Below are 54,211 nucleotides of genomic sequence, written 5' to 3' on the forward strand. Positions count from 1 at the left end.
GCCTCCCTCATCGATTTCGCGCCGACGGTGCTGCGGCACCTCGGCCTCGCCGCCGACGGCATGGACGGCGGCCCTCTCCAGCTCGCCCGCGATCCCTGACCGGAGCCCCCCTGACCAGAGGAGTGTCCCCCTTGTCCCGACTGCCCTTCCTTCCCGCCCTGCCCCGCCGCGCCGCGCTGGCCGGCGGCGTCGCGCTTGCCCTGCTGGCCACCCTGCCCGCCGCCGCCGTGCGGGCTGACGATACCCCGGTGCGCGGCGGCGTGCTGAAATACGCCACCCTCGGCCTCGACACCGCCGATCCCCACCGCCACACCGGCAGCATCGCCGTGCAGCAGGCTTATGTAGAGGCGCTGACCGGCATCGGCCTGGACGGCGGCGTCGAACCCTTCCTGGCCGAATCGTTCGAAGTGTCGCCCGACGGCCGGACCTACCGCTTCCGCATCCGCGAGGGCGTGCGCTTCCACAACGGCCGCATCCTGACCGCGGCGGACGTGCTGGCCAACTTCGAGCGCGTGCGCCGGACCGTCAAGGGCGGCTGGCTGGCCAGCGCCATGAAGCTGGTCGACTCCATGGAGGCGCCCGACGACCGCACCTTCGTGGTGCGCATGAGCGAACCCTACGCCCCCTTCCTGAGCCTGATCTCGGAGCTGTGGATCCTCTCCCCGGCCTCGCCCGGCTGGGACGAGACCATCACCCGGCCGATCGGCACCGGGCCCTTCACCTTCGGGACCTGGGTGCCCAACGTGAAGCTGACCGCCCCGGCCTTCCGCGATTACTGGAAGACCGGCCGCCCCTACCTGGACGCGGTCGAGTTCGACCTGCGCGATTCCGACGACCGCAGCCTGGCGCTGCGCTCGGGCGACCTGCACATCGCGTCGGTGGGCCGCGACACCCTGCCGGAGCTGCGCGCCGACAAGGCCATCACGGTGAAGTCGCTGAAGGACAGCACCTGGTACTTCGTGTCCTTCAACAACCGTGCCCCGCGGCCGCCCCTGGACAATGTCCGCGTGCGCGAGGCGATCGCCCACGCCCTGGACAAGCGGGCGTTCATGGGCTTCATCGCCGGTGAGGACGGGGTCGTCACCAACCAGATGGTGGCCCCCGGCAACGTCTATTTCGACGCGGCGCAGCACGCCGCCGACCGCCACGCCGCCCCCGACCCGGACAAGGCGCGCGCCATCCTGGCCGCCGAGGGCGTCGACCCGGCGAAGCACACGCTGGAGGTCGTGTCCTGGCAGGACGCCTACTCCCAGGTTGCCGTCCAGATGGTCAAGCAACTGGGCTTCAAGGTGAACCATGTGGCGCTGGACGACGTCGGTGCCCAGAAGCGGCTCGGCCAATACGACTGGGACCTGGCGCCCATGGCCAGCGGGCCGCGCGCCGACGTGTTCCTGCGCTACGTCCGCCTGATGAGCGACGGCCCCAACCCGGTGCTGTGGGGCGGCGTGCAGGACCCGGCGTTCGACGCCGCCGTCCGGGCCGCCGTCGCCGAGCCCGACCAGGCCAGGCGCAAGGCGCACTATTCCGAGGCGTGGCAGCGGGTGATCGACGGCTACTACACCGTGGTCCTCGGCCACGCCACCAACACCATCGCCAACCGCGCCGAGGTCCGCGGCTGGGAGCCCGGCTTCACCTGGGCCTCCCACTGGGCGACCGGCGGCGTGGGCGAGGTCTGGCTCGCCCCGGCCCGATGACCGCCATCACACCCGAAACCCCGGTGTCCGGCCCGCGCATCCGCCGCGGGCCGGTCGCCGGGGGACCGGCGGCGGCGGCGGTCGCCGTCGTCGCCCTGGTGCTGGTGCTGGCCGTCGTCGGCCCGGCGGTGATCGGCCAGGACCCGCTGGCCCAGAACCTGCTGCACCTCAACCGCGCGCCGGACGCGCAGCACTGGCTGGGCACCGACAATCTGGGCCGCGACGTGGCCGCCCGCCTGGCCGAGGGGGCCCGGCTGACCCTGGCGGTGGGGGCCGGCGGCCTGCTGCTGGCCCTGGCGCTGGGGGCCGGCGCCTCCCTGCTGGCGCTGGCGGCGGGCGGGCCGTTGCCGCTGCTGGTGTTCGGGGCGGTGGACCTGGTGCGCACCATGCCGGGCATCCTGCTGGCGCTGCTGCTGATCGTGGCGCTGGGACCGTCGGCGGGCTCGGTGACGGTGGCGCTGGGCATCGCCTTCGCACCCGTCTTCGCCTACGTCGCCCGCGCCGTCTGGCACCGCGAGATGGCGGCCGATTACGTGGCCGCCGCCACCGTCTTCGGCGCGTCGCGCCTGCGCATCCTGTGGCGGCACGTGCTGCCCAACATCGCCGGCGCCCTGGTCACCCAGGCGGCCATCGTGCTGCCCCGCTGCATCGTCACCGAATCGGTGCTGAGCTTCCTCGGCCTCGGCGTGTCGCCGGAGGCGGCGACATGGGGCCGCATGATCTCCGATGCCAGCCGCTTCGTGGAGCGCGCCCCCCACGCCGTGCTGGCGCCGGTGATCCTGCTGGCCCTGCTGACGCTGGCCCTGTCGGTGCTGGGCGACCGGCTGCGCCGCCACCTGGACCCGCTGCGCCGCGGCGCGCCGGGAGGCGGGTCATGAGCCGGCTGCTCTCCCTCCTGGCACCGGTCCTGCGGGCAGCGTTGCTGGTGGCCGGCATCACGGTGCTGGTGTTCGTGCTGGTCCGGGTCGTTCCGGGCGACGTGGTGGACGTGCTGGCGGTGCAGGGGGACCTGACCGACGCCCAGCAGGCCGATCTGCGCCGTCACCACGGGCTGGACGCCGCACCGGCCGAGCAGTTCGCCGCGTGGATCGCGCGGGCGCTGGACGGCGACCTCGGCCTGTCGCTGCGCTTCCGCACGCCGGTGATCGACCTGATCCTGCACGCCCTGCCGACCACGCTGCTGCTGACGGCGCTCAGCTTCGCCGTCGGCCTCACCCTGGCCCTGGCGGTGGCCGTCGGCGCGGCGCTGTGGCCGCAGTCGCGGCTGGCCGCTCTGGTCAACGCCATCAACGTATGGTCCATCGCCGTGCCGACCTTCTGCGTCGGGGTGCTGGGCATCCTGGTGTTCTGCATCTGGCTGCGCTGGATGCCGGTGCTGGGCAACCTGGTGATCCCCGTCGCGGTGGTCGGGCTGGACATCGCCGGCCAGCTCGTCAAGCCCCTGCACGAGGAGCTGCGCGAGGCGGCCACCGCCGCCCACGTGCGCACCGCCCGCGCCAAGGGGCTGCACCCCCTGCGCGTCGTCCTGTTCCACGTGCTGCCGGCGGCCCTGCCGGTGGTGCTGGCCCTGTCCGGCCTGATCCTGGCCGGGCTGATCGGCGGCACCCTGACCATGGAGGTGCTGTTCGGCCTGCCCGGCATCGGCAGCCTGGCGCTGACCGCCATCCACGGCCGCGACTACCCGCTGATCCAGGCGACCATCCTGTTCCTGGCGGTGGCGGTGGTGCTGATCAACCTGGCGACCGACCTCCTGCAACGCGTCCTTGATCCGAGGCTCCAGCGATGACCCGGGCTCCCCATCCGCCGCTGCTGCGCGTGGACGATCTGACCGTCACCTTTCCCGGAGCCGGCGAGCCGGCGGTGAACGGGATCTCCTTCACCCTGGAGCGCGGCTGCGCGCTGGGGGTGGTGGGCGAATCGGGCAGCGGCAAGTCGCTGACCGCGCTGGCCGTCATGGGGCTTCTGCCGCCCGCCGCCCGGGTCGCCCCGGGGGCGGCCGTCCGGCTCGACGGCAGCGACCTGCTGGCCGGCGGCGAGCGCGCCCTGCGCGCCGTGCGCGGCCGCCGCATGGCCATCGTGTTCCAGGACCCCATGGCCTGCCTCAACCCCTACATGACGGTCGGCCGGCAGATCGCCGAGACGCTGCGCCGCCACCGTCCGGCGTCGGACCGGCCGATGGCGGAGCGGGTGGCGGCGCTGCTCGACGAGGTGGGCATCGCCGACGCCCGCCGGCGCCTGTCCAGCCATCCCCATGAGCTGTCGGGCGGCCAGCAGCAGCGCGCGATGATCGCCATGGCGCTGGCCGGCGACCCGGACCTGCTGATCGCCGACGAGCCGACGACCGCCCTGGACGCCACGGTGCAGCGCCAGATCCTCGACCTGCTGGGCGCCATCCGCGAGCGGCGGCGCATGGCCATGCTGTTCATCTCCCACGACCTCGGGGTGGTGTCGGCGGTGGCCGACACGGTGGCGGTGATGCGCCGCGGCCGGATCGTCGAACAGGGTCCGGCCGGCGCGCTGCTGCGCCGTCCCCGCCACCCCTACACGGCGGAGCTGGTGGGGGCGCGCCGCGGCCTCACCGCCCGCCCGGCGTCCCCGTCACCGCGGCACGGCGCCGCGCCGGTGCTGGAGGCGGTCGGCCTCGCCGTCGACCACCGCGGCCGCGGCCTGTTCGGGCGGCCGTTCCGCGCGGCCGAGGGCATCGACATCACCCTGCACGCCGGCCGCACCCTGGGGCTGGTGGGCGAGTCCGGCAGCGGCAAGAGCAGCGTCGCCCGGGCCCTGGCCGGGTTGCACCGGCCGAGCGGCGGGGAGATCCGCCTGCTGGGCACCGCCCTGTCGGCGCACCGCTGGCGCATCCCGCCGGCCCTGCGGCCGCGCTGCCAGATGGTGTTCCAGAACCCCTACGGCGCCCTCAACCCGCGCCTGACGGTGGCCCGCCTGCTGGCCGAGCCGCTCGAGGCGGTGGGACGCCGCGCCGAGGCCCGCGACCGCGGCCGGCTCGCCGCGGCGCTGGAGTCGGTGGGGCTGCCGGCGGCGCTGCTCGACCGCTACCCGCACGAACTGAGCGGCGGCCAGCGGCAGCGGGTCTGCATCACCCGCAGCCTGCTGACCGAGCCCCGGGTGCTGCTGTGCGACGAGGTGGTGTCGGCCCTGGACCTGACCACGCAGGTGCGGGTGCTCGACCTGCTGAAGGGTCTGCAGGCGGCCCACGGCTTCGCCATGCTGTTCATCGGCCACGACCTGGAGGTGGTGCGCCGCATGTCCGACGAGGTGGCCGTGATGCAGGCCGGGCGCATCGTCGAGCGGGGGGAGACGGAGCGCCTGTTCACCGCGCCGCGCCACCCCTACACCGCCCGCCTGCTCGCCGCCGCCCTGCCCCTGCCGCAGGCCGCGGAGGAGCCGCACCGGGGGGTGGCCAACGCGGTCTGATGCGGCCGGCCGGCGGCGGTCCCGGGCACCCGGCAGGGCAGCCGATGCCCTTCATCCTTCCCGTCGCGCCGCCGCCGCCCTATGCTCCGGCGACCCGACGAACCGCCCGAGCAACACCATGTCCGACGTCGCCGCGTCCCCCAGCGATCTGCGCGCCATCCCCGTGGACGACCTGACCATCGAGCAGGCGCAGGCCGAACTGGCGGTCCTGGCGGCGGAGATCGCCCGCCACGACGCGCTCTACCACCAGCAGGACCGGCCGGAGATCACCGACGCGGACTACGACCGGCTGGTGCGGCGCAACGGGGCCATCGAGGCGCGCTTCCCCGAACTGCAGCGCAGCGACTCCCCCTCCCTGCGGGTCGGCGCGGCACCGGCGGCGGGGTTCGGCAAGGTGCGCCATGCCATGCCCATGCTGTCGCTGGGCAACGCCTTCGCGCCGGAGGAGGTGGCGGAGTTCGTGGCCCGCGTGCGCCGCTTCCTCTCCCTGCCCGACAACGCCCCCCTCGCCTTCGAGGCGGAGCCCAAGGTGGACGGGCTGTCGTGCTCGCTGCGCTACGAGGACGGTCGGCTGGTGTTGGCGGCGACCCGCGGCGACGGGGCGGAGGGCGAGGACGTCACCGCCAACGTGCGCACCATCCGCGATGTCCCCGCCGAGTTGCCGCCCCCCTTCCCGGCGGTCCTGGAGGTGCGCGGCGAGGTCTACATGACCCGCGACGACTTTCTGGCCATGAACCGGGCGCGCGCCGAGCGGGACGAGCCGCCTTTCGCCAACCCGCGCAACGCCGCCGCCGGCAGCCTGCGCCAGCTCGACCCCTCGATCACCGCGCAACGTCCCCTGTGCTTCTTCGGCTACGCGCTGGGCGAGACGTCGGAACGGGTGGCCGATACCCAGTCCGGCATCCGCCGCCGCCTGAAGGGCTGGGGCTTCCGCCTCAACCGGCCGGCGGCGCGGCTGGGCGGGGTGGAGGCGCTGCTGCGCTATTACGCCGGCATCGGCCGGCGCCGGGCCGCCCTGCCCTTCGACATCGACGGCGTGGTCTACAAGGTCGACGCCATCGACCTGCAGGAGCGCCTGGGCTTCGTCAGCCGCGCCCCGCGCTGGGCCATCGCCCATAAGTTCCCGGCCGAGCAGGCCCAGACCCGCCTGAAAGCCATCGCCATCCAGGTGGGCCGCACCGGCGCGCTGACCCCGGTGGCGGAACTGGAGCCGGTCACCGTCGGCGGCGTCGTGGTCAGCCGCGCCACCCTGCACAACGAGGACGAGATCGCCCGCAAGGACATCCGCGTCGGCGACCTCGTCACCGTGCAGCGGGCCGGCGACGTCATCCCGCAGGTGGTGGGTGTCATCCTTTCCCAGCGCCCCCACGAGTCCGAGTCCTTCGTCTTCCCCGACCATTGCCCCGAGTGCGGCAGCCTGGCCGTGCGCGAGCCGGACGAGGCGGTGCGGCGCTGCACCGGCGGCCTGATCTGCCCGGCCCAGGCCAAGGAACGGCTGCGCCATTTCGTGTCCCGCAACGCCTTCGACATCGAGGGGCTGGGCGAGAAGATCATCGAGGAGTTCCGGAACGACGGGCTGGTCCGCTCCCCGGCCGACATCTTCACCCTGAAGGACCGGGTGAAGCGCGGCGAGATCACCCTGGTCGGCCGGCCGGGCTGGAAGGAGAAGTCCGTCGCCAACCTGCTGGACGCCATCGAGGAGCGGCGCAACGCCATCGCGCTCCACCGCTTCATCTTCGCGCTGGGCATCCGCCACGTCGGCGAAGTCACGGCCAAGACCCTGGCCCGGCACTACGGCAGCCTCGATGCCTGGCTGGAAGGGATGAAGGCCGCCGCCCGCGAGATGCCGAAGCCGGAATGGGCCGAGCTGCGCACCCTCAAGGGTCTGGGGCCGGCCAGCGTCGATGCGCTGCGCGCCTGGTTCGCCGCGCCGGAGAACCTGGAGACGGTGCGCTTCCACGCGAACGCGCCGGATCTGCGTCCGGAAACCGCGCTCAGGAATCTCGGCATCAAGGAGCTGAAGCAGCCCGCCATCACCGCGCTGGTGGAGCGCTACGGCACCTTCGCCGCCTGCCTGGACGGCCTGCGCACCGCCTTCGCCGGCGCCCCCGGCGACGCCTGGACCGAGCTGGTGAACGTCCGGGACGTCGGCGCCATCGTCGCCGAGGAGATCGCGTCCTTCTTCCTGGAGGACCGCAACCTGGAGGTGATCGAAGGGCTGCGGGCCGCCGGCGTGCGGGTCGAGGACGCGGAGGTGCGGCAGGCCGCCGACTCCCCCGTGGCCGGCAAGACGGTCGTCTTCACCGGCACGCTGACCACCATGGGCCGCAACGAGGCCAAGGCACGGGCGGAGGCGCTGGGCGCCAAGGTGGCGGGGTCCGTGTCGAAGAAGACCGACTACGTCGTCGCCGGGGCCGACGCCGGCAGCAAGGCGGCCAAGGCCCGCGAGCTGGGCGTCACCGTGCTGAGCGAGGAGGAGTGGCTGGCGCTGGCCGGCGGGTGACCGGCCATCCGCCCGCCCGCGGCGCGGAAAGGGTCACCACCAGCCGGGGAACAGCCCCATCAGGGCGGCGGTGAACGACTCGGTGCAGGAGGTCATGGCGGTGCCGAACATCTGGCCGGCGGTGCCGAAATTGCCCTGCATCAACGCGCTCCAGCCGGCACCGAAGGAGTCGCCGCAGCCGCGGGCCACCGTATTGACGGCGATGTCCGCGTTGCGGGCGGCTTCCGCGGCGGCGTCCCGGGCGGCGTCGATGGCGGGGCCGACCTTCTCCGTGGCACGGCCGGCGGCATCCCGGGCCGCGTCGCCGAGCGCCGCGGCGGCGTCCTTGGCGGCGTCGCCCAGCTTCTCGATGCTCTGCTCCAGATTGCTGCGGGCGTCGAGGGGAGACGTCGTTTCCTGCATGGGTCCACTCCGCTCGTAAGAGGTCAGCCGAACAGGGCGTCGATGTCGGCCTGGCTGATGTTGCCGTCCACCTGCTCCTCCGCCGGGCCGTGCAGCTCCAGCTCGCCGTCCATCTTGGTGACGGTGGGCGGCAGGGGCATGGCTTCGAACTCACGCTTGTTCCACACGCCCATCATGGCGTCGACACGCTCCTCGATGAAGGACAGGGCGCGGACGACCTTGGTGATGCGCTGGCCGGTCAGATCCTGGAAGTTGCACGCCTCGTAGATGCGCACGATCACTTCCTGCATGTCGTTGACCCGGTCGGACTGGTAGCCCTCGGGCATGGAGGCGCGCAGCTCGTGCACGATCTCCTCCATCTCTTCGGCGCAGGCCATGATGGTGTTGGTCGCCGCCTCGGTGGCCGAGACCACGGCGCTCAACTCCTGCGATGCCTGCTGGAAGCGGTCCTCGCCGGCCAGCGGGTGGCGCAGCGCCGCCATCTCCACCTTGGTCGCCTTGATGCGGCCGGAGATGTCGGCGATCTCCGTCTGGATGTGGTCGATCTGCGCGGCGTCCATCGCCAGGAAGCGGTCGAGCTTGGCGCCCAGGGCGCCGATCGCCGTCAGCACCTCCTGATTGTCGACGCTGAGCGGCCCGGCAGCCGCCAGAGCCGCCATCACCGGCACCGCACCGCCGGTGTCCGCCGGAGCCGGGCCGGGCAAAGCGTTGCCGTTGCGCTTGGCCTTCTGCAACTCGGCCATGAAAGGCTTCTGCACCTGCTTCATCTGTCGTCCGCCCCTCGCAACCGTGGGTTACAGTTTTGTGTCAGAAGCCCCATGCGAGCTGCATGGAACCGGTGCGCGCAACCTGTGTCCGTGCCGGGGAACCTTCTAACAAACTCTGCGGGCTCGCGCGCCTGTTCTTTGCGCCTCCCGGCACGAGAGGCGATCGGCGCATCGGCTCACCCGAACAGGGCGTCGATGGCGGCCTGGTCGAGCGGCGGCGGGGCCGCGGCCTCTTCCGCCGGTTTGGCGGCGGGCTTGGCCGCCGGCTTCGGGGCGGGAGCGGGGGCCGGGGCCGGCTTCGCCGCCGCCTTGGGCGGGGCCGGCTTCGCCGTCGGCTTCAGCGGCGCCTTCGCGGCGGGCGGCGGCGTCGGTGCCGCGGCCGCGGGGGCCGGCGAATCGAACAGGCTGTCGATGTCCGCCTGACTGGCCTTCGCCGCCGGGGCGGCGGGGGGCGGGGCGTCGAACAGGCTGTCGATGTCCGCCTGACTGGCCTTGGCTGCCGGGGCCGCCGCCGGTTCGGGCGGGGGCGGGGGCGGCACGGCCATCGGCGCGGCCGGCGGGGCGGCGGTCACCGGCCCGTCGAACATGCTGTCCACGTCGGCCTGGGACACGCCGTGCCCGTCGAGCTGCGGTCCGTTCAGGAGATGGGCGTCGGGCCGCTTGTCGTGAAGCTCGTGCCGGATCGCCACATCCTTCAGCCCCTCCTCGCCCCAGATGCCGATCATGGCGTTGACGCGCTGCTCGATGTAGCGCAGGGCGTTCACGACCTTGCTGGTGCGCTGTCCGGTCAGATCCTGGAACGAGCAGGCGGTGAAAATGTTGTTCACCTCCTCCTCGATCTCCCGGCAGATGCCGGGATCGGCCCCGTCGGCGCGGAGCCGGCCGCCCAACTCCATCAGCTTCTCGGCGGAGTTCAGGATCTCGATGGAGGCGCGCTCGGTGGACAGGACGATGGCGTCCAGTTCGTTGGTCGCGGAAAGGATCTTGTTGGAGGAGGTGTCAGGAGGGCGCAGGGCGGCGACCTCGCGGCGCGCCTGCTCGATCGAGGCGGCCATCTCCATCAGCTCGCGGCGCAGCACGTCGACGTGCTTGGCGGTTTCCGCCACCTCGGTCTGGTGCTGCCAGGAGGCGCGGAACTCCTGGAGCATCCCCCGGATCTCCTCGGCCGCCGCTCCCGACGCCCGCCGGTGAAAGCGCCGCAGAAAGGCACGACCTTTGGCGCTTCGCGCGATCGCTTCTTCGATCTGCTCGAACTCGTCGTCGGTCAACTGCTGCAGCGTGTCCACCCCCTTGCTCCCCCTTGGATCAGGAGCCGAGAACCGACTGAATCTTCTGCTTCAGCGTGTCGGCGTTGAAGGGCTTGACGATGTAGTTGTTCACGCCCGCCTGCTTGGCGGCGATGACGTTCTCGGTCTTGCTTTCGGCGGTGACCATGATGAACGGCGTGCCGGCGAGCTTGGCGTCGGCCCGGATCTCCTTGAGAAGCTGGAGGCCGGTCATCGGTTCCATGTTCCAGTCGGAAATGATCAGGCCGAACTTGCTCTCCCGCAGCTTCGCCAGCGCGCTGACGCCGTCGGCCGCCTCGTCGATGTCCGTGTAGCCGATCTGGGTCAAGAGGTTGCGCACGATGCGACGCATGGTGGCGTAATCATCGACGACGAGGATCTTCATCTAGGCGTCTCCGCATTCATCCGTTGGCACGGCCCGGCGCCGCGTTCACCATGGTCGCGCGCTGCTGGCCGGACTGTGATGCCTCAACTCGGAAAAAAAGTCATCCCTTAGTGACCACCCTGCCCCGGGGACGTAAAGAAGGTGTTAGTAAGGAAGAGAATTCCGCCGCGGTCCCGCAACGGTCACGGGACCCGGCGCGACGGTTGGTCGCGCCGATGATCGGACCGGCGAACACCGCGGACGCCGCGGGTTCTCACACCATCAGCGGCCCGGTGGCCGCGGCCAGCCACGCCGCCGTGTCCGCGTCCAGCAGCGGCGTCAGCTCATGCCGCACCCGCAGGTGATAGGCGTTCAGCCATGCGACTTCCGCATTGCTGAGCAGCGACGGCTCGATCAGCGCCAGGTCGATGGGGGCCAGCGTCAGCACCTCGAACCCGAGCATCGGGCGTTCCGCCGCCACCGCATCGTCCATCGCCTGCACGACGATCAGGTTTTCGATGCGGATGCCGTAAGCGCCGGCCTTGTAGTAGCCCGGTTCGTTGGACAGGATCATGCCCGGCAGCAGCGCCACCGTGTTGGGCACCTTGGAGATCCGCTGGGGACCTTCGTGCACCGACAGGTAGCTGCCCACACCGTGGCCGGTGCCGTGGTCGTAGTCCAGACCGGCCTGCCACAGAGGGTGGCGGGCCAGGGTGTCGAGCTGCGACCCCGAGGTGCCGCGCGGGAAGCGGGCGGTGGACACGGCGATGTGCCCCTTCAGCACCAGGGTGAACCGCTCGCGCATCTCCACCGTGGGCTCGCCGATGGCGACGGTGCGCGTCACGTCGGTGGTGCCGTCCAGGTACTGGGCACCGCTGTCGATCAGGTAGAGGCTGCCGGGCTCCAGCCGGCGGTTCGTCTCCGGCGACACCCGGTAATGGACGATCGCGCCGTTGGGCCCGGCGCCCGAGATGGTCTCGAAGCTGAGCCCCCGGAACAGCGCGCCCTCGGCGCGCAGGCTCTCCAGCATGGCGGCGGCGTCCATCTCCGTCACCGCGCCGGCGGCGGCCTCGCGCGACAGCCACCGCAGGAAGCGCACCATGGCCACCCCGTCGCGGCGGTGGGCGGCCCGCGTCCCCTCCAGTTCCACGGCGTTCTTGCACGCCTTGGGCAGGGCGCAGGGGTCGGCCCCCCGCTCCACCCGGGCACCGGCCCCGTCCAGCCGATCGAAGATCCACGCGGCCCCCGTGGCCGGGTCCGCCAGCACCTTGCGCCCCGACCGCCCCAGGTCGTCCAGGGCCGCCCCCAGCGCGTCGGGCGGGCGGACCGTCACCGCGCCGCCGAGATGGTCGTCGACCCCCGGCACCAGCTTGCGGCGGTCGATGAACAGCTCCACGCCGCCATCGTCGGCGATGATGGCGAAGGACAGCGGCAGCGGCGTGCAGGGCACGTCGCCGCCGCGCAGGTTCAGCAGCCAGGCGATGGAGTCGGGTTGGGTGAGCACCGCCGCCGCCACGCCGTCGCGGCGCAGGCGGGCCGCCACGTCCGCCCGCTTGTCGGCGGAGGTGGTGCCGGCGAAGGCGGTGTCATGGGCCACCACGGGGGTCAGCGGCGCCGGCGGCCGCCCCGGCCACACCGCGTCCACCGGGTTGTCGGCAACGGCCATCAGCGCGATGCCCGCCCGGTCCAGGTCGCGCCGCGTCTTCTCCACCCAGCCCACCGTGTGCAGCCACGGATCGTAGCCGAGCCGGCCACCGGCCGGCAGCGCCGCCGCCACCCATTCGGCCAGGGGGTCGTCGGTGAGGTGACGGTGCTCGTACAGGGTCTCCGGCACCTCGGCCCTGGCCTGCAGGGTGTAGCGGCCATCGACGAACAGGGCCGCGCGCTCCGGGGCCACCACCGCCATCCCGGCCGACCCGGTGAAGCCGGTCAGCCACGCCAGGCGCCGGGCGCCGGCCGGCACGTATTCACCCTGGTGCTCATCGCTCCGGGGCACCACGAACCCGTCGACACCGCGATCCCGCAGAGCGTCCCGCAGGGCGCGGAGGCGGCCGGCGGCGTCGGGGGACGCCGGCGCCGCCTGCGCTTCCAGCGCCGCCTTCAGCGCCCGCAGCGCGTCCGCGGTTTCGCCCGGCAGGGCGGGTCCGAACAGGTCCAGCCAGGAATCGCCGTCGTGGGTGGGCGGTGCCGCCAGGACGCCGGCCAGCAGCGCCTTCGCCTCGTCCACCGTCAGGGAAAGCCCCGCCTGCCGCAGCCGGTCCGCCAGGTCCCCGTCACCGCGATAGCCGTACGCGTCGTTGCTCACGCCCCGCCCCTCGAAATCCGTTGCATCGAGTGGAAAAGGCTAGAGCCGCGGCGGTGGCGAAACAACCCTTTCCCGGCCCCCCGTCCGAACGGGCGGATCAGCGGCGGCGCAGGATCAGGGTCGTCCAGTCGCCCATGCGGATGCGGCCCGCCAGGCGCAACCCCTGGGCGCGGTGCGCCTGCAGCACGTGGTTCTCCTGCCGCGCCAGCAGGCCGGCGAGAACCGCGTGACCGCCGGGCGCCAGGTGCCGGGCCAGTTGCGGCGCCATGCGGGCCAGCGGGCGGGCCAGAATGTTGGCGGTGATCAGCCGGTAGGGGGCGAAGCGCCGGACCACGGGCGTGCGGTAGCCGTCGCCACCCTGTGCCCGCACCAGATGGGCGACGCGGTTGAGACGGGCGTTCTCCGCCGTCACGCGCACCGCCTCGGGGTCGATGTCCACGGCCACGACGGGCACGCGCCAGGTCTTGGCGGCGGCCAGCGCCAGGATGCCGGAGCCACAGCCCATGTCGAGCACCCCCTGCCCCGCCCCGCGACCGGGCCGCACCCGGCGGGCCAGGCGGTCGAGCGCCAGCAGGCAGCCGTTGGTGGAGCCGTGCTCGCCCGTGCCGAAGGCGGTGGCCGCGTCGACCAGCAGCCCGATGCTGCCGGCCGGCACCGGCCCGCCGTGGTGGGACCCGTGCACGAAGTAGCGCCCGGCGCGGATCGGCGGGAACCCACGGTAGGAATGGGTGACCCAGTCGATGGGCGGGATCGATTCGACGGCCAGCCCCGGCTCCTCGATCCCCAGCGCCTCGGCCAGGACGGCGACGCGCGCCTCCAGCCGGGCGCGGTCGGGCTGCCGGTGGGTCGTCGCCTCCACCAGCCAGACCACATCCTCTTCGATCTCGAAGGTGGACACCGCGTCGGCGTGGTCTCCCACGGCGTCGGCGAAGGCGGCGGCGTGGGCTTCGGGAACGGCAAGCGCGATGCGCCAGAGCTGGGTGGACATGGGAGGCGGGATTCCCGAACTGGGGGCGGCGGATGGGCGTCCACCATACGGCGGTTGCCGCTCCGGATAAACCGGAACGTGCTTCCCGGTCAGGGGAACGGAAGACGGTGATCCGGGTCCTATCCCGGCAGGCCGGTCACTTGAATCGGACGTGCGGCCGGCCGCAACACGATCGCCACGGATGGCGCGGATTTGAACGGATTGCACGGACGCTATGTCCAGCTTCGTATCCGAGGAGCACCCGGTTGACGCGCGGGATGATCAATCCGTGTCATCCGTGCTGAAATCCGCGCAATCCGTGTCCAAACTTGCCGGCGGTGAAGAGCTGGTCGGGAATGCCGGGCGCACCGAGGCCCACGAACCATTCACCTGATTCCCCTGGTGCCCCCCTTTGTCGCGCCGTCGGCGTCAGGCGATGCGAGCGGCCACGTCCCCGATCCGGTCGAACAGCAGCGTCGGCTTGCGGGCGGCCAGGGCGTCGGCGGTGGCGTAACCCCAGGTGACCCCGCCGAAATCGATGCCGGCGGCGCGCGCCGCCTCCAGATCGCGGATCTCGTCGCCGATGCAGATGGCCTCGGCCGGCCCCACGCCGCAGCGCCGCAGCACCTTGGCGAACTTGGACCGCTTCCCGAAGATGGCGGCCCCGCACTCGTAGCAGCCGATCAGCGCCGCGTTCTCCGGCCCCAGCACGCGGCGCACGTTGGCCTCCGCGTTGGAACTGACGACCGCCAGCGTCACGCCGCGCTCCGCCAGGTCCCGCAGCATGGCGTCGACGCCGGCAAACAGGGTGATGCGGCCGATGTCCCTGGCCATCATCGCCTTCATGTGGCGGCCGATCATCGGCAGCTTCCACATGGGGACCTCCAGGCGCCGCATGATCTCCCGCGCGTCGCAGCGCCGCAGCGCCTCGATCTCCGACTCCTCCACCGTCCGGAAGCCGTAGCGGACCGCGACCCCGTTGATGACCTCCTGAAACCACGGCAGCGAATCGGCCAGGGTGCCGTCGAAATCGAAGATGGCAAGCTTGTACGGCAAGGACGGCACCCGATCCCACAGGCAGAGGTTGGCACCACAGTGACGGCACAACCGGTCCGGCGCAAGCGTCCGCAGCAATGCCGCCAATTGGTCCCGGGCCCGGACCGTCCGGGACCGGTCCTGTCACGGCAGGGAGCGCACCGCGGCGACCAGCCGGTCCAGTTCCTCTTCGGTGTTGTAGTAATGGGGCGAGGCTCGGACCACCTCGGAAAGGCCGCGCGCGTCCATGTCGAAGCGGGTCGACGACGCCACGGAGACCGACACGTTGATCCCCTGCGCACGCAGGGCCGCCTTGACCGACGCCGCCGCCCGGCCTTCCACCGTGAAGGTGACGATGGCGCACCGCTCCCGCCCGCGGTCGCGGACGGTCACGCCGGGAAGGGTCGCCAGACGGTCGCGCAGAAGGCCGGCCAGCCCGCGCACCCGGTCGCGGATCGCGTCGAGCCCCACGGACAGGGCATAGTCCACCGCCACGCCCAGGCCGATGCGGGCGGCGACGTTACACTCCCACAGCTCGAACCGGCGGGCATCGGGGCGCAGGGCGTAGCGGTCGGGGGCCACCAGCTCGGCCCCGTGCAGGTCGAGGAAAGGCGGTTCCAGCCGCTCCAGCCAGGGCTTGCGCACATAAAGGAAGCCGGTGCCGCGGGGGGCGCGCAGGAACTTGCGCCCGGTCGCCGACAGGAAGTCGCAGCCCAGCTCCTCCACGTCCAGGGGCATCTGTCCGGCGGCCTGGCAGGCGTCCAGCAGGTAGGGCACGCCGGCCGCCCGTGCGATGCGCCCGATGGCCGCCGCAGGGTTGACCAGCCCGCCGTTGGTGGGGACGTGGGTGACGGCGATCAGCCGGACCCGGTCGTCCAGCATGCGCTCCAGCGCCGCCACGTCCAACTGCCCGTCCTCGTCGTCGGGGATCACCTCGACCACGGCTCCGGTGCGCCGGGCGACCTGCAGGAACGGGATGACGTTGCTTGCGTACTCCGCCATGCTCGTCAGGATGCGGTCGCCGGGGCCGAAGCGCAGAGCGTAGAACGCCATGTCCCAGCCCATGGTGGCGCTCTCCACCAGCGCCACCTCCTCGCGCGCGCAGTTCAGCAGGCGGGCCACGGCGTCATAGGCATGGTCCAGCGTCGCGGCGTTGCGCTCCGCCGCCTCGTAGCCACCGATGGCGGCTTCCAGCGTCAGGTGCTCGATCACGGCGTCCAGCACCGGCTGCGGCGGCAGGGCCGAGCCGGCGTTGTTCAGGTGAACGACAGCGCGCGTGCCCGGCGTCTCGGCGCGGTAACGGTCGATGTCCATGGTGCTCCCTTTCACCGCCCGTCGGGCGGAAAATGCACGGCCAGCCAGACGGTGGGGGGATCGGTCTGCGTCCATTCCACCCGGTGACGGGCACCGGCGGGGATCATCACCCAGTCGCCGGGGCCGAGCGTGCGGACGTCCGCGTCCGCCTCGATCCGCAACCCGGCGCTGCCCTGCACCACCAGCACCAGCTCGGCCCACCCCTGGTCGTACCAGAACCCGTCGGGTGACGCCTGGCCGGTGGAGACGATGCGCTCCACCCGCGCGCCGCCGCCTTCGGCCAGGGTGGTGAACAGCTCGTCCGGCACACCGGCGGGCCGGGCGGCGGGCAGGTCGCGCAGCAGGTTGTCGGCGCGGATGGTCATGGCGCTCCCGGTCATCCCCACAGTGCCGGCTCGGGCGGGTGGACAATGGCGCCGTCGTAGCGCAGGCCGGGGCTGCGATCCTGCGCCAGCAGCAGCGGCCCGTCCAGGTCGACGTAGCGGGCACCCTGCGCCAGCAGGACGGCCGGCGCCATGGCCAGGGAGGTGGCAACCATGCAGCCGACCATGACGTCGAAGCCCGCCGCCTCGGCCGCCCGCTTCATGGCCAGCGCCTCGGTCAGGCCACCGGTCTTGTCCAGCTTGATGTTGACCACCCGGTAGAGGCCGCGCAGGCGGTCCAGCCCCTCCGTCCCGTGGCACGATTCGTCCGCCCCCAGCGGCACCGGGCTGTCGTAGCCGCGCAGCGCCTCGTCGGCGTCGGCCGGCAGGGGCTGCTCGATCATCTCCACGCCGAGGTCCGCGAAGGCCGGGGCGAAGGTGCGGAGCTGGTCGAGCGTCCACCCCTCATTTGCGTCGACCAGCAGCCGGGCGGCCGGGGCGGCGGCGCGCACCGCGGCCACGCGGTCCAGGTCGCCCGCCCCCGTCAGCTTCATCTTGAGCAGCGGGTGCCGCGGCGCGGCGGCGCGGGCCGCCGCGGCCATCGCCCCGGGCGTGTCGACGCTGAGGGTGAAGCAGGTGACCAGCGGCTGCGGCGACCCGGCCAGCCCGGCGGCCCGCCAGGCCGGCACCCCCGTGCGCCCGGCCTCCAGGTCCCACAACGCCGCGTCCAGCGCGTTGCGGGCGGCGCCCGGGGGCATGGCCGTGCGCAGGGAGTCGCGGTCGAGTCCGGCGGCGACGGCGCCCGCCATCGCCTCCAGCGCCGCCGCCGTACCCTCCACGCTCTCGCCATAGCGGGCGTAGGGCACGCACTCGCCGCGGCCGGTGACGGAGCCGTCGGCGACTTCGGCGACAATCACCTCGGCCGCCGTCCTGGCGCCGCGGGAGATGCGGAAGGTGCCGCGGATGGGAAAGCGCTCGCGACGAACGGTGAGACCGGGCATTCAGAGATCCTGCAATGCGTCGACCAGGGGACCGGCGCCGGTGCGCAGCGGGTCGACGGTGGGAAGGCCGAAGGCGTCCGCGGTGTCGCGCAGGACGCAGTCCGCTTCGGCTGCCGTGAGGCCGGCGGTGTTGATGGACAGGCCGATGACCCGCGCGTCGGGGTTGGTGACACGGGCCGCCGCCACGTGGGCGGCGATGGTCTCCTCGATCCCCGGCACCGGACGGTGCGGCAGGCCGCGCATGTGGCGGCGCGTCGGCTCGTGGCACAGCACCATGGCGTCGGGCTGGCTGCCGTGCACCAGCCCCAGGGTGACACCGGCGTAGCTGGGGTGGAGCACGCTCGCCTGCCCCTCCACCACGTCCCAGTGATCGGGGTCGTTCTCCGGCGTCAGCCACTCCACCGCGCCGGCCACGAAGTCGGAGACCACGGCGTCCACCGACACGCCGTCGCCGGCGATGAGGATGCCGGTCTGCCCGGTGGCGCGGAAGTCCGCGTTCAGGCCGCGCGCCCGCATCTCCCGCTCCAGCGCCAGGGCCGTGTACATCTTGCCGACCGAACAGTCGGTGCCGACGGTCAGCAGCCGCTTGCCGGTGCGGCGCGCGCCGGTGCCGATGTCGAAGCCGCGGGAGGGATGGCGCACGTCGTGGATGGCGCGGCCCCGTTCGTCGGCGCGCGCCTTCACCGCCGGCAGGTCAGCCAGCCGCTGGTGCAGGCCGGCGGCGAGATCGAACCCCAGGTCGAGGGCGCGCAGCATGGTGTCCTGCCACGCCGCGGCGATGCGGCCGCCGCGGTTGGCGACGCCGATCAGCAGGGTCCGCGCGCCCAGCGCCGCCGCCTCCTCCAGCGTGCGGTCGGGCAGGCCCAGGTCGGCGTTGCAGTCGGGCAGGCGGAGCTGGCCGACGCACCATTCCGGCCGCCAGCGGGCGACGCCATCGGCGGTCTTGGCGGACAGGGCGTCGGGCGCATCGCCCAGGAACAGCAGGTAGGGGTGCGCAATGGCGGTCATGGACGGCCCTCCGGCGGCACTCGGGTTCGGTCTGTCCGAAGATAGAGCGTTCCCGCGTCGCCGCCCAGGGCCGTCCGAGCCGCCGGGGATCAGCGTTTCTGGACGATCACCCCGTACCAGCCCAGCCCTTCGTAGGTCTCGTAGCCCGGTGTCAGCGAGAAACCGACGAACCGGCCATCCTCGTCAGTGTAGTGGCCGCGGGTGCGGCCGGCGGTGCGCAGCGGAAAGGTCTCGGTGAGGATGCCGCGGCCGTCGGAGGAGGCGATCACCCGGTGCCGGGCGTCGATCAGCAGGCAGCGGCTGTGCTCGCGCTCCTCGTCCTCCAGGCGCACGCCCTGGACCACGGCGGATGCCTGCGGCTCCCAGTCGAAGAAGATGCCGAGCACGCCCAGCGGCTCCCCGTCGGCGCGGCCGTCGCGGCGGATCGCCGTGGCGTAGGTGGCGACGGTGCGGTTGTCGAGAACGCGGTTGTGCGCCACGTCGCCCACCGTGAACTCGCCGCCGCTGCGCGTCGCCAGGGCCTGGCGGAACCACGCCTCGTCGATGACGCGGGTGCCGACGGCCGAGGGGTAACGGTCGGGCCGGCCGTTGGCCACCACCTCGCCCTTCAGGTCCACCACCCACAGGTCGAGATAGACGGTGTAGGATTCCAGGATCACGCCCAGCCGGTAGGAGGCATGGCGGCGGCGGTCGTCGTCGGGGGAGGCCAGGCAGTCGACGACGGCGCTGTCGGTCGCCCACCAGCGCACGTCGCAGGAGCGTTCGTAGAGGTTGCGGTCGATGATCTCGATCATGTTGAGAGCCAGGTCGGCCAGGCGCTTGCCGCGCATGTCCTGCACCATCTGGCTGCCGGCCGTCGTCAGGTGATCGACCCGCGACACGATCTCCGCCTTCAACTCCCGCGTAACGGTGTTGACCTGCTTGGAAATCTCCGAAACCTCGTTGGCCACCACCGCGAAGCCGCGGCCCGCCTCACCGGCCCGCGCCGCTTCGATCAGCGCGTTCATGGCCAGCATCTTGGTGCGGCGGGTGATGTCTTCGATCAGGGAGACCTTCTTCGACGCCACGTCCAGAACCTCGCGGGACAGGTCGAAGAGCTGATTGCCGGCGACACTCATGTACCCACCCTCGCAATCCATTGGAGCATTTGATTTCCATCCATAACAATAACCATGCCAACGTTACATTTCAGACACGCGAGCGAAACTGCGTGCTCCTTCAAGCACTTGGTTGCGCCGCAGCATTTAACCATAAATATTTTCCAGTTTCTTGCCTGTCCCGTCTGCATCAGCAACGGGCAATGCGGCGCCCCCGCGATCACACGCCGCGCGCACAGGCCCTCCGGACCTGCCGAAGGACGCCCGGGACGCAACGATGTGATCCGTTGCGCGCAAACAAAGATACAATTCGTCGTTCATGGACACTGCGGCCGGAGGAGTGCGCAACTTTGGGGCAGCCGCCGCGCCGCGGGCGCGGTGCAAACGGGCCGGACGGCGGGCGTCAGGCCACTTTGCGCATCTCGTCGAGGAAGGTCTGGACCTCGCGGGTGAGGCGGTCCGCCTGCGCGGCCATCAGTTCGGACGCGGCGAACACCTCGTGGGCGGTGCCGCTGGTCCGCTCGGCCGCGGTGGTGACCTCGCGGATGTCGTCGGACACGGCGCGGGTGCCGGCGGCCGCCTGCTCCATGTTGTGCACGATCTCGCCGATGGCCACGCCCTGGCGGTCGATCGCACCGGCGATGCCGCCGGCGATGCCGTTGATGTCGTGGATGGTGCGGCCGATGCCGACGATGGCGTTGACCGCCCCGCCGGTCGCCTGCTGCATGGCGGAGATCTGTTGGGCGATCTCCTCGGTGGCGCGCGCGGTCTGGCTGGCCAGGTTCTTGACCTCCTGGGCGACCACGGCGAAGCCCTTGCCGGCCTCGCCGGCGCGCGCCGCCTCAATGGTGGCGTTCAGCGCCAGAAGGTTGGTCTGCGACGCGATGTCGTTGATCAGGCCGATGACCTCGCCGACGGTGCGGGCGGTCTCCGACAGTTCGCCCACCATGGCGTTGGTGCGCTCCGCCTCGCCCGCGGCGTCGCTGGCGACGCTGGCCACCCGGTCGACCTGTCCGGCGATCTCGTGGATCGAGGCCGAGAGGCGTTCCATGGCCTGCGCCACGCTGCCGACGCTGGACCCCGTCTGCGCCGCCGCCGCGGCGACCGAGGACGCCTTGCCGGTGGCGGTGCGGGCGTCGCCTTCCATGGTGCGGGCGCTCGTCTCGAGTTGGTGGGCGGCCCCGGCCACCTCCGAACACACCTGGCGGATCTGCCCCTCGAACCGCTCGGCGATGCCGGCGAAGCCCTTGACCTTCTCCGCCATGGCCCCGGTGGCGGCGTTGATGGTGCGGCTGGCGTGCAGGAAGTTTCCCGCCATGCCCTTGGACACGATGCGCCGGAAATACTTGTTGCTGGACACGTAATGCATGGACGCCGCCGCCTCGCGCACGAACGCGTCGGTGCGGTCGATCATGTCGTTGAGACCGTGCAGCAACTCGCCCAGCGTACCGCCCTCGCGGATGTGCAGGACGCGGGCCTCGAAATCGCCGTGCGCCACGGCCCGGCAGACCTCGGCCGCCCGGCTGACCGTGCGCATGGTGCGGTTCAGGCACACTGCGACCCACGCCAGGGCGGCCAGCGCCAGCCCGCCCAGCGCGGCGCGCGCGGGAAGGCCGCCGATGCCGGTCAGGTCGAGGATCACCACCGCCACCGTCAGCGCGGCGGCCGCGATCGCAAGCGCGAAGGCCTTAGAGAGAGAAGACGAATTCGTCATACCCGATCCCCTTGTCCTTCAGCAGTCCGACGACGGTGGCGAAAGCGTCTTCCATGCCCTGCCGGCGGTCGGCGTTGCGGTCCTCGATCTCCAGGAGCGTGCGGTACAGCGGCACCACCTTGTCCACGGCGGAACGATCCGGCACCCGGCGGCTGGAATGATAGCCGATGATCCGGCCCGACGCGTCGTAACTGGGTGTGACATGGGCGAACACCCAATAATGGTCACCGTTGCGCGCCCGGTTGAGCACGTAGGCGAAGATCTCCTGCCCCGCCCCCAGCGTGTCCCACAGAAGTTTGAACACGCACCGCGGCATGTCCGGATGGCGCACGATGGAATGGGGCGCGCCCATCAGCTCGTCCTCCGAATAACCGGCGACTCGCTGAAACACGCGGTTGGCGTAGGTGATGCGGCCCTTCAGGTCGGTCTTGCTGACAATGACTTCGTCAACGTCAAAAAACCGCTCCACCCCGGTCAGGGGAACGTCGCGTCGTGCCATGTTTCCTCAACCGGCCCCGACGTTCGTGCGCCCGGGCTCAGAAATTTTTCTGGCGGCTCGTCATTCACCGCGGCATCTGCCACGATGCAACGGTCCATAGAAACTGTATTACCTATGAAACGTTCGGAAAAGTTTAATTTTTTACGAAGATGACATATCCGGCTTGCAGCCGTTCATTCCGGTGGGTGCTGCACGGTCAGGACGCGGCCCACCGGCGGCTGGTCGATGGTGACGACCACGCCGTCGGGCCAGCGCACCTCGACCTGGTCGACGGCGTGCACCGTGCCCAGCCCGAAATGGGCCACCGGCTCCATCTGGCACAGATACCCCGACCCGCCGCACACCACCCGGCGCTGGCGCCGTCCGCCGGCGGTGCAGGTGACCAGCGCGCCGCGGGCCGGCGCCCCGTAGGGGGTGAGCGGCTGCACCCGCAACCATGCGTTCTTGTTGGGCATCGGGCGGAACAGCGCCGGCGGCTGGGCCGCCGTCTCACCGTGGACCACGATCAGCTCCAGCCGGCCGTCGCCGTCGATGTCGGCCACCGCCGCGCCGGTGCCGAAGCCGCGCGGCAGGGTGGCGTCGCCGCACTCCACCTCGGTCCACTGGTCGTCGCGCCAGGCGAACAGCCGGTTGCGCTCACCGAAGGCGTTGAAGAACAGCTCCACATGGCCGTCGTTGTCGAAGTCGGCGGCGATCACCGTGCGCGCCCGTGCGGGCATGGACAGGTCGGCGTTGGCGATGTCGACGAAGCCGCCGCCGGAGCGCTGCTGATACAGGCGCTGCGGCCCCTCCCAACTGGCGATCAGCACCTGCAGCGCTTCGCCGTCGGCGTCCACCGGCACGGCGCCGCGCCCGGCGATGCGGCTGTCGGCCAGCCCGCGCTCCCCCGCCAGTTCCTCGAAGGTGCCGTCGCCCAGGTTGTGGAACAGGAAGTTGGGGCCGGCTTCGTTGACGGCGACGATGTCCGTCGCGTCCCCCAGCAGGGGTGCGCACAGCAGACCCCGGCCGTGGGCGATGAGGTCGATTCCCGCTTCCTCCGCCACGTCGACGAGCCGGCCGCGGCGGTGCAGCTCGAACAGGCGCAGGGGCGACCCGTCGCCGGCCACCAGGAAGCCGTAGCGGCCGCGCCCTTCGCGGTCGATGGCGGCGACGGAGCGGGCGGGCAGCCGGTTGGCGGCCCCGGCGTTCTCCGCCTGGCTGAACAGGTCGAGCCAGCGCTCCCCGAAATTGGCGAACAGGCGATCGCAGGTCTCCTCGCCGTCGGGCACGGCGGCGGCGTTGACGACGTAGATCTCCTCGCGCCCGTCGCCGTCCACGTCGGCGGCGGCGATGGACAGGGCGCGGCGCCCGGCGTCGGCCAGCACCGGATCGGCAATGTCGACGAGCCGGTCGCCGTCCCATTTCAGCACCAGGTTGGCGGTGGCGTCGCCGGCCACCAGCACCTCGCACCGGCCGTCGCCGTCGGCATCGGCCACCGACACGCCGTTGTACAACCCCGGACGGTTTCCGGCGATGAGCTGCGAGCAGTCGACGAACATGCCATCCCCCCTGGTTCGCCCCGTCGGTCCGCGGGCGCGCGCGCCATCCAGATAAGCACCGGCGCGGCCGGGCGTAAACCCGGACGGACGGCCATCACCCGCCACCGCCCCGCGAAACCGGCGGATGGAACCGGCGGACACCGGGGCTGTTGGCCCGGACGCACGCTCCGCAACCGCAGCGAGGACACTTCCGATGACCGAACGGCGCAGCGACCGACCCGACGCCCCCGGAACCGGCGACGGCATCGCCAAGCCGCCGCTGTGCGACGAACTGAGCGGCGGCGGCGGTTCGGCCACCGACACCCGCACCCGCGGGCAGCCCGGCGGCTCCCCCGGCGGTGCGGAGAAGGACTGCGACCCCATCGCCGCCGGCCGGCCGCAACCCCGCGAGTCGTGACCGTTACCCCGTACGGGACCCCGGTGGCCCACAAATTGGTCGTAGCGGCGGCCGCGGCCACGGGCTACATACCCCGCAGCCGCACCATTCCCCGGGGACCCGACGGGCATGCTCAAGCGCCTCTACGACTGGACGATGGCCAAGGCCGCGTCGAAGAACAGCGAATCCTGGCTGGCCGCCATCTCCTTCGCCGAAAGCTCGTTCTTCCCCATTCCGCCGGACCTGCTGATGGTGCCGATGGTGCTGGCCAACCGGGCCAACGCCTGGCGCATCGCCACGATCTGCACCCTGGCCTCGGTGGTGGGCGGCATCGCCGGCTACATGATCGGCTTCTTCCTCTACGAAACGATCGGGCAGTGGGTGATCGAGGTCTATCACCTGGAAGCCCGCTTCGACGAGCTGCGCCACACCTTCGTGGAGTACGGCGCGGAAATCCTGATCATCAAGGGCATGACGCCCATCCCCTACAAGCTGCTGACCATCACCGCGGGGGTGGCGCACCTCAGCCTGTGGGTGTTCATCGGCGCGTCGATCCTGTCGCGGGCCATGCGCTTCTATCTGGTCGCCGCCCTGCTCTACTGGTTCGGCGCCCCCATCCGCGAGTTCATCGAGAAGCGCCTGACCCTGGTCACCAGCGCCTTCGCCGTCGCCCTGATCGGCGGGTTCCTGGCGGTCAAGCTGCTGTAGAGGCAGGCGCGACGCCCGGCCCTGCCGCCTGTTGCCCGTGAAGCAACGGAACCGGAGGGCTGCGGGCCATGGATCGTCTTGAAGGTGCGGGAGTCGTCCTGGTGGGGGCGTCGAGCGGGATCGGCCGGGCGGCGGCCCGGTCGTTCGCGCGCCACGGGGCGCGGCTGGTGCTGGCGGCGCGGCGCGTCGGCCTGCTGGAGGAGGTGGCGCAGGAATGCCGCGACCTCGGCGCCGAGGCGCATGCAGTGCCGACCGACGTCACCGACGCCGACGCGGTGCGCCGCCTGGCGGAGCGGGCGGAGACGGCGCTGGGCCGCATCGACGTCTGGGTGAACAACGCCGGGGTCGGCGCCGTCGGGCGGTTCGAGGACACGCCGCTGGCCGCCCACCGCCGCGTCATCGAAACGAACCTGCTGGGTCCCCTGCACGGCGCCCACGCCGTGCTGCCGCTGTTCCGCCGGCAAGGGCACGGCATCCTGATCACCACCGTGTCGGTGGGCGCCTACACCCCCGCCCCCTACGCCGCCGCCTACGCCGCCGGCAAGTTCGGGCTGGAGGGGCTGCTGGAAAGCCTGCGGGCGGAGCTGGTGGACGCGCCGGGCATCCACGTCTGCGGCGTCTATCCCTCCTTCACCGACACGCCGGGCATGAAGCACGCCGCCAACTACACCGGCCACGCCCTGGAGCCGCAGAGCCCCTTCTACGACGACCCGGAGGACGTGGCGGAGACCATCGTCGCGCTCGCCCTGCGGCCCCGGCCGCGGGTGACGGTGGGGGTGCTGGCCAAGCTCGCCCTGCTGGGCCACGCGGTGGCACCGCGGCTGGTGGAGTGGATCGGCGGCACGGGGGCGCATCGCCACTTCGCCCGCACCCCGCCCGAGGCGCCCACCGACGGCAACCTCTTCCGGCCCGTGGAGCGCGGCCGCGGCGTGCGCGGCGGCTTCCGCACGCCGCTGCCGGCCTGGACCGGCCCGGTTGCCATGGCCGGCCTGACCGTCGCAGCGGCCGCCGCCTATTCGGCGCTGACCCGGCGGTCGTGAGCGTGTTTTCCGGATGCGGTCCGGCGCGCCGTGGTCTATAGCCCGCCGAACCGCATCCGAGACGCGCCATGCCCCGCCCCCGAGACATCAAGCGGCCCCGCCGCAAGCCGCCCGACCGCACAGCACCGTCCACCGGACCGGCCGCCGGCCCGCCCGCCGCGCCGCGCCTGTTCCGCGTCGCCGGTTTCGGCGCCGTGTCCGCCCTGTTCGAGAACGAGCCGCAACGCGTCGAGCGGCTGTTCTTCGACGAGCGCCTGAAGCCGCGCGTCGGCCCCCTGTGCGAATGGCTGGCCCGTGCCCGCCGGCCCTACCGGCTGGTGGACGGGGAGGAGCTGGCGCGCATCGCCGGAACCGCCATGCACGGCGGCGTGGTGGCGCTGATGGCGCCGCGGCCGGTGCCGCTCTTCGATCCGGCACAGGCGGCCGCAGCGGCGCGCGACGGCCGGCCGCTGCTGCTGCTGGACGGCGTCGGCAACCCGCACAACCTCGGCGCCATCGTGCGCACGGCCGCGTTCTTCGGCCTGCCCCGCCTGGTGCTGTCCGATCATCCGGCCCGGGCCCTGCCGTCGGAAGCCGGCTACCGCGTCGCCGAGGGCGGGTTCGAGTGGGTGGAGGTGCTGCGCGCCGAGGGCTTCGCCGCGGTGCTCCGCCGCCTGTCCGCGGCCTACCGGGTGGTCGGCACGGCGCTGGACCCGCGGGCCCGCCCCCTGGCCGACCTGCCGCCCCCGGACGCCCGCGATCCCCGCCCCCTGGCCGTTGTGCTGGGCAACGAGGAGGAGGGGCTGCCCCGCGCCACGCTGGCCGCCTGCGAGGCGGTCGTCACCCTGCCGGGCAGCGGCCGGGTCCAGTCCCTCAATGTCGCCGCCACCGCGGCGATCGTCATCCACCACCTGATGGGCGGGCGCGCCGGGTGAGGCGCCGGGCGCGCTCAGGCCAGCGCCACGATGAGCAGCAGCGCCACCGCACCGATGGAGACGATGGGGATGAGGTCGACGCCCTCGTAGTTCCAGGTGGGGGCTCGGCGCGTGCCGTGGCCGTGCGTGGAGCCCATGGACGCCGCGTCGTGGCTCGTCGACGGGCGCACCCCCGGCGCGGACACGGCGGGAGCGGCGGGGCGGGCGATGCTCACCACCCCGGCGTCGCCGGCCGCGGCGCCGCCGTCGGACCGGCCGTGCAGCAAGGCGGGGTCGACGTCGACGTCGATCCCGGCGCTCTCCAGCCGTTCCACGACGCGGGCGATGTCGCCGGGCGACATGCGGTCGACCGGCAGGATGCGCCCCAGGTCCTCGGCGCTGATGCGTCCCTGGCGGCGGCCGACGTCCTCAAGGCGGGTCAGGGCGGTCTCGTCGATGGCCATGGCGGGTGTCCCTTGCGGTGATCGGGTTGGTCTGTCCGAGGGTAACACCGGGGACGGGGACAAGGCTCCGCCCGGGCCGGCGCCGCCCCCGGGCTTGCCCGGCCCGTCCGGCGCACCACCTCAGGGGCACCGTTTCCGAGAAGGAGGTCCGCCATGCCGGGATTCTTCAGCCGCAAGCCCCTGTCCGTTCCCGGGCCGGACGAGGCACTGCCCGGCCGCGACACGCCGGTCACCGTTCCCGAACGCCATTTCGTGAACGGCCGGCCGCTGAAGCCGCCCTATCCGGCGGGAATGGAGGTCGTCGACCTCGGGCTCGGCTGTTTCTGGGGGGCGGAGCGCAAGTTCTGGCAGAGTCCCGGCGTGTGGGTCACCGCCGTGGGGTACCAGGGCGGCCACACCCCGAACCCCACCTACGAGGAGGTGTGCAGCGGCCGTACCGGCCACACCGAGGTGGTGCGCGTCGTCTACGATCCGGCGCAGGCCGGTTTCCGGCAGATCCTGGCGACCTTCTGGGAAGCCCACGACCCCACCCAGGGCATGCGCCAGGGCAACGACGTGGGCACCCAGTACCGCTCGGCCATCTATGTCCATGACGCGGCCCGGCTGGCGGAGGCCGAGGCGTCGCGCGACGCCTATGGCGAGGCGCTGGGGCGCGCCGGCTACGGCCCGGTGACCACCGAGATCCGCGAGGCGCCGCCCTTCTACTTCGCCGAGGACTATCACCAGCAGTACCTGGCGAAGAATCCCGGCGGCTACTGCGGCATCGGCGGCACCGGGGTGCGCTGCGCGCCGTGATGCCGGTCGCTCGCCCCCCGTAGCCGCATCGTCGCGGGGGCGGGCGACCGGTTGCGCGGGGCACGGCGTTGCGGGTATGGTTCCGCGCGTCCATCGACGCCACGCCCATGGCCCCCAGTCGCGAAGCCGCCCCCTGATGACGATGCAAAGAACAGAGCTGGCCACGCCGGCACTCAACGGTCTTCTGGACTTCTGGCTGGGCAAGTGCTCCGCCGGCAATCCGCCGGTCTCCAGCTCCATTTCGCCGGTCGAGCTGCGGCCGTGGAAGGACAACATCGTCATCTTCGAGGTGATCGGGGAGGATGATTTCGTCTACTCCTACTACGGCCGGGCCCTGGCACAGGCCTGGGGGCATTCCCGCCTCGGCCACACCCTGGAATCCCTGCCGGAGCCGCAGCGCGCCGTGCTGACCGCCGAGTACGAGGCGGTGATGCGCGAGCGCCTGCCCATGGCCCGCCATTACACCGGCATCTTCGATGGCCGCCGGCGCACCTTCGAACGCCTCGTCCTGCCGCTGAGCAGCGACGGCGTCACCGTCGACAAGCTGCTGGTGGCCGCCTACGAGCTGCCGGTGGGCCGCACCGCCCCGTACCGCCCCTTCGCCACCCCCTCGACGTCGAGAACACCGGCATGAAGCCGCGCACGCCCCACCTGACCGCGCCCGCTACCCAGACCGGCGTCGTCACCGCCGACGAATTCAATCTTTGGTGCGCGCTGAACGGCCGCCCGTTCAACCTCGTCCCCAACGCCCGCTCCGACGGGCGGCCGCAGTGGGACGTGGAGGTGCTGCCGGGAACGCCGCGCGCCGGCACCGTCTATTCCACGGGGTTGAGCGAGGAAGGCCCGGCGGTGATCGCCGGCTTCGCCTTCCTGGCCGGCGTGGAGTGGGCGGTCGAGGCGACCCCGGCCGACTCGGCGCCCGCCGCCGCCGCCGCGCCGATCCCGCCGTCGGCCACGGCACCGGGGCCGGAGTCGATGCCGCAGGCCGCACCGGCTCCGGCGACGCCGGTCGAGCCGGCCGTGGTCCCCGCCACCGCTGTGCCCGCCGGTGCCGCACCCGCCGCCGCCCCCGTTTCCGCGGCCGTCCACGCCGGCACGCCGCCGACGTCGGCGCGCGAAGCCCTGGCGGGGGTGCCGGCCGACGCCGGCTACCGGCTGCCGCCCATCGACCTGTTGCAGACGCCGCCGCCGCGCCCGCCGCAGCAGCACGACGAGGGCGTGCTGGCGCGCAACGCCCGCCAGCTCGAGACGGTGCTGAAGAACTTCCGGGTGCGCGGCGAGATCATGGAGGTGCGCCCCGGCCCCGTGGTCACCCTGTACGAGCTGGAGCCGGCGCCCGGCACCAAGTCGGCGACCGTCATCAATCTGACCGACGACATCGCGCGCTCCATGAGCGCGGTGACCGCCCGCATCGCCATCGTTCCCGGCCGCAGCGTCATCGGGGTGGAATTGCCCAACCCGGTGCGCGAGATGGTCTACCTGCGCGAGATGCTGGACGCGCCCAACTTCCGCGACGCCACCGCCAACCTGGCCATCGCGCTGGGCAAGGACATCGGCGGCGACCCGGTGGTGGCCGATCTGGCGCGCATGCCGCACCTGCTGGTGGCGGGTACCACCGGGTCGGGCAAGTCGGTTGCGATCAACACCATGATCCTATCGCTGCTCTACCGCCTGCCGCCCGACCGCTGCCGCTTCATCATGGTCGATCCCAAGATGCTGGAGCTGTCGGTCTACGACGGCATCCCGCACCTGCTGACGCCCGTCGTCACCGACCCGAAGAAGGCGGTGATCGCCCTGCGCTGGGCGGTGCGGGAGATGGAGAACCGCTACGAGGCCATGTCGCGCCTGGGCGTGCGCAACATCGAGGGCTACAACGCCCGCGTGGCCGAACTGGCGTCGCGCGGCGAGAAGCTGCCGCCGCGCCATGGCGAGGGCGACACCGCCCTGCTCGACCTCACCAGCCAGGAGCCGGTGCCGCTTCCCTTCATCGTCGTCATCGTCGACGAGATGGCCGACCTGATGCTGGTGGCCGGCAAGGAGATCGAGGCGGCGATCCAGCGCCTGGCCCAGATGGCGCGTGCCGCCGGCATCCACCTGATCATGGCCACCCAGCGCCCGTCGGTGGACGTCATCACCGGCACCATCAAGGCCAACTTCCCCACCCGCATCTCCTTCCAGGTGACGTCGAAGATCGACAGCCGCACCATCCTGGGCGAGGCCGGAGCGGAGCAGCTCCTGGGCCAGGGCGACATGCTCTACATGCACGGCGGCGGCCGCATCACCCGCGTCCACGGCCCCTTCGTCTCCGATTCGGAGGTCGAGGAGATCGTGCAGTTCGTCAAGGCGCAGGGTGCCCCCAACTACGTCACCGCCATCACCGAAGAGGATGAGGAGATCATCGCCGAGGAGGAGGAGGATACCGGCGCCACCGGCGGCGTGTCCGCCGACGATCTCTACCTCCAGGCCGTCAATCTGGTGGTGCGGGAGCAGAAGGTGTCCGTCTCCTTCATCCAGCGCCAGCTCCAGATCGGCTACAACCGTGCCGCCCGGCTGGTGGAGCGCATGGAGCAGGAACGGGTGGTCTCCGCCGCCAACCACCAGGGCAAGCGCGACGTGCTGATGTCGATCGCCGGGCTGTCGGCCAAGCGGGCGGGCGTGTAGGGTGCCCGCCGCCCCGGTGACCGACACGGCGGCCCTGGAGTCGCTCTACGGCCGGCCCGCCGGGGCGTCCCTGCGCAAGGAAACCGACCACCTCACCCCCGGTTACCGCGCCTTCGTGGAGGCGGCGCCCTTCTGCGTCGTGGCGACGTGCGGGCCGGAAGGGCCGGATGCCTCGCCGCGCGGCGACGGCCCCGGCTTCGTGCGGGTGCGCGACGCGCGCACCCTGCTGATCCCCGACCGCCGCGGCAACAACCGCCTCGACAGCCTGCGCAACCTGGTCCACGACCCGCGCCTGGCGTTGCTGTTCCTTATCCCCGGCGTCGACGAGACGCTGCGGGTGGTCGGGCGGGCGGTCATCGACGCCGACCCCGACCTGTGCGCCGCCTTCGCGGTCGACAGCCGGGCGCCGAAGACGGTGCTGGTGGTGAGCATCGAATCGGTCTTCTTCCAGTGCGCCCGCGCCCTGATCCGCTCCCGCCTGTGGGACCCGCAGGCGCGGGTGGACCGCACCGCCCTGCCCTCCACCGGCACGCTGCTGGCAGAGGCCAGCGGCGGCGCCGAGGGCGGCGAGAACTACGACCGGTCGCTGGCGGAGCGGCTTCCCGGGTCCCTGTACTGACGAGGATCGGAATGAAGGACCACTTCCGGCTTTTCGCCCGCTACAACCGCTGGGCCAACGATCGCCTCTTCGACGCCGTCGCCGCCCTGCCGGAGGAGCGGTTCCGCGAAGACCGCGGCGCCTTCTTCGGGTCCCTGTGCGGCACGCTGAACCACATCCTGGTGGGCGACCAGCTTTGGATGCGCCGGTTCGAGGGCGCCGGGCCGCAGCCGCCGTCGCTGGACACCATCCTCCACCCGGATCTTCCCGGCCTGCGCGCCGCCCGCGAGGCGGAGGACGCCCGCATCCTCGCCTTCGTGGAGGCGCAGGACGAGGCGCGCTTCGCCGGCACGCTGGCCTACACCAACGTCCGGGGCGAACGGTGGGAACAGCCCTTCTCCGCGGTCCTCGGCCACCTCTTCAACCACCAGACCCATCACCGCGGCCAGGCCCACACCCTGCTCTCCCAGTTCGGCCACACGCCGCCGGAACTGGACCTGATCTACTTCATGCGGGAGTGACGGGGGCGAACAGTATCGTCCCGAGGCCGCCTCACCCCGCTCCCGGCCCCGCCTGCATCATCACCAGCGCGCCGCGGGCCAGCGACAGGATCAGCACCGCCTCGACCAGGCGCAGCATGGCGCGGATCACCGCGCCGACGAATCCGGCAATCGTCCCGCCGCCGGGGAAGACCTCGGTCAGCATGGCCGCCACGGTGCGGTGGAAACGGTGGACGGCCGTGCCGGCCAGCAGCAGCAGGGGCGGCGTGCCCAGCACAAAGAAGGCGATGCCCTTCCAGGTCGCGTAGGCCCAGGGGGCGGCGGTGAAGCCCAGCACGCCCGCGACGATCCACACCGCGGCCGGCCAGGCATCCATGGCAAGGCCGTCCTGCGCTTCGCCGGTCAAGGCTCAGCCGCCCGGCAGGTGGCGGTAGGCCATCACCAGGCCGGGGCGCCCGTGGCGGTCGGTCAGGGGCAGCAGCAGTTCGACGTAGCGCCCCTCCGGCAGGAGCGGATCGTTGCGCACGAGGACGCAGCGCGGCTCGGCGCCGGCCAGGCAGGCGCGCAGGTCCACCAGCCAGCGGTCGGCCGCCTCGGGCGCGTGGCAGGCGGTGACGGGACGGCCGACCGGGCGGAAGCCCATGCGGCGCAGCAGGCCGCGGCCGCACGCCCGATAGACGAAGTCGCCGCCGTCCGCGGTGGCCTCCAGCAGCGCCAGACGCGACACACAGTCGCGGATGTGGCCGGTGTCGATGTCGACGGCGGCGGGCATGCGCCGCTGCTGCCGCAGCCGGCGCCAGTAGGTATAGAGGATGCGCGCCTGGGGCGGCGCCTTGTCCACGTCGAGCGGCACCGAGGAGCAGACCGGCGCCTCCGCATCCGCCGCCGCTTCGGAGCGCGGCGGCACCGGCACGCCGATCGCGGCGGCTACCGCGGCGGCAGGGGCGGCCGCGGGCACCCGCTCCGGCCGGCCGCCGTGGGACTTCAGCATGGGCAGCGGCGCCCAGGCCGGGCAGGTGTGATAGGACCTGGTGATCTTGCGGTAGTCCTGGCTGACCGCGGTCCGGCACTCCCCTTCCACGCTGTAGCGGTTGACGTGGACCAGCGTGTTGTCCGCGGCGAGCGTGCGCGAACCGCCCCACGAGACGCAGGCGGCGCAGGCGCGGCTGTCTTTGGCGAAGGCGTGGGACATGCGGGGAAGGGCCGGGGGCATGTGGGGGAGCGGACCGCCGATTGATGACGCCGTTCGCGCACGCGCGCAAGGGCCGTTTCGCCGACCGGCCGCATTGTTTCAGGCACATGACCGGCGCGGCGACACGGCCCTTCCCACCCGAAGCCTTAGTGCCTATAAAGTGCCCTCGCACGACATACGCCCCCTCTCCCCGCACCGGCGGGAGGGGGCTTTTGCTGACTGAACGTCGAGAAGCGGACCGCCATGCCCAAGCGCACTGATATCAAGTCCATCTGCATCATCGGCGCGGGTCCGATCGTCATCGGCCAGGCCTGCGAGTTCGACTACTCCGGCGTCCAGGCGTGCAAGGCGCTGCGCGAGGAGGGGTACCGGGTCATCCTGGTGAACTCCAACCCCGCCACCATTATGACCGACCCCGGTCTGGCCGATGCCACCTACATCGAGCCGATCACCCCCGCGGTCGTCGCCCGCATCCTGGAGAAGGAGCGGCCGGACGCGCTGCTGCCCACCATGGGCGGCCAGACCGCGCTGAACACCGCCATGGCCCTGTCCGACGACGGCACGCTGGAGCGTCTGGGCGTGGAGATGATCGGCGCCAAGCGCGACGTCATCGCCAAGGCCGAGGACCGCATCCTGTTCCGCGACGCCATGGACAAGATCGGGCTGGAAAGCCCGCGCTCGCGCCTGGTGCGGTCCTATCGCGAGGCGCAGGACGCGCTGGAGTTCGTGGGGCTGCCGGCGATCATCCGCCCGTCCTTCACCCTGGCCGGCACCGGCGGCGGCATCGCCTACAACCGGGAGGAGTTCGAGGACATCGTGCGCGGCGGCCTGCGCGCCAGCCCGGTCGGCGAGGTGCTGATCGAGGAATCGGTGCTGGGCTGGAAGGAGTACGAGATGGAGGTCGTGCGCGACGGCGCCGACAACTGCATCATCGTCTGCTCCATCGAGAACATCGACCCGATGGGCGTGCACACCGGCGACAGCATCACCGTCGCCCCGGCCCTGACGCTGACGGACAAGGAATACCAGATCATGCGCAACGCCTCGATCGCGGTGCTGCGCGAGATCGGGGTGGACACCGGCGGCTCCAACGTGCAGTTCGCGGTGAACCCGGCCAACGGCCGCCTGATCGTGATCGAGATGAACCCGCGCGTCAGCCGCTCCTCGGCGCTGGCGTCGAAGGCGACCGGCTTCCCCATCGCCAAGATCGCCGCCAAGCTGGCGGTGGGCTACACCCTGGACGAACTGGACAACGACATCACCGGCGAGACGCCGGCCAGCTTCGAGCCGACGATCGACTACGTCGTCACCAAGATGCCGCGCTTCACCTTCGAGAAGTTCGCCGGCACCGAGCCGCTGCTGACCACCTCCATGAAGTCGGTCGGCGAGGCCATGTCGATCGGCCGCACCTTCCAGGAATCGGTGCAGAAGGCCCTGCGCTCCATGGAGACGGGGTTGACCGGCTTCAACGAGGTGACGATCGGCAGCGGCACCGACGCCCCCGACCCCACCGCCATCCGCGGCGCCCTGGCCCGGCCGACGCCGGACCGGCTGCTGGTGATCGCCCAGGCGTTCCGCCACGGCTTCTCGGTGGCCGAGGTGCAGCAGGCGTCCAAGTACGACCCCTGGTTCCTGGAGCAGATCCAGGCCATCGTCGATGCCGAGGCCGAGGTGCGCGCCGGCGGCCTGCCCGCCGATGCCGCCGGCTGGCTGCGGCTGAAGCAGATGGGCTTCTCCGACGCGCGCCTGGCCGAGCTGGCAGGGATCGACGAGGATACGGCCGCGGCGGCGCGGCGGTCGGCCGGGGTGACGCCGGTCTACAAGCGAATCGACACTTGCGCGGCCGAGTTCCCGTCGCGCACGCCCTACATGTACTCCACCTACGAGACCGACGGCAGCGGTGCCGCCGAGTGCGAGGCGGAGCCGACCGACCGGCGCAAGGTGGTCATCCTGGGCGGCGGCCCCAACCGCATCGGCCAGGGCATCGAGTTCGACTATTGCTGCGTCCATGCGGTCTACGCCCTGCGCGAGGCCGGCATTGAGACCATCATGGTCAACTGCAACCCCGAGACGGTGTCCACCGACTACGACACCGCCGACCGGCTCTATTTCGAGCCGCTGACCGCCGAGGACGTGGTGGAGCTGGTGCGGGTCGAACAGCGCGCCGGCACCGTGCTCGGCTGCATCGTGCAGTTCGGCGGCCAGACGCCGCTGAAGCTGGCGGCGGCGCTGGAGAAGGCGGGCATCCCCATCCTCGGCACCTCGCCCGACGCCATCGACCTGGCCGAGGACCGCGAGCGCTTCCAGCAGCTCCTGCACCGGCTGGGCCTGCTGCAGCCGGCCAACGGGCTCGCCCGCTCGCTGGAGGAGGCGCAGGCCGTGGCGACCCGGATCGGCTTCCCCGTGGTCATCCGCCCGTCCTACGTGCTGGGCGGCCGGGCCATGGAGATCGTGCACGACATGGCCGGCCTGCAGCGCTACATCGCCACCGCCGTGAAGGTGTCGGGCAAGAACCCGGTGCTGATCGACAGCTATCTTCAGGACGCCATCGAGGTGGACGTCGACGTGGTCGCGGACGCCGGCGGTGCGGTCTACGTCGCCGGCGTGATGGAGCACATCGAGGAGGCCGGCATCCATTCCGGCGACTCCGCCTGCGCCCTGCCGCCCTATTCGCTGCCGCAGGAGGTGATCGCCGAAATCGGTCGTCAGTCCGAAGCGCTGGCCCGGGCGCTCAACGTGGTCGGCCTGATGAACGTGCAGTTCGCGGTCAAGGACGCCACCGTCTACATCCTGGAGGTCAACCCGCGCGCCAGCCGCACGGTACCCTTCGTGGCCAAGGCGACCGGCACCGCCATAGCCAAGATCGCCGCGCGCGTGATGGCCGGCGAATCGCTGGCTGACTTCACGCTGAACGGCCCCACCCCGCCGCACACCGCGGTGAAGGAGGCGGTGTTCCCCTTCGCCCGCTTCCCCGGTGTCGACATCGTGCTGGGCCCGGAGATGAAGTCGACCGGCGAGGTCATGGGGCTGGATCACAACTTCGCCCTGGCGTTCGCCAAGTCCCAGCTCGGCGCCGGGGTGAACCTGCCGGTGACGGGCACCTGCTTCATCTCGGTCAAGGACCGCGACAAGCCGGCGCTGGCGGCCATCGCCCGCAAGCTGCACGAGATGGGCTTCCGCCTGATCGCCACGACGGGCACCTGCGCCTTCCTGAAGGACGCCGGCCTGCCCGCGGAACCGATCAACAAGGTGGTGGAGGGCCAGCCCCACATCGTCGACGCCATGATCAACGGCCAGGTCCAGCTCGTCCTCAACACCACGGAGGGCGCCCAGGCGCTGTCCGACAGCTTCAGTCTGCGGCGCACGGCGCTGACGTACAATGTGCCGTATTACACCACTGTTGCCGGTGCTCGCGCAGCAGTGGAAGCGATTGCCGCACTCCGTAACGGCAGTCTTGAAGTCGCGCCGCTCCAGTCGTACCTTAGCGGATCGTATTAAGGACGGATTACGGCGCGGAGGCCCGTCCCCCGCGCCGAAATCTTTCTGACATCGACGCGCTGGCATGGTGATGGACTGAAGACATGGAAAAAGTGCCGATGACCGCTGCAGGTTTCGAACGCCTGCAGGAAGAGTTGAAGCATCTGAAGGCCGTCGAGCGTCCGGCCGTCATCAAGGCTATTGCTGAGGCTCGCGAGCACGGCGACCTGTCGGAGAATGCCGAATATCACGCTGCGAGGGAGCGTCAGAGCTTCATCGAAGGCCGCGTGGGCGAACTGGAAGACAAGATCAGCCGCGCGGAGGTCATCGACCCCTCCAAGCTGTCCGGTGACATGGTGAAGTTCGGCGCCACCGTGACGCTGGCCGACGAAGACACCGACGAGGAAACCACCTATCAGATCGTCGGCCAGGACGAGAGCGACATCAAGAACGGATTCCTGTCCATCCAGTCGCCTCTGGCCCGTGCCCTGATCGGCAAGCATGTGGGCGACAGCGTCGAGGTGTCGACCCCCGGCGGCTCGAAGCTGTACGAGATCGTCACCGTCACCTTCCGCTGACGGCGTTCCGGCCCGCGCTCCCGCCGCGGGCCGGCCCATTCCGGGCAGACCGATTCCGGGTTGAAAACAGGATCATTGTAGGTCATCCTCAACGGCGTTGCGGCCCATGAGGGGGTCGTGGCCTGTCACATTGCACGAGACCGTTGATGTACGACCGCCCGCAGCGCGGGGCGTTCCGCGCTCCCGAGATCACCCACCGCGATATCCGCGCCACCGTCAAGTGGTTCAACCCGACCAAGGGCTTCGGCTTCGTGACGCCCGATGACGGTTCGCCGGACGCGTTCCTCCACTCCACCGTCCTGCAGTTTTCCGGCCACGATTCCCTGCCGGACGGCGCGACCATCGTGTGCGATCTGTCCCGCGGCCCCAAGGGACCGCAGGTGGCGAACGTCCACTCGGTCGACACCTCGACGGCCACGGCCGGCTCGTCGCGTCCCGCTCGCGGCGGCTACGACGCCGGCGGCGGTTATGGCGGCGGCGGCGGGTATGGTGCCGGCGGTGGCGGCGGCTGGGACCGCGGCGCGTCCGGCCCAACCGAAACGGTCGACGGAACCGTCAAGTGGTTCAACGCGACCAAGGGCTTCGGCTTCATCGCTCCGGTGTCCGGCGGCAAGGATATCTTCGTCCACATCCGCGCGCTGGAGCGCAGCGGGATCGGCGGCCTGAGCGACGGCGAGCAGGTGCGTGTCACCGTCCGCCAGGGTGCCAAGGGCCCCGAGGCCGAACGGATCGAGTTGGCCTGATCCCGGCATCGGCACCACGGACCGAATCGCAACGGGCCGCCTCACTCGGGGCGGCCCGTTTCGTATTCGGCAATGGCATGCTTTTGACGCCTATGCTCGGCAGTGGCAAGCGCGCTGGCGGCTGCGGCGAGACGGGCCAGCACGGCGTCGTCATGGGTGATGGCTCCAGCCGCGCGCTGAATTTCGGCGGCCCGGGCGCGAGCCTTGGCAAGAAGTTCTACTCCTCATGCACGCAATGCATCATTGTCTTTGTCACCATCCGCCATACAACACCCTATTACTCCACCTCATCATAACAGATTTTTAGACATATTTCATCTCTTATTTTTGACGTATAAGAATACGGCTCGCGGAATACAGGGATTTATTAATGCCATCCGCTTATTTTTACATGCCACTTGAACACCAGCATCTTGTATGCCATTGTCATACAGAACCTCGGAGGACGCTAAGATGCCTACCCCCAACCAAACCCCGGTGCTGAGCGTGCGCGTCAGCCGAAGCGAGCGCGACCTCCTGGAACAGGCCGCCGAACAGGCGCACACGAACCTGAGCGACTTCGTACGCCGCAAAGCCCTGGAAGCGGCGGAGCTTGAAGTGCTGGAACATCGTGTGGTGACCATCCCGGCGGCGAACTGGAGCACGTTCGAGGCGTGGGTGAGTGCTCCGCCGAAGGCCGTTCCGGCGCTGCGTGACCTCGCTGCGACGCGGCCCGCATGGCAGGACTGACGCCGCCCCGACCGCTCGCCGCAGAGGACGACCGAAGCGCCTTCGACTGTGGCCGCGAATCGCTGAACCTGTGGTTCCGGCGGCGCGCCGGGGACAATCAGCTTTCGGGAGTGTCGCGCACCAGCGTCGTGTGCGATCCCGTCACGGGAGCAATCATCGGCTATGTGTCGTTGAGCGCCGCACAGATCGAGCGGGCGTTCCTGCCGAAAGCCGCCCAACGCAACCGGCCTGATCCTATTCCCGCGCTCCTGCTCGGCCAGCTCGCCGTGGATCGGCGGTATCATGGGAACGGCTACGCCCGCTCCCTGCTGTTCTTCGCCTTGAAAACCGCCGTGCGCCTGTCGGACGATATGGGATGCTTCGGCGTGATCACGCATCCGCTGGACGACGACGTGCGCGCCTTCTACAGCCGTTTCGGGTTCGAGACGTTGCCGTTCGACCCGAAGCGGAGCATGATCGTTCGCATCACCGATTTGAAGCATAACGGGTTCTGATTGCGGCAAGGATGGTGGCCTCTGTGCGAACGCCGGTCGATGCCGGAGATCCGTCGTGATGCCGACCGCCAACGAAGCCCATCGGCGCAGAACGCAACCGTGATGCCAAACCGGGGACAAGCACCCACTCTGCCGGTGGTGCGGGCGGGGGGACTCGAACCCCCACGCCTGACGGCTTCAGATTTTAAGTCTGATGCGTCTACCGGTTCCGCCACGCCCGCGTCCGCGGCGCGCCATCTCTCCCACCGGTTGTTGGCCGGGGGAGGAAGAACACGCGCGTCCGGGAGTTGCATAGCCCGTCGCCGCCCGCCGGTCAAGACCGCCGGGCGGGGGCATGGACAAGCCGCCGGACGTCCCCATCTAGTCAGGCGATGACGGAAAGGAACCTGCGGCGTGGACAACATCAACTGGCTGGGCCTCGTGGCCATCCTGATGGTCATGGCCATCGTCTTTCCCGGCGCCATGCCCCACCTGCGGCGCAGTCCGTGGCTGCGCAACGCGGCGATCTGGCTGGCGGCGCTGACCGGGCTGATCTTCCTCTACCAGACCTTCGGGCCGTTCTGAGCGGCGCTCACTCCTCGGCCAGCATCATCACGCCGATTCCCATCGCGACGCTGCCGAACGTGATGCTGAGGCCGAAGTACAGCAGGAACGTGGCGACGAACCAGTGCTCGCTGGTGGTCACCAACGTCCCCAGCCCGGCGATGTCCAGCAGCAGAATCCCGCTGGCCAGAACGATGGCGCCCGCAACCCCCGACGCCAGGTGCTGCAGAAGATAGTAGACAAGCGGCTTCTCAAATGGTTGCATGACCGTTTCCCTCGCAGGTCCTCCGCCCCTCGGGAATCAACGTGGTACGGACGGTCACGCGGGCAAGGAGCCCTAGCCGAAGGGTGGGGTTCCTTACCCTTTCGTGCCGCGCGTCAGCGTCGGAGTGCCGCCCAGCCGGCGCACCATGGCCGCCAGTTCCTCCGCCGCCCGGTCCAGCATCCCCTCGTCGGTGCCGCGCAGCACCAGGCTGACGCCGAAGAACCCGTTGCGGAAATAGGGATAGCTGCCGATCTCGACGGACGGATAGCGGTCCTGCAGGGTGGCGAGGTCGGCGGCGATGCGGCCCTCCGCCAGTTCACAGCTCACGGTCAGGGCGTGGATCGGCGGGCCGCCCGCCAGCCGGGGGAGGATGCCGTCCACCATCGCCTGCATGATGTTGGGCACACCCGCCAGCACGAAGACGTTGCCCAGACGGAAGCCCGGCGCCTGGCTGATGGGGTTGTCCACCAGGGTGGCGCCGGCGGGGATGTCGGCCATGCGCAGGCGCGCGGCGTTCAGCGCCCCCGGCGCGTAGTGGCGCTCCAGCCGCGCCACCGCCTCGGCGTTGCGTTCCAGCGGCACGCCGAACGCCCGGGCCACCGAGGCGGACGTGATGTCGTCATGGGTCGGGCCGATGCCGCCGGTGGTGAACACATAGGTGTAGCGGGCCCGGCAGGCGTTGACGGCGGCGATGATCTCCGCCTCCACGTCGGGCACCACCCGCGCCTCGCGCACGCGGATGCCGATGGCCCCCAGCTTTTCGGCCAGGAACGGCAGGTTGGCATCCTTGGTGCGGCCGGACAGGATCTCGTTGCCGATGATCAGGACGGCCGCGGTCGGGTTCAGGGTGTCGGCAAGGCTCATGGTGCGGAGGCTTCTCGCTGATGGTCGGCGCACGGGCGCGGCGCAAGGATCATAGCGCAGGCGGCGCCACCTTCCAGCCGACGCTTGCGACCGCGCGCCTGCGGGATTAGCGTGCCGACCATGCGCTTCCCCTCCCCCCTCCTGGAAGGCCGTCTGCTGCGCCGCTACAAGCGCTTCCTGGCCGACATCGATCTCGACGGCGCGGTGGTGACCGCGCATGTCCCCAACTCCGGCGCCATGATCGGGCTGGACGCGCCGGGCAGCCGGACGTTCCTGTCGCGCTCCGACAACCCCCGGCGCAAGCTGGCCCACACGCTGGAACTGGTGGAGGCGGACGGCGGGCTGGTCGGGGTCAACACCGGCCATCCCAACGCCCTGGCGGCGGAGGCCATCGCCGCCGGCGTCGTGCCGGAACTGCGCGGCTACGCCCGCCTGCGGCGGGAGGTGCGTTATGGCCGCAACTCGCGCATCGACCTGCTGCTGGAGGACGAGGCGCGCCCGCCCGCCTATGTGGAGGTGAAGAACGTGCACCTGCGCCGTCCCCACCGGGGCGACGGGCTGGCGGCGGAGTTCCCCGACTGCGTCACCGCCCGCGGCGCCAAGCACCTGGAGGAATTGGCGGATATGGTGCGGGCCGGCAATCGGGCGGTGATGCTGTACCTTGTGCAGCGGACCGACTGCACCCACTTCCGGGTGGCCGCGGACCTGGACCCCGCCTACGATGCGGGGCTGCGCCGCGCCATGGCGGCCGGCGTGGAAGCGCTGTGTTGGTCTTGCGCGATCACGCGCGAATCGATTGAATTGGAGCGGCCGCTGCCCATCCGGCTGGACGGATAGGCCTGCTGCGCGGCCGTAAACGGAAAAAGGCTGAACCGGTGGAACACGACAACCTCGACTCCCATCGCATCCGTTTGCATGGGCCGGAGGATTTTGCAGGCATGCGGCAGGCCGGGCGTCTGGCCGCCGCCACGCTCGACCACATCACCCCCTACGTGCGCCCCGGCGTCAGCACCGGCGAACTGGACCGCCTGTGCGAGCAGTACATCCGCGACCACGGGGCGATCCCGGCCCCGCTCGGCTACCGCGGCTTTCCCAAGGCGACCTGCATCTCCGTCAACCATGTGGTCTGCCACGGCATCCCCGGTGACAAGCGGCTGCGCGACGGCGACGTGCTGAACATCGACGTCACCGTCATCCTGGACGGCTGGCACGGCGACACCAGCCGCATGTACCTGTGCGGCGACGGCGTCAGCCTGCGCGCGCAAAAGCTGGTGGACGTCACCTACGACGCCCTCATGCTGGGTCTGTCCAAGGTGAAGCCCGGCGCCACCCTGGGCGACATCGGCCACGCCATCCAGACCTTCGCGGAATCGCACCGCTTCTCGGTGGTGCGCGATTTCTGCGGTCACGGGCTGGGGCGCGTCTTCCACGAGCCGCCGTCGGTCCTGCACTTCGGCCGCCCCGGCACCGGCGCGGTGCTGAAGGAGGGCATGTTCTTCACCGTGGAACCGATGATCAATGCCGGCCGCCACGATGTGAAGATCCTGGGCGACGGCTGGACCGCCGTGACCAAGGACAAGTCCCTGTCCGCCCAGTTCGAGCATTCCATCGGCGTCACCGCCGACGGGTGCGAGATTTTCACCCTCTCCCCCGCCGGCTACGACAAACCGCCTTATCCCGACACGACCGTCTAAGTTCAGACCGCCGCCACCCAGCCGCCGGCGGCCAGGGAATCGGGCGCCACGCCCAGCACGGTGACGGAACCGCCACCGGCCAGCAGCAGCACGGCGTTGCCGGACGCATCGCCCGACAGGCTCCAGGCCGTGCCGGCGGCGATGGCGATGCGGTCGCCCTCACCGCCGCTGAAGCCGGCGATGGTGTCCACCCCGTCACCGGCCGCAAAGACGTAGAGGTCCGCGCCGGCGTTGCCTTCCAGCCAGTCGTTGCCGGCACCGCCCGACAGGGTGTCGTCGCCCAGATTGCCGAACAGCCGGTCGGCGCCGGGACCGCCGAGGACCAGGTCGTTCCCCTGCCCGCCGAACAGGGTGTCGGCCCCCTCGCCGCCCCACACCGTGTCGTCGCCGCGCCCGCCGTACACCTGGTCGGCGCCGGCCTCGCCATCGACGCGGTCGCTGCCCTGCCCGCCGTGCAGCCAATCGTCATCCGCACCGCCCAGCAGCAGGTCATCGCCGAGGTTGCCGTAGAGGAAATCCATCCCCGCCCCGCCGACCAGCGTGTCGTTTCCGCCCAGGCCGAAGAACTCGTCCATGCCACTGCCGCCGGTCCACGCCTCGCCGGCATCGCTGCCGAAGGTGCGCACGGGCATGAAACTGCGGTAGGTCTCGATGGCGTGGGCGGTGGGATCGAAGCGGGAAAGCTGGTCGATGCCGGTGAACCCGCTGGGCAGGGGCACGTCGCCCTCCCGCGCCAGGCGGATGACCGGCCCGTCGACGGTGTAGCCGGTGGTCATGTAGGGCAGCGTCGCCAGGATGTCGCTGGCCGTCAGGGGCGGATCCACGTGGATCAGGTCGGCGATGGAGCGCGCGACCAGTGCTTGCTGCAAGGGCGGCATCGCCGACACCGCGGCGGCGATGTCCGCCCGGTTCTCCGCCAGATAGGGGATGGGGTCATCGACGGTGCGGAAGTTGATCAGCCGCGGGTCGGCGTCGGCCGTGCCGTTGGTCCCCGGCGAGCCGAAGGTGACGCCCACCCACGGGCCGGTGCCGGGCGGGTGCCGCTCCATGAAATGCTGGGTCATGGCGCCGCCCAGGCTGTGGCCGGCCACCAGCACCTGGTCGAAGGGGTGGCTCGCCGCCAGCCGTTCGACCGCGGCGACGAGTCCGGCGAGGTGGGCGGCGTGCTCGTCGATGTTGCGGAAGTTCTCGATCCAGTCCTGGCGGTCGTCGCTGCCGCGGAACACCACGGCCAGGGTGTCCTTGCCGTCCAGCCGGGCCACCGCCACCAGGGCCCTGGCGTTGGCGTTGGTGTAGAGCCCGCGGTCGAGCGTTCCCGTCGCCACCGCCAGGTCGTTGCCGCCGACCGCCGTCCACCCCGGTGCCAGCGCCCACAGGCGCGCCGGGTCGTTCTCATAGAGGGCGCGGGCGAGCGTCGCCGCCTCGGCATACAGGTTGTTGTCGATGGCGTTCAGCGCAGTCGTGATCGTCATGGGGCCCCGGCACGGTCGGACGCTCGTCACCACCATTTGTGGACGTAGCAATCGGCATTGTCCAGCCTCGGGTCAGCGGTCGGATGCCCGTTGAGCCGGCGATCCCTCCACCCGCCGGTCTCGCCATACACGCGACGGGTCGATCCTCCTGACAACCGCGATGCGAGCGGCTATAGTTCCTGCACACGATTGCAGGACCGACACCGCCCATGGACGAGGCCGACACCCGCGGCGACGCCGGCCAGGAGACGCCCCATTACCACGGCCACCGTGACCGGCTGCGCAGCCGTTTCCTGGAGCGCGGGCCGGAGGCATTGGAGGACTACGAGCTGATGGAGCTGGTGCTGTTCGCCGTCGACCCGCGCCGCGACGTCAAGCCGCTGGCCAAGAAGCTGATCGACACCTTCGGTGGCCTGTGGGAGACGGTGAACGCCCCGCCGGAGAAGCTGCGCGGCATGAAGGCCGGCCGTGTCGCCCTGAAGACCGACGCCGCCGTCGCCATGGTGCGGGCGGTGGGGGCCTGCGCCCTGCGCGCCACGCGGGAGCGGGTGATGAAGCGGCCGGTGCTGGGCTCGTGGAAGACACTGATGGAGTATTGCGCCGCCGCCATGGCGCACGAGACCACGGAGCAGTTCCGCCTGCTGTTTCTGGATCGCAAGAACGCGCTGATCGCCGACGAGGTGCAGCAGCGCGGCACCGTCGACCATACGCCGGTGTACCCGCGCGAGGTGGTGCGGCGGGCGCTGGAGCTGGGGGCAACCGCGGTGATCCTGGTGCACAACCACCCCTCCGGCGACCCGACCCCCAGCCGCGCCGACGTGGACATGACGCGCGAGGTGATGCGCGCCGCCGACGCCGTGGGCATCGTGGTGCACGACCACGTCATCGTCGGCAAGGGGCGCCACACCAGCCTGAAGGCGCAGGGGTTGATGTGATGCCGGGTTCGGTACGTCTTGACGTCCGAGCCCGGCATCGGCCGCGACGGCGGCCGCGGCCCGATAGGGCCGAAGCCTGCGTGGCGTATGAACGCAGCGGTCAGGATGCTCCTGACCGCGTATGAGCAGCCGGCCCTACGCGGCCTGCCGGCCGACACCGGGGCCGTCGGGGACGATGCGGCCGGCGGGCAGGCTGGCGGTCATGGTGGTGCCCACCCCCACCTCGCTGCGGCAGCGCAGGGTGCCGCCGTGCAGTTCCATGAAGTTCTTGGAGATCGACAGACCCAGCCCGGTGCCCTCGTAGCGACGGTTGGCCGAGGTCTCCGCCTGGCGGAACGGTTCGAACAGGTGCTCCATGAACTCCCGCGGGATGCCGATGCCGGTGTCGCAGACCGACACGGCAAGGCTGCCGTCCTCTTCGATGCCCGCCCGCAGGGTGACCGATCCGCCGGCCGGCGTGAATTTCACCGCGTTGGACAGCAGGTTCAGCAGCACCTGCTTGAAGGCGCGCCGGTCGGCCCAGACATAGGGCAGCGGGCCGGAGATGGCGTTGTGCAGGTCCACGCCGGCGTCGGCGGCCCGGTCGCGCACCATCATCAGGCACTGGGCCACCGCCTCGCCGGGGTCGATGACCTCCTCGCTCAGCTCATAGCGGCCGGCTTCGATCTTCGACATGTCGAGCACGGCGTTGACGATGTCCAGCAGATGCTTGCCGCTGTCGTGGATGTCCTTGGCGCAGGACTTCTGCCGCTCGTTCAGCTTACCGAAGAACTCGCTGTCCAGGATCTCCGAAAAGCCGATGATGGCGTTGAGCGGCGTGCGCAGCTCGTGGCTCATGTTCGCGAGGAACTCGCTCTTGGCCCGGTTGGCCAGTTCCGCCTGGCTCTTGGCGGCGAGCAGTTCAGCCTCCTTCTGCTTGCGCAGGGTGATGTCGCGCACGACGCCGACGAAGACGCGGTGGTCCGGCCGTTGACCGGACCCGCGGTCGGGGACCAGTTCGCTGACCGCCAGGGTCATGGGAAAGGCCGAGCCGTCGCGCCGCAGCGCCTGCACCTCGCGGTCGGACCCGATGATGCGCGACCCCGCGCCGGGGCGGTAGTTGCGCAGCCAGCGATCGTGGTCGGCCCGGAACGGCTCGGGCACCAGGATGCCGATGCTGCGCCCCACCACCTCGTCCTCGCGGTAGCCGAACAGCCGCTCGGCGGCGGGATTGAAGGTTTCGATGCGGCCGCGGGAATCGATGGTGACGACCGCGTCGACCATGGAATCGAGAATGCCGCGGATGCGCCGGGAGGCTTGCGCCAGCTTTGCCTGATCCTGCTCGCGCCGGCGGTGCTGGCCGACGACGAACAGGGTCAGCAGGGCGATGGCCAGGGTCATGGACAGGCCGATGAAGCCCCAGGCCGCGCTGTCGCGGCGCCAGTCGGCCAGGGCCGCGCGCAGGTCGGTGGAGGCGACCACCAGGAGCGGGTACGGCGACACCCGGCGGAAGCTGACCAGTTGCTCCCCTCCGTCCGGACCGGGAAGGCGCTGCGTGCGCTCCGGTCCGCCGGTCATGGCGACGGCCAGGGCGGCTGCCGGCATCGGGGCGGCGTCCCGGCCGACCGCGGCGGCACCGGCGGCACCGGCGGCCTGCCGGTGCACCAGCACGCTGCCGTCGGCCAGGGCCAGCGTCATGGAGGCCGTCTGCCCCGCGCGCACCGCCTCGAACCCGTGGTCGAGGTGGTCGGGGCTGACCATCATGACCAGCACGCCGTTGAAGCCGCCGTCGGGTGCGGTGAGGCGCCGGCTGAGCGGGATCACCGTCTTGCCCGGCACCACCCGGCTGGGCACGGGCGCGCCGAGGAACAGGCCGCCGTCGGGCGGGTCGCGGTGGGCGCGGAAATAGGTGCGGTCGCTCAGGTCGACCGCGGGCGGATCGGTGTCGCCGGTGTGGTGGCGGATGTGGCCGTCCGGCCCGACGACGACGATGGCGGTGACCTGTGCAAAGGCGTCGGCACGGTCGCGCAGATAGGCGTGGATGGCCGGAGCGCCGCGCACCCCGGCGTCGGGGTGGATGCGCAGGACGTGGGCGACGTCGGCGAACAGCCGGTCGACTCCGGACACCGTGTGGGACACCTGTTCGTCCAGCATGCGCACCAGGTTCTCGGTTCCGGTGCGCACCCCCTCGACCGCCCGCTGGTGCTGCTGCCAGATGCCGTAGCCGATCAGCGCGTTGACCACGGCGATGAAGGCCGCGCCGGACGCGACCATGAGAAAGCGCACCGACCCCAGCGCACCGTCCAGCCGGGCCGCGAGCCGGCCCGCCGGGCCACCGGTGGGGACCGCCTTATCGCCGCCGGCGGGAACCGCCGTAACGCCATCGTCGCTTGCCTGCCGCTCACCCATCGCTCCGCCGCGTCTCCTCCGGGAAGCCGCCGAAAGGGGCCGTCACCGCCCGCCCCGGCGGCAGCCCTTCGAGGAATAGGGGGGGCAGCATCAAAAATCTGTTAACGCCGGACGGCAGCGGGGCGGTAGAACGAAGCGCCGGGGACCGCGCCCGCCGTGCCCGCCGGAATCGGGGAGAGCGCCAGCGATGGATAGCCAGAAGGACCGCAAGGCCGCCATCCTTGCCGACTCGCTCACCTCCCTGTGGGCGGAAACCGACCCCGAGATCCTGGCGGTGATCACCGCCGCGGCGCGCGACGATGCGGACGCCATCGCCGACACCTTCTACCGCACGCTGGAGGGCGACGGCGAGGCTGCGCCCTTCCTCGACCATGCCGTGGTGCAGCAGCGGCTGCGGCCGTCCCTGGCGGGATGGATCCGCGGCATCTTCTGCGCATCCACGCGCGAGTCGGTGGAGGAGTCGATCGCCCGGAACTACGACGTCGGCCTGGTGCACGCGCGCATCAACATCCCGCTGACGCTGGTGAACGCCGGCATGCGCATCATCAAGAAGGAGCTGTCGGCGCGCGTGGTGCGCTCCAACCTCAGCCGGTCGCAGACGGCGCACGCCGTGCTGTTCGTCGGTGAGGTGCTGGACACCGTGCTGGACAACATGCACGAGGCGTATCTGGGCGACCTGCTGGGCAATGTGCGCCACCAGCAATCCCTGAAGATGTTCATGACCGGCCAGAACCTGGCGCTGGAGGGGGAGCGGCTGAAGTCGTCCCTGTTCGACTGGCTGCGCAACGCGGTTGTGGCTTTCTACGCGCACAACGGTCCGGCGTCGGTGATGCCCGCGGTGCCACCCATCGAGACCAGCGACTTCGGCCTGTGGCTGACCCACAAGGCGGAGCTGATCTTCGGCAAGGTGGCGGAGCTGGACGCCATCCGTGCCCGTACCGACGCGGTGGCCGACGCGGTGCGCCGGGCCGCCGCCGGGACGGTGGACGCCGCCTTCGTGCGTGATCTCAACGACGCGGTCACGGAGATCGCCTTCCTTCTGGGCGCCATGATCGAGAAGGCGCTGGAGATCGAGGGCGGCCGCGATCCCCTGACGCGGCTGCTGACGCGCCGCTTCATGCCCGCGATCTTCCAGCGCGAGGTGACCATTGCGCTGCGCCACGGCAAGCCCTTTGCCGTGCTGCTGATGGACGCCGACCATTTCAAGCAGATCAACGACACGCTCGGCCACCAGGCCGGCGACACCGTGCTGACCGAGATCGCCGAACTGGTGCACGCCAACGTGCGCGCCGGCGATTTCGTGTTCCGCTACGGCGGGGAGGAGTTCCTGGTCCTGCTGACCGAGATGGACATGGCGACCCTTCAGGTGAAGGCGGAGCGCCTGCGCATCCTGGTGGCGGAGCACCGCTTCACCGTCGCCGGCCGGCCGTTCACCGTCACCGCCTCAATCGGCGCGGCGCTGCACGACGGCCACCCCGACTATGAGCACACCGTGCGCAAGGCCGACGCCGCCCTGTACGAGGCCAAGCGCCTGGGCCGCAACCGCGTGGTCATCGCCGGAACGGACGGGGCGGGGCCGGCGGCGGAGGCAGCGGCGTTGCACCGCGGCGGGGCATCAGCTAGGTAAGGGTTCTCGCCCCGCCCGACCCCGCAGACTCCGGCAGGCCATGCCCGAAGGACCGCTTTCGCTCTATCGCGCCCGCCGCGGCACCGGCACCCTGCGCCCCGACCCCGACCAGGAGCTGGCGGCGGAGAAGCTGCAAAGCCTCTACCAGGCTCTGCGCCACTACCGCCCGCAGAGCGGCAAGGTGGGCTGGCGGGAGCGTTTCGGCCTCGCCCGACGGACGGAGCCGGCGGAGCCGCCCCAGGGGTTGTATCTCTACGGCGGCGTGGGGCGCGGCAAGTCCATGCTGATGGACCTGTTCTTCGAGACCGCGCCGGTGGAGCGCAAGCGGCGGGTGCATTTCCACGCGTTCATGCTGGAGACGCACCGGCGCATCCACGAACACCGGTCCGCCCGCGGGCGCGCCACGACCGGCCCCGACGACGCCATCCCCGACCTGGCGCGGCGGATGGCGGAGGAGGCGTGGTTGCTGTGCTTTGACGAGTTCCACGTGACCGACATCGCCGATGCGATGATCCTGGGCCGGCTGTTCACTCACCTGTTCGACAACGGCGTGGTGGTGGTGGCGACCTCGAACTGGCCGCCCGACCTGCTGTACAAGGACGGCTTGCAGCGCGAGCTGTTCCTGCCCTTCATCGCGCTGTTGAAGGAGAAGTTGGACGTCCTGGCGCTGGAGGGTGCCACCGACTACCGCCTGAACCGGCTGTCGGGCATGCCGGTGTATCATTGGCCGCTGGGTGCGGCGTCGGACGCGGCGCTGAAGGACGCCTTCGCCGCTCTGACCGACGGCGCCCCGACCAGCCCCACCCACCTGCTGGTGCAGGGCCGCCGTGTGGAGATCGAGTGCGCCGCCGCCGGCGTGGCGCGGGTGGATTTCTGGGATCTCTGCGGCAAGCCCTTCGGAGCGGCCGACTATCTGGCCATCGCGACCCATTTCCACACGGTGCTGATCGACGACGTCCCCGCCATGCGCGACGAGCGGCGCAATGAGGCCAAGCGCTTCATGACGCTGATCGATGCCCTGTACGAGCATAAGGTGAAGGTCATCATCGCCGCCGACGCCCCGCCCGAGCGCCTATACCCCGAGGGCACCCACGCCTTCGAATTCGAGCGCACCGTCAGCCGGCTGATGGAGATGCAGAGCGAGGAGTATCTGGGGAAGCGGCATTTGCCGTGAGCGCACCGTTGCCGGCGTGAAGACGCCGCCGTGGCGATAGCGGGCGTCCCTGCCATCGGTATGAGCGCTCCCGGGATCATCAACAGTCCGCCGGGCGTCCGTTGCCCGACGCTCACCGGCTTGCCGTTGCGCGCATCACCATGCTGATCGGGCGCCCATGGAACGCCGGCGCCTTCACCCTCCGCCGTCCGTTACCGGCGCCGCCGATCCGCCGCCAGGCGCGGGACGACTCGTCGGGGGAAAAGCTGTGCCGGAGCGGACTTCGCTTTGAAATCAACGCTCTGGCAAAAGAATCTGGCGGATGGGGGGAGATTCGAACTCCCGGTACCCTTGCGGGTACGCCGCATTTCGAGTGCGGTGCATTCAACCACTCTGCCACCCATCCGTGGCCCCCGCGGTGCGGAGCGGCGCGGAACCTAGCCGAAACGGGGAAGGGCTGCAAGCCCTGTTTCGCGCTTTTTTCCGCGCCGCCGGGCGGGCCCGGATGCATCCGATGTGGGGAAGCCTGTTGACTCCGGCGCAAAGCGGCGTATAAATCCGCCCTCTCACAAGCGGGCGTGCACCTCAGACGGTGGGCGACGGCCCGCCGTTTGTTATGGAATGGGCAGTGACGATGTTTGCAGTGATCCGCACCGGCGGCAAGCAGTACAAGGTCGCCAACGGCGACGTGATCAAGGTCGAGAAGCTCGAGGGCGACGCTGGCGCGACCATCACGCTCGACGACGTTCTGATGGTCAGCGACGGCGGCACCACGACGATCGGGACGCCGACCGTGGCCGGCGCCACGGTGGCGGCCGAGGTGGTCGCGCAGGACCGCGGCCCGAAGATCATCGTCTTCAAGAAGAAGCGGCGCCAGAACTACCGCCGCAAGAACGGCCACCGTCAGGACCTGACGGTGCTCCGCATCACCGGGATCAACGGCGCCGCCTGAGCCGGCGCCGTTCTGAAGGAGTAGGACTATGGCTCACAAAAAGGCAGGCGGCTCCTCGCGCAACGGTCGCGACAGCGCCGGCCGCCGTCTCGGCGTGAAGAAGTTCGGCGGCGAGGCCGTCCTCGCCGGCAACATCCTCGTGCGCCAGCGCGGCACGAAGTTCCATCCGGGCGTCAACGTCGGCATCGGCAAGGACCACACCCTGTTCGCTCTGACGGACGGCACGGTCGCGTTCAAGCGCTCCACCGGCGGCCGCACCTACATCGCGGTCAACGCCAACGTCGAAGAGGCACCGTCCGTCGCCGCCGAGTGAGCGCGACCGGACCGGCCTGACGGCGGAGTTCTGATCGGGGGACCGGGCGACCGGACCCCCGATTTTCTTTTGCAGTACAGATCCATGAAGTTCCTCGATCAGGCCAAGGTGTTTCTGAAGAGCGGCGACGGCGGCCCCGGCGCCGTCAGCTTCCGCCGCGAGAAGTTCATCGAGTTCGGCGGACCCGACGGCGGCAACGGCGGCAAGGGCGGCGACGTGGTGGTGGAGGCGGTGCAGGGGCTCAACACCCTCATCGACTACCGCTACCAGCAGCACTTCAAGGCCAAGCGCGGCAACCACGGCATGGGCCGCGACCGCAACGGGGCGCGCGGCGACGACATCGTCCTGCGCGTGCCGGTCGGCACCCAGGTCCTCGACGAGGACCAGGAAACGGTGCTGGCGGACCTGACCGAGGTCGGCCAGCGCATCGTGCTGCTGAAGGGCGGCGACGGCGGATTCGGCAACGCCAGTTACAAGACCTCCACCAACCGCGCGCCGCGCAAGTTCCACCCCGGCTGGCCGGGCGAGGAGTGCTGGGTGTGGCTGCGCCTGAAGCTGATCGCCGACGCCGGCCTTGTCGGCCTGCCCAACGCCGGCAAATCCACCTTCCTGGCCGCCACCACCGCGGCCAAGCCGAAGATCGCCGACTATCCCTTCACCACGCTGACCCCGAATCTGGGCGTCGTGCGCGCCGGCGACGACGAGTTCGTCATTGCCGACGTCCCCGGCCTGATCGAGGGCGCGCACGAAGGGCACGGTCTGGGCGACCGCTTCCTCGGCCACCTGGAGCGCACGCGCATCCTGCTGCACCTGATCGACGGCACGGCCGACGACGTGGCGCACGCCTACGGCATCATCCGCACCGAGCTTCAGGCCTACGGCGGCGGCATCCTGGCCGACAAGCCGGAGATCGTCGGCCTGAACAAGTGCGACGCCATCCCGGAAGACGAGCTGGCGGAGAAAAAGGCGGCCCTGGAGGACGCCTCGGGCGCCGAGGTCATGGTGCTCTCGGGCGCCACCGGCCAGGGTGTCCAGGCCGTGCTCTACCGCCTGCTGCTGGCCATCAAGGAGGCCAAGGCGGAGGAGCCGGACGTCCTGCACCCGCCGCCCACGCCGGTCCAGCCGCGCAACTGGCACCTGCGCGACCCGCGCTCGTCCGGGGATGACGACGAGTGGGACAATTACGACGACCTCGACGACGATGACGACGACCGCGAAGACTGAGTCCGACACCGCCGCCCCCACCCTGATCGGGGCGCGGCGCCTCGTCGTCAAGATCGGCTCCGCCCTGCTGGTGGACGAGCGGACGGGGCACATCCGGCGCGCCTGGCTGGATGCGCTGGCCGACGACATCGCCGCCTGCCGCGCCCGCGGGCAGGAGGTGGTGGTGGTCACCTCCGGCGCCGTCGCGGTGGGGCGCGAGCACCTGGGCCTGCGCGGCCGCCCGCTGCGGCTGGAGGAGAAGCAGGCCGCCGCCGCCACCGGGCAGATCCGCCTGGCCCACGCCTACCAGGAAACGCTGGCCCGCCACGACGTCACCGTGGCGCAGGTGCTGCTGACCCTGGAGGACACCGAGGAGCGGCGCCGTCACCTCAACGGCCGCGCCACCATCGACACGCTGCTGCGCCTGGGCGCCGTTCCCGTCATCAACGAGAACGACACCGTCGCCACGGCCGAGATCCGATTCGGCGACAACGACCGGCTGGCGGCCCGGGTGGCCCAGATGATCTCGGCCGACACGCTGGTGCTGCTGTCGGACATCGACGGCCTCTACACCGCCGACCCGCGCAAGGAGCCCGACGCCGCCCACATCCCCGTGGTGCGCGAACTGACGGCCGAGATCGAGGGCATGGCGGGAGAGCCGCCGCCCGGCTACAGCTCCGGCGGCATGGTCACCAAGATCGCCGCGGCGCGCATCGCCATGTCCGGCGGCTGCCGCATGGTGATCGCCAAGGGCAAGCGGATGAACCCGCTGGCCGCCCTGGAGCGCGCCCCGGCCGACGGCGGCGCCCTGTGCACCTGGTTCCTGCCGGCGGCGGAGCCCCGCACCGCCCGCAAGGCGTGGATCGCCGGCCATCTCGCCCCGCACGGGGTGCTGATCGTCGACGCCGGCGCGGTGCAGGCCCTTCAGCAGGGCAAGAGCCTGCTGCCCGCGGGTGTCACCGAGGCGCAGGGCGATTTCGAACGCGGCGACCTGGTCGTCGTGCAGGACGCCGCCGGGCGGGAGATCGCGCGGGGCCTGTGCGCCTACGCCGCCGAGGACGCCCGGCGCATCCTCGGCCGCCGCAGCGCCGAGATCGAAGCGGTCCTCGGCTTCCGCGGCCGCGACGTGATGATCCACCGCGACGATCTGGTGATGCGATGAGGGCACAGCAATGAGCCGTCCACCCCTGCAAGCCATCCTCTGGGACATCGACGGCACGCTGCTCGACAGCGAGCCGTGGCACCAGAGGGCGACCATCGCGGTGTGCCGGGCGCACGGCTACGATCTGAGCGATGCGGACTACGCCGCCACGCTGGGCATCGCCTTTCCCGAGTTCTACGACCGCCTGCACGCCCGCCGGCCGATGCCGGTGAGCTTCGCCGCCTGGGTGGAGGCGATCACCGACCGGTACATCGCGCATCTCGCCCACGTCACCCCGCGCGACGGGGCGCTGGCCCTGGTTGCAGCGTTCGCCGCCAGGGGCGTGCGGCAGGTGTGCGTGTCCAACAGCGGGCGCCGCGTGGTCGACGCCAACCTCGCGGCCATCGCCACGGCCCTCGGCTCCTCACCGTTCGAGTTCGCCGTCAGCCGCGACGATGTGGCCCGCGGCAAGCCGCACCCGGAACCCTACCTGACGGCCGCCGCCCGCCTGGGGGTGCCGCCGCGGGCCTGCGCCGTGATCGAGGACAGCCCCACCGGCGCCACGGCCGGCAAGGCCGCGGGCATGCTGACCATCGCCTGGCCGCAGCATGCCCATCTCGTGTTCGAGGCGGCCGATCATGTGGTCACCCATCCCGGCGATCTCGACTGGGACGCCCTGTGCGGCGCGTGCGGCGACGAGGAGCGGCTGGCGGCGGAATAGCCCTCCCCGCGGTTCAGCGCCCGGCGGCGGCGGCGCGCGCCGGCTGGCGGACGTCACGAACCATGCCCCACCGGGCGGTGGCAGGGTCGACATCGGCCCATGCGCGGCGGCGCACGTCCATCTGGCGGCGGCAATCGCGCGAACAGTACAGGGGTGCGGGGCCGCGGTGCGAGGCGCGCGTGAAGGGCCGGCCGCAGCAGGCGCAGTACAGCGATTCCATGGATCCCCCCAAAGTCCTTGTTGACTGCTCTGTCTTTATTCGTTCCATGCCCCCATCATCCGCTGGTTATCGGGTTCTGGCCAGCGCGGAGAAGGATATAAAACGGTGGATGAGCCCTCGACGATCGGCGTAGATCGGGGGATTTTTGTTTGTGAGTTGAACAGCTTGGTGGGCGTTATCCGGC

At 71.0% G+C, this 54,211-nt stretch carries 56 protein-coding genes and 2 tRNA genes (1 of these 58 running past the window's edge); 33 read left to right on the plus strand and 25 right to left on the minus strand.

Going from position 1 to position 54,211, the window contains the following annotated elements:
* The 6 genes from G472_RS0106470 to ligA form a co-directional block, all read left to right on the plus strand.
* Positions 1-99: the end of an alkaline phosphatase family protein gene (locus G472_RS0106470; RefSeq protein ID WP_035691408.1), read on the plus strand. It extends 1,179 nt beyond the left edge of the window; the window shows 99 of its 1,278 coding nt (coding positions 1,180-1,278); its start codon lies beyond the left edge, outside the window; it ends in the stop codon at positions 97-99.
* A 32-nt stretch (positions 100-131) separates the two neighbouring features.
* Positions 132-1,694, plus strand: coding sequence for an ABC transporter substrate-binding protein (locus G472_RS0106475; RefSeq protein WP_245593412.1), 1,563 nt, complete (start codon positions 132-134; stop codon positions 1,692-1,694).
* Complete coding sequence (locus tag G472_RS40510; protein WP_035691414.1) at positions 1,691-2,572, plus strand: ABC transporter permease; 882 nt, start codon at positions 1,691-1,693, stop codon at positions 2,570-2,572. The genes G472_RS0106475 and G472_RS40510 overlap by 4 nt, the downstream gene beginning before the upstream one ends.
* Positions 2,569-3,480 (plus strand): ABC transporter permease, encoded by a 912-nt coding sequence (locus tag G472_RS0106485; protein ID WP_029007724.1) that lies wholly within the window; start codon positions 2,569-2,571, stop codon positions 3,478-3,480. The genes G472_RS40510 and G472_RS0106485 overlap by 4 nt, the downstream gene beginning before the upstream one ends.
* A complete protein-coding gene (locus G472_RS0106490) occupies positions 3,477-5,126 on the plus strand; it encodes a dipeptide ABC transporter ATP-binding protein (RefSeq protein ID WP_029007725.1) in 1,650 nt (549 codons plus the stop codon). The genes G472_RS0106485 and G472_RS0106490 overlap by 4 nt, the downstream gene beginning before the upstream one ends.
* A 118-nt stretch (positions 5,127-5,244) precedes the next feature.
* Positions 5,245-7,629 carry an NAD-dependent DNA ligase LigA gene (gene ligA, locus G472_RS0106495; RefSeq protein WP_029007726.1) on the plus strand — a complete coding sequence of 795 codons (2,385 nt, stop codon included), beginning with the start codon at positions 5,245-5,247 and terminating at the stop codon, positions 7,627-7,629.
* Between the two features lie 33 nt (positions 7,630-7,662).
* On the opposite strand, the gene G472_RS0106500 is transcribed toward ligA, so the two are convergent.
* The 6 genes from G472_RS0106500 to G472_RS0106525 form a co-directional block, all read right to left on the minus strand.
* Positions 7,663-8,031: a hypothetical protein gene (locus G472_RS0106500; protein ID WP_029007727.1), complete on the minus strand. Its 369-nt coding sequence runs from the start codon at positions 8,029-8,031 to the stop codon at positions 7,663-7,665.
* 23 nt (positions 8,032-8,054) lie between these two features.
* A complete protein-coding gene (locus G472_RS0106505) occupies positions 8,055-8,798 on the minus strand; it encodes a protein phosphatase CheZ (RefSeq protein ID WP_029007728.1) in 744 nt (247 codons plus the stop codon).
* 176 nt (positions 8,799-8,974) lie between these two features.
* Positions 8,975-10,084 carry a protein phosphatase CheZ gene (locus tag G472_RS0106510; RefSeq protein WP_029007729.1) on the minus strand — a complete coding sequence of 370 codons (1,110 nt, stop codon included), beginning with the start codon at positions 10,082-10,084 and terminating at the stop codon, positions 8,975-8,977.
* 19 nt (positions 10,085-10,103) lie between these two features.
* Complete coding sequence (locus G472_RS0106515; RefSeq protein WP_029007730.1) at positions 10,104-10,469, minus strand: chemotaxis response regulator CheY; 366 nt, start codon at positions 10,467-10,469, stop codon at positions 10,104-10,106.
* 253 nt (positions 10,470-10,722) lie between these two features.
* Positions 10,723-12,753 carry an aminopeptidase P family protein gene (locus G472_RS0106520; RefSeq protein ID WP_035691417.1) on the minus strand — a complete coding sequence of 677 codons (2,031 nt, stop codon included), beginning with the start codon at positions 12,751-12,753 and terminating at the stop codon, positions 10,723-10,725.
* A 97-nt stretch (positions 12,754-12,850) separates the two neighbouring features.
* The gene (locus G472_RS0106525) at positions 12,851-13,741 is read right to left on the minus strand and encodes a 50S ribosomal protein L11 methyltransferase (protein ID WP_029007732.1); all 891 of its coding nucleotides are present in this window, start codon (positions 13,739-13,741) and stop codon (positions 12,851-12,853) included.
* A gap of 214 nt (positions 13,742-13,955) precedes the next feature.
* Here G472_RS0106525 and G472_RS38725 point away from each other — a divergent pair, with 214 nt between their 5' ends.
* Positions 13,956-14,114, plus strand: a complete 159-nt coding sequence (locus G472_RS38725) for a hypothetical protein (protein ID WP_156927025.1) — start codon at positions 13,956-13,958, stop codon at positions 14,112-14,114.
* Positions 14,115-14,149: 35 nt separating this feature from the next.
* Here the strand turns inward: G472_RS38725 and G472_RS0106535 are convergent, their stop codons facing one another.
* From G472_RS0106535 to G472_RS0106575, 9 genes are all read right to left on the minus strand, one after another.
* Positions 14,150-14,776, minus strand: coding sequence for an HAD hydrolase-like protein (locus G472_RS0106535; RefSeq protein WP_029007733.1), 627 nt, complete (start codon positions 14,774-14,776; stop codon positions 14,150-14,152).
* Between the two features lie 123 nt (positions 14,777-14,899).
* The gene (locus G472_RS0106540; protein WP_029007734.1) at positions 14,900-16,069 is read right to left on the minus strand and encodes an aminotransferase class V-fold PLP-dependent enzyme; all 1,170 of its coding nucleotides are present in this window, start codon (positions 16,067-16,069) and stop codon (positions 14,900-14,902) included.
* Between the two features lie 11 nt (positions 16,070-16,080).
* Entirely contained in the window at positions 16,081-16,434 is a 354-nt protein-coding gene (locus tag G472_RS0106545; RefSeq protein WP_029007735.1) for a cupin domain-containing protein, read from the minus strand.
* Between the two features lie 11 nt (positions 16,435-16,445).
* A complete protein-coding gene (gene dgcA, locus G472_RS0106550; protein WP_029007736.1) occupies positions 16,446-17,432 on the minus strand; it encodes an N-acetyl-D-Glu racemase DgcA in 987 nt (328 codons plus the stop codon).
* Entirely contained in the window at positions 17,433-18,440 is a 1,008-nt protein-coding gene (gene dgcN / locus G472_RS0106555) for an N-acetyltransferase DgcN (protein ID WP_029007737.1), read from the minus strand.
* Positions 18,441-18,529: 89 nt separating this feature from the next.
* Complete coding sequence (locus G472_RS0106560) at positions 18,530-19,558, minus strand: methyl-accepting chemotaxis protein (RefSeq protein ID WP_029007738.1); 1,029 nt, start codon at positions 19,556-19,558, stop codon at positions 18,530-18,532.
* A 382-nt stretch (positions 19,559-19,940) separates the two neighbouring features.
* On the minus strand, positions 19,941-21,251 hold the full coding sequence (locus G472_RS40750) for a methyl-accepting chemotaxis protein (RefSeq protein WP_029007739.1): 1,311 nt from the start codon (positions 21,249-21,251) through the stop codon (positions 19,941-19,943).
* Complete coding sequence (locus G472_RS0106570; protein WP_029007740.1) at positions 21,226-21,750, minus strand: PAS domain-containing protein; 525 nt, start codon at positions 21,748-21,750, stop codon at positions 21,226-21,228. The genes G472_RS40750 and G472_RS0106570 overlap by 26 nt, the downstream gene beginning before the upstream one ends.
* A gap of 173 nt (positions 21,751-21,923) precedes the next feature.
* A complete protein-coding gene (locus G472_RS0106575; protein WP_029007741.1) occupies positions 21,924-23,288 on the minus strand; it encodes a CRTAC1 family protein in 1,365 nt (454 codons plus the stop codon).
* Positions 23,289-23,481: 193 nt separating this feature from the next.
* Here G472_RS0106575 and G472_RS0106580 point away from each other — a divergent pair, with 193 nt between their 5' ends.
* The 4 genes from G472_RS0106580 to G472_RS0106595 all read left to right on the plus strand — a co-directional run bounded on the left by G472_RS0106580 (position 23,482) and on the right by G472_RS0106595 (position 26,326).
* A complete protein-coding gene (locus tag G472_RS0106580) occupies positions 23,482-23,685 on the plus strand; it encodes a hypothetical protein (RefSeq protein WP_029007742.1) in 204 nt (67 codons plus the stop codon).
* A gap of 108 nt (positions 23,686-23,793) precedes the next feature.
* A complete protein-coding gene (locus G472_RS0106585) occupies positions 23,794-24,372 on the plus strand; it encodes a YqaA family protein (protein WP_029007743.1) in 579 nt (192 codons plus the stop codon).
* Between the two features lie 68 nt (positions 24,373-24,440).
* The gene (locus G472_RS31650; protein ID WP_035691422.1) at positions 24,441-25,412 is read left to right on the plus strand and encodes an SDR family oxidoreductase; all 972 of its coding nucleotides are present in this window, start codon (positions 24,441-24,443) and stop codon (positions 25,410-25,412) included.
* Between the two features lie 68 nt (positions 25,413-25,480).
* Positions 25,481-26,326, plus strand: a complete 846-nt coding sequence (locus tag G472_RS0106595) for a TrmH family RNA methyltransferase (RefSeq protein ID WP_035691426.1) — start codon at positions 25,481-25,483, stop codon at positions 26,324-26,326.
* 14 nt (positions 26,327-26,340) lie between these two features.
* Here the strand turns inward: G472_RS0106595 and G472_RS0106600 are convergent, their stop codons facing one another.
* Complete coding sequence (locus G472_RS0106600; RefSeq protein ID WP_029007745.1) at positions 26,341-26,769, minus strand: hypothetical protein; 429 nt, start codon at positions 26,767-26,769, stop codon at positions 26,341-26,343.
* Between the two features lie 153 nt (positions 26,770-26,922).
* Here G472_RS0106600 and msrA point away from each other — a divergent pair, with 153 nt between their 5' ends.
* The 5 genes from msrA to G472_RS0106625 all read left to right on the plus strand — a co-directional run bounded on the left by msrA (position 26,923) and on the right by G472_RS0106625 (position 31,344).
* Positions 26,923-27,564 carry a peptide-methionine (S)-S-oxide reductase MsrA gene (gene msrA / locus G472_RS0106605; protein WP_029007746.1) on the plus strand — a complete coding sequence of 214 codons (642 nt, stop codon included), beginning with the start codon at positions 26,923-26,925 and terminating at the stop codon, positions 27,562-27,564.
* Between the two features lie 136 nt (positions 27,565-27,700).
* Positions 27,701-28,198: a PAS domain-containing protein gene (locus tag G472_RS31655; protein WP_211100150.1), complete on the plus strand. Its 498-nt coding sequence runs from the start codon at positions 27,701-27,703 to the stop codon at positions 28,196-28,198.
* On the plus strand, positions 28,195-30,225 hold the full coding sequence (locus G472_RS31660; RefSeq protein ID WP_035691428.1) for a DNA translocase FtsK: 2,031 nt from the start codon (positions 28,195-28,197) through the stop codon (positions 30,223-30,225). Before G472_RS31655 ends, G472_RS31660 begins: the two co-directional genes overlap by 4 nt.
* Before the next feature lies 1 nt (position 30,226).
* A complete protein-coding gene (locus tag G472_RS0106620) occupies positions 30,227-30,844 on the plus strand; it encodes a pyridoxamine 5'-phosphate oxidase family protein (RefSeq protein ID WP_029007747.1) in 618 nt (205 codons plus the stop codon).
* Between the two features lie 11 nt (positions 30,845-30,855).
* Positions 30,856-31,344: a DinB family protein gene (locus tag G472_RS0106625; RefSeq protein WP_029007748.1), complete on the plus strand. Its 489-nt coding sequence runs from the start codon at positions 30,856-30,858 to the stop codon at positions 31,342-31,344.
* 31 nt (positions 31,345-31,375) lie between these two features.
* On the opposite strand, the gene G472_RS0106630 is transcribed toward G472_RS0106625, so the two are convergent.
* Positions 31,376-31,699, minus strand: a complete 324-nt coding sequence (locus G472_RS0106630; RefSeq protein WP_029007749.1) for a hypothetical protein — start codon at positions 31,697-31,699, stop codon at positions 31,376-31,378.
* Positions 31,700-31,732: 33 nt separating this feature from the next.
* On the minus strand, positions 31,733-32,515 hold the full coding sequence (locus tag G472_RS0106635; RefSeq protein ID WP_029007750.1) for a PAS domain-containing protein: 783 nt from the start codon (positions 32,513-32,515) through the stop codon (positions 31,733-31,735).
* Positions 32,516-32,758: 243 nt separating this feature from the next.
* On the opposite strand from G472_RS0106635, the gene carB reads away from it, so the two are divergent.
* From carB to G472_RS0106660, 6 genes are all read left to right on the plus strand, one after another.
* Positions 32,759-36,013, plus strand: a complete 3,255-nt coding sequence (gene carB, locus G472_RS0106640; RefSeq protein WP_029007751.1) for a carbamoyl-phosphate synthase large subunit — start codon at positions 32,759-32,761, stop codon at positions 36,011-36,013.
* An 83-nt stretch (positions 36,014-36,096) separates the two neighbouring features.
* Positions 36,097-36,570, plus strand: a complete 474-nt coding sequence (gene greA / locus G472_RS0106645; protein WP_029007752.1) for a transcription elongation factor GreA — start codon at positions 36,097-36,099, stop codon at positions 36,568-36,570.
* Positions 36,571-36,716: 146 nt separating this feature from the next.
* On the plus strand, positions 36,717-37,313 hold the full coding sequence (locus tag G472_RS40515; protein ID WP_029007753.1) for a cold-shock protein: 597 nt from the start codon (positions 36,717-36,719) through the stop codon (positions 37,311-37,313).
* Positions 37,314-37,390: 77 nt separating this feature from the next.
* Positions 37,391-37,609 (plus strand): hypothetical protein, encoded by a 219-nt coding sequence (locus G472_RS39695; RefSeq protein ID WP_156927026.1) that lies wholly within the window; start codon positions 37,391-37,393, stop codon positions 37,607-37,609.
* 157 nt (positions 37,610-37,766) lie between these two features.
* Entirely contained in the window at positions 37,767-38,042 is a 276-nt protein-coding gene (locus G472_RS0106655) for a type II toxin-antitoxin system TacA family antitoxin (RefSeq protein ID WP_029007754.1), read from the plus strand.
* The gene (locus G472_RS0106660) at positions 38,030-38,536 is read left to right on the plus strand and encodes a GNAT family N-acetyltransferase (protein WP_029007755.1); all 507 of its coding nucleotides are present in this window, start codon (positions 38,030-38,032) and stop codon (positions 38,534-38,536) included. Before G472_RS0106655 ends, G472_RS0106660 begins: the two co-directional genes overlap by 13 nt.
* A gap of 136 nt (positions 38,537-38,672) precedes the next feature.
* Here G472_RS0106660 and G472_RS0106665 read toward each other — a convergent pair.
* Positions 38,673-38,757: transfer RNA gene (locus tag G472_RS0106665), tRNA-Leu, on the minus strand.
* A gap of 172 nt (positions 38,758-38,929) precedes the next feature.
* On the opposite strand from G472_RS0106665, the gene G472_RS39420 reads away from it, so the two are divergent.
* Positions 38,930-39,100 carry a hypothetical protein gene (locus tag G472_RS39420; protein ID WP_169732785.1) on the plus strand — a complete coding sequence of 57 codons (171 nt, stop codon included), beginning with the start codon at positions 38,930-38,932 and terminating at the stop codon, positions 39,098-39,100.
* Between the two features lie 7 nt (positions 39,101-39,107).
* On the opposite strand, the gene G472_RS0106675 is transcribed toward G472_RS39420, so the two are convergent.
* Positions 39,108-39,344, minus strand: a complete 237-nt coding sequence (locus G472_RS0106675; protein WP_029007756.1) for a hypothetical protein — start codon at positions 39,342-39,344, stop codon at positions 39,108-39,110.
* A 93-nt stretch (positions 39,345-39,437) separates the two neighbouring features.
* Positions 39,438-40,208 (minus strand): competence/damage-inducible protein A, encoded by a 771-nt coding sequence (locus tag G472_RS0106680; RefSeq protein ID WP_029007757.1) that lies wholly within the window; start codon positions 40,206-40,208, stop codon positions 39,438-39,440.
* A 120-nt stretch (positions 40,209-40,328) separates the two neighbouring features.
* On the opposite strand from G472_RS0106680, the gene sfsA reads away from it, so the two are divergent.
* Both sfsA and map read left to right on the plus strand, forming a co-directional pair.
* The gene (gene sfsA, locus G472_RS0106685; protein WP_029007758.1) at positions 40,329-41,045 is read left to right on the plus strand and encodes a DNA/RNA nuclease SfsA; all 717 of its coding nucleotides are present in this window, start codon (positions 40,329-40,331) and stop codon (positions 41,043-41,045) included.
* Between the two features lie 38 nt (positions 41,046-41,083).
* On the plus strand, positions 41,084-41,902 hold the full coding sequence (map, locus tag G472_RS0106690; RefSeq protein ID WP_035691430.1) for a type I methionyl aminopeptidase: 819 nt from the start codon (positions 41,084-41,086) through the stop codon (positions 41,900-41,902).
* A gap of 2 nt (positions 41,903-41,904) precedes the next feature.
* On the opposite strand, the gene G472_RS36840 is transcribed toward map, so the two are convergent.
* Entirely contained in the window at positions 41,905-43,374 is a 1,470-nt protein-coding gene (locus tag G472_RS36840) for an alpha/beta hydrolase family protein (RefSeq protein WP_051340515.1), read from the minus strand.
* 209 nt (positions 43,375-43,583) lie between these two features.
* Between G472_RS36840 and radC the strand changes: the two genes are divergently transcribed.
* Positions 43,584-44,309: a RadC family protein gene (gene radC, locus G472_RS0106700; RefSeq protein ID WP_029007760.1), complete on the plus strand. Its 726-nt coding sequence runs from the start codon at positions 43,584-43,586 to the stop codon at positions 44,307-44,309.
* A gap of 135 nt (positions 44,310-44,444) precedes the next feature.
* Here the strand turns inward: radC and G472_RS36845 are convergent, their stop codons facing one another.
* The gene (locus G472_RS36845; RefSeq protein WP_051340516.1) at positions 44,445-46,697 is read right to left on the minus strand and encodes an ATP-binding protein; all 2,253 of its coding nucleotides are present in this window, start codon (positions 46,695-46,697) and stop codon (positions 44,445-44,447) included.
* Positions 46,698-46,884: 187 nt separating this feature from the next.
* On the opposite strand from G472_RS36845, the gene G472_RS31675 reads away from it, so the two are divergent.
* Together G472_RS31675 and zapE are read left to right on the plus strand one after the other, a co-directional pair.
* On the plus strand, positions 46,885-48,324 hold the full coding sequence (locus G472_RS31675) for a GGDEF domain-containing protein (protein ID WP_084536494.1): 1,440 nt from the start codon (positions 46,885-46,887) through the stop codon (positions 48,322-48,324).
* Positions 48,325-48,364: 40 nt separating this feature from the next.
* Positions 48,365-49,498, plus strand: a complete 1,134-nt coding sequence (gene zapE / locus G472_RS0106715; protein WP_029007761.1) for a cell division protein ZapE — start codon at positions 48,365-48,367, stop codon at positions 49,496-49,498.
* Between the two features lie 295 nt (positions 49,499-49,793).
* Here zapE and G472_RS0106720 read toward each other — a convergent pair.
* Positions 49,794-49,883: transfer RNA gene (locus tag G472_RS0106720), tRNA-Ser, on the minus strand.
* A gap of 228 nt (positions 49,884-50,111) precedes the next feature.
* Here G472_RS0106720 and rplU point away from each other — a divergent pair.
* The 5 genes from rplU to G472_RS0106745 all read left to right on the plus strand — a co-directional run bounded on the left by rplU (position 50,112) and on the right by G472_RS0106745 (position 53,807).
* Positions 50,112-50,429, plus strand: a complete 318-nt coding sequence (gene rplU, locus G472_RS0106725; protein WP_029007762.1) for a 50S ribosomal protein L21 — start codon at positions 50,112-50,114, stop codon at positions 50,427-50,429.
* 28 nt (positions 50,430-50,457) lie between these two features.
* On the plus strand, positions 50,458-50,742 hold the full coding sequence (rpmA, locus tag G472_RS0106730) for a 50S ribosomal protein L27 (protein WP_029007763.1): 285 nt from the start codon (positions 50,458-50,460) through the stop codon (positions 50,740-50,742).
* 84 nt (positions 50,743-50,826) lie between these two features.
* Positions 50,827-51,966, plus strand: coding sequence for a GTPase ObgE (gene obgE, locus G472_RS0106735; RefSeq protein WP_029007764.1), 1,140 nt, complete (start codon positions 50,827-50,829; stop codon positions 51,964-51,966).
* Positions 51,944-53,107 (plus strand): glutamate 5-kinase, encoded by a 1,164-nt coding sequence (gene proB, locus G472_RS0106740; protein ID WP_051340517.1) that lies wholly within the window; start codon positions 51,944-51,946, stop codon positions 53,105-53,107. Before obgE ends, proB begins: the two co-directional genes overlap by 23 nt.
* A gap of 10 nt (positions 53,108-53,117) precedes the next feature.
* On the plus strand, positions 53,118-53,807 hold the full coding sequence (locus G472_RS0106745; RefSeq protein ID WP_029007766.1) for an HAD family hydrolase: 690 nt from the start codon (positions 53,118-53,120) through the stop codon (positions 53,805-53,807).
* A gap of 13 nt (positions 53,808-53,820) precedes the next feature.
* Here G472_RS0106745 and G472_RS0106750 read toward each other — a convergent pair whose 3' ends face one another.
* The gene (locus tag G472_RS0106750; RefSeq protein WP_029007767.1) at positions 53,821-54,027 is read right to left on the minus strand and encodes a hypothetical protein; all 207 of its coding nucleotides are present in this window, start codon (positions 54,025-54,027) and stop codon (positions 53,821-53,823) included.
* Positions 54,028-54,211 lie beyond the last annotated feature (184 nt).

The organism is Azospirillum halopraeferens DSM 3675 (assembly GCF_000429625.1).
Taxonomy (GTDB): domain Bacteria; phylum Pseudomonadota; class Alphaproteobacteria; order Azospirillales; family Azospirillaceae; genus Azospirillum; species Azospirillum halopraeferens.

What these genes read in the sequence shown, in the direction of transcription:
- G472_RS40510 (WP_035691414.1), top strand. Translation starts at nt 1,691, where the DNA reads ATGACCGCCATCACACCCGAAACCCCGGTGTCCGGCCCGCGCATCCGC.
- G472_RS0106485 (WP_029007724.1), top strand. Translation starts at nt 2,569, where the DNA reads ATGAGCCGGCTGCTCTCCCTCCTGGCACCGGTCCTGCGGGCAGCGTTG.
- G472_RS0106490 (WP_029007725.1), top strand. Translation starts at nt 3,477, where the DNA reads ATGACCCGGGCTCCCCATCCGCCGCTGCTGCGCGTGGACGATCTGACC.
- ligA (WP_029007726.1), top strand. Translation starts at nt 5,245, where the DNA reads ATGTCCGACGTCGCCGCGTCCCCCAGCGATCTGCGCGCCATCCCCGTG.
- G472_RS0106500 (WP_029007727.1), bottom strand. Translation starts at nt 8,031, where the DNA reads ATGCAGGAAACGACGTCTCCCCTCGACGCCCGCAGCAATCTGGAGCAG.
- G472_RS0106505 (WP_029007728.1), bottom strand. Translation starts at nt 8,798, where the DNA reads ATGAAGCAGGTGCAGAAGCCTTTCATGGCCGAGTTGCAGAAGGCCAAG.
- G472_RS0106515 (WP_029007730.1), bottom strand. Translation starts at nt 10,469, where the DNA reads ATGAAGATCCTCGTCGTCGATGATTACGCCACCATGCGTCGCATCGTG.
- G472_RS0106525 (WP_029007732.1), bottom strand. Translation starts at nt 13,741, where the DNA reads ATGTCCACCCAGCTCTGGCGCATCGCGCTTGCCGTTCCCGAAGCCCAC.
- G472_RS38725 (WP_156927025.1), top strand. Translation starts at nt 13,956, where the DNA reads ATGTCCAGCTTCGTATCCGAGGAGCACCCGGTTGACGCGCGGGATGAT.
- G472_RS0106540 (WP_029007734.1), bottom strand. Translation starts at nt 16,069, where the DNA reads ATGGACATCGACCGTTACCGCGCCGAGACGCCGGGCACGCGCGCTGTC.
- G472_RS0106545 (WP_029007735.1), bottom strand. Translation starts at nt 16,434, where the DNA reads ATGACCATCCGCGCCGACAACCTGCTGCGCGACCTGCCCGCCGCCCGG.
- dgcA (WP_029007736.1), bottom strand. Translation starts at nt 17,432, where the DNA reads ATGCCCGGTCTCACCGTTCGTCGCGAGCGCTTTCCCATCCGCGGCACC.
- dgcN (WP_029007737.1), bottom strand. Translation starts at nt 18,440, where the DNA reads ATGACCGCCATTGCGCACCCCTACCTGCTGTTCCTGGGCGATGCGCCC.
- G472_RS0106560 (WP_029007738.1), bottom strand. Translation starts at nt 19,558, where the DNA reads ATGAGTGTCGCCGGCAATCAGCTCTTCGACCTGTCCCGCGAGGTTCTG.
- G472_RS40750 (WP_029007739.1), bottom strand. Translation starts at nt 21,251, where the DNA reads ATGACGAATTCGTCTTCTCTCTCTAAGGCCTTCGCGCTTGCGATCGCG.
- G472_RS0106570 (WP_029007740.1), bottom strand. Translation starts at nt 21,750, where the DNA reads ATGGCACGACGCGACGTTCCCCTGACCGGGGTGGAGCGGTTTTTTGAC.
- G472_RS0106575 (WP_029007741.1), bottom strand. Translation starts at nt 23,288, where the DNA reads ATGTTCGTCGACTGCTCGCAGCTCATCGCCGGAAACCGTCCGGGGTTG.
- G472_RS0106580 (WP_029007742.1), top strand. Translation starts at nt 23,482, where the DNA reads ATGACCGAACGGCGCAGCGACCGACCCGACGCCCCCGGAACCGGCGAC.
- G472_RS0106585 (WP_029007743.1), top strand. Translation starts at nt 23,794, where the DNA reads ATGCTCAAGCGCCTCTACGACTGGACGATGGCCAAGGCCGCGTCGAAG.
- G472_RS31650 (WP_035691422.1), top strand. Translation starts at nt 24,441, where the DNA reads ATGGATCGTCTTGAAGGTGCGGGAGTCGTCCTGGTGGGGGCGTCGAGC.
- G472_RS0106595 (WP_035691426.1), top strand. Translation starts at nt 25,481, where the DNA reads ATGCCCCGCCCCCGAGACATCAAGCGGCCCCGCCGCAAGCCGCCCGAC.
- G472_RS0106600 (WP_029007745.1), bottom strand. Translation starts at nt 26,769, where the DNA reads ATGGCCATCGACGAGACCGCCCTGACCCGCCTTGAGGACGTCGGCCGC.
- msrA (WP_029007746.1), top strand. Translation starts at nt 26,923, where the DNA reads ATGCCGGGATTCTTCAGCCGCAAGCCCCTGTCCGTTCCCGGGCCGGAC.
- G472_RS31655 (WP_211100150.1), top strand. Translation starts at nt 27,701, where the DNA reads ATGACGATGCAAAGAACAGAGCTGGCCACGCCGGCACTCAACGGTCTT.
- G472_RS31660 (WP_035691428.1), top strand. Translation starts at nt 28,195, where the DNA reads ATGAAGCCGCGCACGCCCCACCTGACCGCGCCCGCTACCCAGACCGGC.
- G472_RS0106625 (WP_029007748.1), top strand. Translation starts at nt 30,856, where the DNA reads ATGAAGGACCACTTCCGGCTTTTCGCCCGCTACAACCGCTGGGCCAAC.
- G472_RS0106630 (WP_029007749.1), bottom strand. Translation starts at nt 31,699, where the DNA reads ATGGATGCCTGGCCGGCCGCGGTGTGGATCGTCGCGGGCGTGCTGGGC.
- G472_RS0106635 (WP_029007750.1), bottom strand. Translation starts at nt 32,515, where the DNA reads ATGTCCCACGCCTTCGCCAAAGACAGCCGCGCCTGCGCCGCCTGCGTC.
- carB (WP_029007751.1), top strand. Translation starts at nt 32,759, where the DNA reads ATGCCCAAGCGCACTGATATCAAGTCCATCTGCATCATCGGCGCGGGT.
- greA (WP_029007752.1), top strand. Translation starts at nt 36,097, where the DNA reads ATGGAAAAAGTGCCGATGACCGCTGCAGGTTTCGAACGCCTGCAGGAA.
- G472_RS40515 (WP_029007753.1), top strand. Translation starts at nt 36,717, where the DNA reads ATGTACGACCGCCCGCAGCGCGGGGCGTTCCGCGCTCCCGAGATCACC.
- G472_RS39695 (WP_156927026.1), top strand. Translation starts at nt 37,391, where the DNA reads ATGCTTTTGACGCCTATGCTCGGCAGTGGCAAGCGCGCTGGCGGCTGC.
- G472_RS0106655 (WP_029007754.1), top strand. Translation starts at nt 37,767, where the DNA reads ATGCCTACCCCCAACCAAACCCCGGTGCTGAGCGTGCGCGTCAGCCGA.
- G472_RS0106660 (WP_029007755.1), top strand. Translation starts at nt 38,030, where the DNA reads ATGGCAGGACTGACGCCGCCCCGACCGCTCGCCGCAGAGGACGACCGA.
- G472_RS0106675 (WP_029007756.1), bottom strand. Translation starts at nt 39,344, where the DNA reads ATGCAACCATTTGAGAAGCCGCTTGTCTACTATCTTCTGCAGCACCTG.
- G472_RS0106680 (WP_029007757.1), bottom strand. Translation starts at nt 40,208, where the DNA reads ATGAGCCTTGCCGACACCCTGAACCCGACCGCGGCCGTCCTGATCATC.
- sfsA (WP_029007758.1), top strand. Translation starts at nt 40,329, where the DNA reads ATGCGCTTCCCCTCCCCCCTCCTGGAAGGCCGTCTGCTGCGCCGCTAC.
- G472_RS36840 (WP_051340515.1), bottom strand. Translation starts at nt 43,374, where the DNA reads ATGACGATCACGACTGCGCTGAACGCCATCGACAACAACCTGTATGCC.
- radC (WP_029007760.1), top strand. Translation starts at nt 43,584, where the DNA reads ATGGACGAGGCCGACACCCGCGGCGACGCCGGCCAGGAGACGCCCCAT.
- G472_RS36845 (WP_051340516.1), bottom strand. Translation starts at nt 46,697, where the DNA reads ATGGGTGAGCGGCAGGCAAGCGACGATGGCGTTACGGCGGTTCCCGCC.
- G472_RS31675 (WP_084536494.1), top strand. Translation starts at nt 46,885, where the DNA reads ATGGATAGCCAGAAGGACCGCAAGGCCGCCATCCTTGCCGACTCGCTC.
- zapE (WP_029007761.1), top strand. Translation starts at nt 48,365, where the DNA reads ATGCCCGAAGGACCGCTTTCGCTCTATCGCGCCCGCCGCGGCACCGGC.
- rplU (WP_029007762.1), top strand. Translation starts at nt 50,112, where the DNA reads ATGTTTGCAGTGATCCGCACCGGCGGCAAGCAGTACAAGGTCGCCAAC.
- rpmA (WP_029007763.1), top strand. Translation starts at nt 50,458, where the DNA reads ATGGCTCACAAAAAGGCAGGCGGCTCCTCGCGCAACGGTCGCGACAGC.
- obgE (WP_029007764.1), top strand. Translation starts at nt 50,827, where the DNA reads ATGAAGTTCCTCGATCAGGCCAAGGTGTTTCTGAAGAGCGGCGACGGC.
- proB (WP_051340517.1), top strand. Translation starts at nt 51,944, where the DNA reads ATGACGACGACCGCGAAGACTGAGTCCGACACCGCCGCCCCCACCCTG.
- G472_RS0106745 (WP_029007766.1), top strand. Translation starts at nt 53,118, where the DNA reads ATGAGCCGTCCACCCCTGCAAGCCATCCTCTGGGACATCGACGGCACG.
- G472_RS0106750 (WP_029007767.1), bottom strand. Translation starts at nt 54,027, where the DNA reads ATGGAATCGCTGTACTGCGCCTGCTGCGGCCGGCCCTTCACGCGCGCC.